The following is a 57,671-nucleotide window of genomic DNA, read 5'->3' as shown; positions in this document are numbered from 1 at the left end:
GGCGTCCAGTTCTCCGATCTCGTCGTGCCCGAAGACCGGGCCGGTCAGCTCGACGGCGTCCGGGTCGGCGCGGAAGGCGACCGGTGGCCTGGACGGCGCCCGCAGCACGCTGCTGCGGTAGTCCGGGCTCAGATAGGGAGGGTGGTGGGTCATGACCCTTCTGTTCCTTCCAGGACGAGCGCGAGTCCCTGTCCGACGCCGATGCAGAGCGTGGCCACGCCGTACCCGCCGGTCCTGGAGAGACGGTGGGCCAGGGTGCCCGCGAGCCTGGCTCCCGAGCAGCCGAGCGGGTGGCCGATCGCGATGGCGCCGCCCGCGGGGTTGACGAGTTCCGGGTCGAGGCCGGGCCATTCGGCCATGCAGGCCAGGACCTGGGCGGCGAAGGCCTCGTTGAGCTCCACGGTCGCCAGGTCGCCCAGGGAGAGTTTCGCCCTGTCCAGCGCCTTGGCGACCGCGTGCACCGGGCCGATGCCGAAGCTGACCGGGTCGACGCCCGCCGCGCCGGTCGAGACCACCCTGGCCAGGGGGCGCAGGCCGTGCTCGGCCAGCCCCTCGGCGTCGGTGACCAGCAGGGCCGCCGCCCCGTCGTTGAGCGGGGAGGAGTTGCCCGCGGTGATGGTGCCCTCCGCGGTGAAGGCGGGCCTGAGCCTGGCCAGCCCCTGCGGGGAGGTGTCGGGGCGGATGGACTCGTCGGCGGTCAGGTCGCTGCCCTCGACGAGCGCGGTCTCCGCCTCCAGCGCCCCCGTCCGCCACGCCCGGTCCGCCAGCCGGTGGCTGCGCGCGGCGTATTCGTCCTGGGCCTCACGGGTGACGCCGTAGCGGGCGGCGAGCGTCTCGGTGGCCTCGCCGAGGGAGACCGTCCAGCGGTCCGGCATCCTGGGGTTGACCAGCCGCCAGCCGAGCGTGGTCGAGTGGAGCTGTTCGTGGCCGCGCGGGTAGGCCCGTTCCGGTTTGGGCAGCACCCAGGGGGCGCGGCTCATGGACTCGACGCCGCCCGCCACGACGAGGGAGGCGTCGCCGACGGCGACCGCCCTGGCGGCCTGGATCACCGCCTCCAGGCCCGAGGCGCACAGCCGGTTGACCGTGGCGCCCGGCACCGTGACGGGCAGCCCGGCCAGCAGCGCCGCCATCCGGCCCACGTTGCGGTTGTCCTCGCCCGCCCCGTTGGCCGCGCCGAGGACGACGTCGTCGATCCTGGCGGGGTCAAGGCCCGGGGAACGGTCGAGCAGCGCCCTGACGACCCCGGCGGCCAGGTCGTCGGGACGGACCGAGGCGAGGGCCCCGCCGTACCGGCCGATCGGGGTGCGGACGGCGTCCGCGATGTAGACGTCCTTCACAGTGTTCGTGCTCCTGTCGTTTCCGGGAGGTCACGCTCGTACGGCAGGCCGACGTAGTTCTCCGCCAGCGTGGTCGCCGCGGCCTCGGAGGAGGTCACGTAGTCCAGGTGGGAGATCTGCAGCCGCCGCCCGTAGGCGTCGTCGGTGTCGAAGGTGTGCAGCAGCGTCGTCATCCACCAGGAGAAGTGCTGCGCCCGCCAGACCCGCCTCAGGCAGGTCTCCGAGTAGGCGTCGAGCAGGTCGTCCGAGCCGGTGGCGTACCGGTGCGCCAGCGCCTCGGTCAGCACCCGCACGTCGGCGACCGCGAGGTTGAGGCCCTTGGCGCCGGTCGGGGGGACGATGTGCGCGGCGTCGCCCGCCAGGAACAGGTTGCCGTGGCGCATGGGCTCGGCCACGAAGCTCCGCATGGGCGTCACGCCCTTCTCCAGGATCTCCCCGGTGGTCAGGGTGAAGCCGGGCACCGTCTCAAGACGGGCGCGCAGTTCGGCCCAGATCCGCTCGTCCGGCCAGTCCGCGATGTCCTCCCCCGCGGGGACCTGCAGGTAGAAGCGGCTGATCTCGGGGGTTCGCATGCTGTGCAGGGCGAAGCCGCGCTCGTTCCAGGCGTAGATCAGCTCCTCGGCGGACGGCACGGCCCTGGCCAGGACGCCGAGCCAGGCGAAGGGGTAGTCCCGTTCGTGGACGGTGAGCTCCCCTTCGGGGACACTCGCCCGGGACACGCCGTGGAAGCCGTCACAGCCCGCGATCACCTCGCAGTCGAGCCGCCCCCCGTCGAAGGTCAGGTAGGGGGCGTCGGTCCCGGCGTCGTGCACGGCCACGTCGCCGACCTCGAAGCGGATGTCGCCGCCCGCGGCGAGACGGGCGGCGATGAGGTCCTTGACGACCTCCTGCTGGCCGTACACGGTGATGGCGCGGCCGGGGACCAGCCGTTCGAAGGCCACCCGGTGGCCCGCGCCGCCGTAGCGCAGCTCGATGCCGTGGTGGACGAGGCCCTCCCTGACGAGGCGGTCACCGACCCCGGCGGCGACGAGGGTGTCGACCGTCCCCTGTTCGAGCACCCCGGCCCTGACCCGCCGTTCGACGTGGTCGCGGCTGCGGCGTTCCAGCACCACCGAGTCGATGCCGCGCAGGTGCAGCAGGTGGGACAGGAGCAGCCCGGCGGGCCCCGCTCCGATGATCCCGACCTGTGTCCGCTGGGGATGGGTCATGGGGAGAGCATCGTGGACCCGGCGCGGAAAACCGAGCCCCGCCTTCCACTGGACGGAAGACAGGGGGGAGGATTGTCCTTGGGGGCGCCTTCCGTCCGGGCGCCCCGGGACAGGGGGACGTGATGGCCGGCGGGTCGCGGGAGCCGGGACGTTCGGTGACGTCGAAGGTCCTGGCGATCCTGGGCGCCTTCGACACCGGCCATCCCCATCTCAGCCTCTCGGAGGTCTCCCGGCGCAGCGGGGTACCGCTGGCGACCGCGCACCGCCTCGTGGGCGAGCTGGTCGCCTGGCAGGCGCTGAGCCGTACGGCAGACGGCCGCCTGCGGATCGGGCTGCGGCTGTGGGAGCTCGGCCAGCTCGCGCCGGGCAGGCTGCAGGAGGTCGCCCATCCGTGGCTGCAGGAGCTCTACGCCGACACCGGTGAGAACGTGCACCTGGCCGTGCGGGACGGCCTTGAGGTGCTCTACGTCGACAAACTGCACGGCAGGCGGGCCGTGCGGCTGGTCTCCAGGACGGGAGGCCGGCTGCCGATGCATCCGACGGGGGTCGGCAAGGCCCTGCTGGCCCACGAGCCCGAGTGGTTCCAGGCCGCCTATCTGGGGCGTGAGCTCGAACGGCCGACTCCGCGCACGATCGTCGAGCCGGGGCGGCTGGCCCGGGAACTGGCCACGGTGCGCGCCCAGGGGTACGCGCTGACGTTCGAGGAGATGAGCCTGGGCTCCTGCTCCGCGGCGGCGCCGGTGCTCGTCGACGGCCACGCGGTCGCCGCCGTCGGGATCGTCCTGTCCTCCCGGCGGGCCAGAGGACTGCAACGCCTGGTCGAGCCGCTGCTCAGGGTGACCGCGGGGATCGCCCGCTCCTACTCCGGGATCCCCCCGCAGGACTGAACCCCGCGCGCGCCACGGCGAGACGGTCACCCCAGGACCACCCTGGTCCCGCCGGGGGTCCCGCCCGGGTACGGCCCGGCGGCCAGGCGCAGCAGCAGGAGCGCGATGTCGTCGCTGCGGTGGCTGGTCTGCTGGGCGTGTCTGATCAGGGTGCTCGCCACCTCCTCCAGGGGGCGTTCCCCGACGCGTTCGAGTTCGACGGCCAGGTCGGCGAGCGCCTCGTCGATGTCGACGCCGGGGGTCTCGACCAGGCCGTCGGTGTAGAGGGCCAGCGTCGAGCCGGGCTCCAGCGGGATCTCGGTGTGCGGGTAGTCAACGGAGTGGTCGATGCCCAGCAGCAGCCCGCCGGGGACCTCGACCACCTGTACCCGGCCGTCCGGCAGGCGCATCAGCGGCTGGGGGTGCCCGGCGCGGGCCAGGCAGGCCAGGTTCCTGCGCAGGTCGAGCCGCAGGTAGACGCAGCTGGCGAACAGGCCTGGGTCCAGGTCGACCAGGAGGTGGTTGGTGCGGGCCAGGACCTCGCCGGGGTCGGCGCCCGCGGTGGCGTAGGCGCGAACCGCCGTGCGCACCTGCCCCATGAGGGCCGCCGCGGTGACGTTGTGCCCCTGGACGTCGCCGACGACGGCGGCGACGGTGTCGTCGGCGAGGCCGATGACGTCGTAGAAGTCGCCTCCGATGTCCATGTCCTCGGTGCCGGGCAGGTAGCGGGCCGCGGCGCTCAGCCGGGGCAGCCGGGGAAGGGCGTGCGGGAGCAGGCTCTGCTGCAGGGCGTGGGCGAGTTCCAGCTTGGCGTCGTAGAGGCGGGCCCGTTCGAGGGCCTGGGCGATCAGGCCGCCGAGCGCGGTCAGCAGGGCGCGTTCCTCGACGGTGAAACGGTGGTTCCTGGCGAAGGCGAGCACGCAGGTGCCGACGGACCGTCCCGAGGCGATCAGCGGCAGGAACGCCCAGGAGGCCATGCCGTCGTCCACGGCGACCTCCGGGCCGTAGACCTCGTCCAGCTCCTCCTGGGAGCCGAAGAAGCTGGGCACCCCGGTGACCATGGTCCGCACGCTCGGGGTCGGCGAGGTCAGCGGGAGGCCGTCGTAGTGCTCCCTGAGGTGGGGCGGGTAGCCGCGGTCGCCGACGACGCTCATCCTGCCGTCCTCGGCGACCATCAGCGCCATCCCGTCACCGCCGAAGGCGGGCATGAGCCGGTTGGCGACCAGGTCGACCACGTCCTGCACGCTGGCGGCCTTGGTGAGCGTGCTGGCCAGATGGAGGATGTGGTAGAGGGCGCCGACCCTGGTCGGGAGGGTCAGGCCGGCCTCGGCGACGGGGCCCGGCGAGCCGGTCTCCAGGGGCTGGACGGGCATGTCCGCCGCCTCGACCATGGCCGGGGAGATGCGCATGGTCACCCCGTTGAGCGCCGGGTAGAGCTCGAAGGACAGCCAGCGGTCGGGCGGGCGCAGCGCGACGAACGAGGCGGCCTGCTGGCTGATCATGGCCGCGCGGTAGCGGTCCTCGTAGACGGGGTCGTTCAGCCAGGGCACCCGGGTCCACGGGTGGGAGCCGAGCAGCCGGGCCGGGAGCATGCCGAGCAGCGCGGCGGCCCGAGGGGTGACGAAGGTGACGCGGCCTCCCGCGTCGAGCCCGCAGATGCCCTCGGGAAGACGGTCGGCGACCGCCGCGATCACCTCGGCGGGCTGCATGCTGGGGGCGGGCAGCACGCGCGGTTCCAGGCCGGGGCGCAGCCTGCGGCCCTGCCTGTCGGCCTCCTCAAGCCCCCGCGCCATCTCCGCGGCGGCGCGCAGAAGGCGTTCGCGCTCGTCCTCGGACAGCTCGCACGAGTGCGTGCCCGCCCACAGGGCGAACATCCCCCCGTAGACGGTGCCATGGACGGCGCCGGAGACGGTCGCGGCGCCGAGCAGCGGCACCGCGGCGAGGGAGAACTCGTACGGCATGACCAGCGCCGCCCCCGGGTAGACGCGGGCCATCTCCTTCTCGTCGCCGACCCACACCAGCCGCCGGTGGCGGATCGCGTCGGTGACCGGCATGGGCATGGCCATGCTCATCCGCTCCCAGGGGCGGATGAAGTCGCGGGGCGCCCCCTTCATCACCGCGAGTTCCAGCACGTCGGCGTCCGGCGCCAGCAGGTAGACCGCGCCCAGGTGGGCTCCCACGCTCTCCAGGGCCTTGACCAGGTCGTCGGCGAGCGCGTCGAGGCCGCTCCGCGGGGAACGGCCTTCGAGGAAGGTGGGGTACTCGGGCACCATCAGCGCCTCATCTCCGGCGACCGGCCCGCGGACGGCCGCGCTCCCGGGCCGTGCCCGCCGTCACGTGCCGGTCCGCCCGCCCTTGGCGGACGGACGGGAGGGAAAGCCGCGCCATCCAATAACACGCCTTAATCCGCATATATGGACGATACTCCCCTTGACCAGGGGGTTTGGAGAGGCGCATTCCCAAGCTTGCCCCTGCCCGCTGATTTTGCGGCCCGCCGACGACGTCCTGACGCCGCGACGAACCTCCGGCGACACGCCATTCCAAAGAATGGAACGCGTTTACCGGATATGGCGCGGTTCACATGGTCCACATGGCCATACCTACAGATATGGTCAAAAAAGAATCATGGTACGAAAAATCATGAAGATCGCACTATCCATCGCCCCGCCGTACGGCGAGGCGTCCGACAGCGGTTCCGCCGCCGAACCCAGGGGGTGCCCTCCGTCCATGGACGAACCCGTCAACGACCACACCGGCCCCGACGACCTGCCGAGGCTGCCCTTCGACCGGCGGGACCCGCTCGACGTCCCGGCGGCGTACCGCGCGTTGCAGGCCGATGAGCCGGTGGCCCGGGTGCGCACCGCGACCGGCGACGTCGCCTGGCTGGTCTCCGGCTACGAGGAGGCCAGGCAGGCCTTCGCCGACCGGAGACTCGGCCGTTCCGCGCCCGACCCCGACCGGGCGGCCAGGATCTCCAACTCGGTGATCCTCGGCGGCCCGATCGGCGACATCGAGACCGAGAAGACCCAGCACGAGCGGATGCGCAGGCTGCTCACCCCCGCCTTCTCCGCCCGGAGGATGGCCGCCCTGGCCCCCCACGTCCAGGAGCTGGTGGACGGCCTGCTCGACCGGATGGCCGAGGGGCCGCGCCCGGCCGACCTGCGGCAGGTGCTCTCCCTGCCGCTGCCCGTACTCGTGATCTGCGAGCTGCTCGGCGTGCCGTACGGCGACCGCGAGCACTTCAGGGCACTGGCCGAGACGATGACGGACCTGACGGACCGGGAGCGCTCGGCCGCCGCCCTGACCGAGCTCGGCGAGTACACCAGGAAGATCATCGGCGCCAAGCGGGAGAACCCGGCCGGTGACGTGTTCTCCGACCTCGCGACCATGGACGCGCCCGACGAGGAGATCGCCACGCTCGCCGCCGGGCTGCTGTTCGCCGGACACGAGACGACCGTCAACCGGATCGACTACGGCGTACTGCTGCTGCTGGCCAACCCCGGGCAGCGGGACGCCCTGATCGCCGACCCCTCACTGGTGAACACGGCCGTCGAGGAGATCCTGCGGGTGGCCGCGCCGGGCAACCACGGCATGCCCCGCTACGCGCACGAGGACGTGACCGTCGGAGGGGTCACGATCAGGCGCGGCGAGGCGGTGGTCATCAGCACGACGGCGGCCAACCGTGACGCGCGGGTCTTCGCCGACCCCGACCGCTTCGACGTCTCCCGGGACACCGACGACCCGCACCTGGCCTTCGGCTACGCCGCCCGCTACTGCATCGGGGCGAGCCTGGCCAGGATCGAGCTGCGCGCGGTCTTCGGCACGCTGTTCCAGCGCTTCCCCACACTGGCGCTCGCCGTGCCCGCCGAGGAGCTCGTCACGCGGGAGAACTCGCTCACCGGCGGCTTCGAAGGCATCCCCGTCACCTGGTAGCGGTCACCGGGCAACGGCGGTTGACCCCGTCGAGCCGTTCGGTGAGGCCGCCGCGGTCGAGGTGTTCGAGCAGGGGCACCGCGACCCGGCGGCTGGTGTCCAGGGCCTGCCTGGCCTGGCTGACCGTGAAGGGCTGGGGCAGGCGGGCCAGCAGCCGCGCCGCCGCCGTGTCGGCGCCGGGCAGCAGCACGATCCCCTCGGCGATCCGCAGCAGCATCCCCGCCCGTACGGCCGCCGCCAGCTCCCTGGGGCCCAGCCCCAGCTCCGCCAGGCGGCCCGCCTCGGGCGCGAGGAACGGCCTGGCGGACAGTTCGGCGCGCAGCCGGGAGACCGCGCGGGCGACCGGCTCCGGCAGGCCCGGGGGCGGCCCGCTCACGATCCGCCCGCCCGTGACGGCCAGCGGCGGCCGTACCAGGGCGGCGTCCAGCCTCCGGTCGGGCAGGCCGAGCGCGTTCCTGGCCGCCTCGACCGGCATCCCCGGCTCAAGCGGACGCCCGGCCGCGTGCCGTGCCACCGTCTCCGCCAGCCGTTCGCCCAGCCACGACCAGTGGGCGGGGTCGGCGTACCAGTCGCCGCACACGGGCGCGCCCTCCGGGACGCACCCCATGGCCAGCAGGTCCGCCCCGCGCAGCAGCCGGTGTGTGCGCAGCAGCTCCCCCGCACCGGGCACCGTCCCCGCCCGCCCCGTGCCCGCCTGCCCTGCGCCCGCCAGTTCGGCCGCCCGCAGGCGCGCGGCGCCCCTGCGGCGCAGCGCGGGCGGGCGCACGTCGAGCACGCTCGCCCCGGCGAGCACCCGCACCTCGGCTCCATCCCCCCCGACGCCCTGCCCCGTGGCCCTGCCCGGGTCGCGCAACAGCAGCACGTCCCCCACGTGCAACGGCAGCGGCCCGGCCAGGCGCAGCCGTACGAGACCGTCGCCGAGCGGCCTGACCGCGCACACCACGGCCGCCGAGCCGATGTGCGCGGTCAGCCTGCCCGGCAGGACGCTCTCCTCGCCCGTGCCCCCCACCGGCGAGAGCCGTACGTCGGCCAGGTCGGTCATGGTCCACGCGCCGGGGGTGAACAGCGCCCGGCCCCGCTCCGGGGCGCCGCCGCGCAGGTTGACCGCGACCCTGGCCACACCGGTCACCGAGGTCACCGGCTCCTTCAGGCACTCCAGCGCCCGCACCCGGGCGAGGCCGCCGCCCAGCGCCAGCTCGTCCCCGACGGTCACCCGGCCCGCGGGCAGCGTCCCGGTCACGACCGTGCCGCTGCCGCGCACGCTGAAGACCCGGTCGATCCACAGCCGCACCGGCGCCTCGGGGTCGGGCGCGGGCAGCCGGGAGACCAGCCGGTCGAGTGCCTGCCTCAACGCGCCGAGCCCCTGCCCCGTGTGCCCGCTCACCGTCAGCGCCTCGACCCCGGTCAGGCCCGCCGCCGCGAGTCTGGCCCCGGCCTCATCCACCACCGGTGCGGCGTCGGCCAGGTCGGCGCGGGTCACCGCGAGCAGGCCGTGCCGTACGCCGAGGGCCTCAAGCGCGACGAGGTGCTCCTGCGACTGCGGCATCCAGCCCTCGTCGGCGGCGACCACGAACATCACCGCCGGAACCGGCCCGACCCCCGCCAGCATCGTGCCGAGGAAGCGCTCGTGCCCCGGGACGTCCACGAAGGCCAGGCGTTCCCCGGAGGGCAGCGTCGTCCAGGCGTATCCCAGCTCGATCGTCAGCCCCCTGCGCCGTTCCTCGGCCAGCCGGTCGGGCTCCATCCCGGTGAGGGCGCGCACCAGAGTGGACTTGCCGTGGTCCACGTGGCCCGCCGTGGCGACGACCTGCATCAGCCGACCGCCCCGAGGACCGCGTGGGCCACGTCGCCGTCCCGCTCCCCGGGGACGGCCCTGAGGTCGAGCAGCAGCCGCCCCGCCTCGATCCGCCCGACGACGGGCGGCTCACCGGTCCGCAACGGTACGGCCAGCCACTCGGGCAGGCTCACCGCGGCGCTCGGCAGCCTCACGCCGGGGGCGCCTCCCCCGCCGACGGTGGCCAGGCTCGGCACGGCGACGGCGTCGATCCCGGCCCCCGACAGCTTCTCGGCGAGCACCCGGGCACGGGCGCTCAGCGTGGCCGGGTCCGCGCGCAGCGCCCCGATCACCGGGGGCTCGGGACCGCGCAGCGTCGCCTCAAGGGCGGCGAGCGTCGTCTTGCCGACCCGCAACGCGCGGGCCAGCGGGTGCCGCCGGCAGCGTTCGACCAGGTCGGGGCGGCCGAGCAGCAGACCGGCCTGCGGCCCGCCGAGCAGCTTGTCGGCGCTCGCGGTGACCAGGCCCGCCCCGGCGGCGAGCGCGCTCGCCGCGTCCGGCTCCTGCGGCAGCAGCCGTTCCCCGGTGAGCAGCCCGGAGCCGATGTCGGCCACGACGGGCACCCCCAGGCGGGTCAGCTCCCCCACCCCGACGGAGCCGGTGAAGCCCTCGACGCGGAAGTTCGACGGGTGCACCTTGAGCACGAAGCCCGTCTCCCGCCCCACGGCCCGCTCGTAGTCGGCGTAGACGGTGCGGTTGGTCGTGCCCACCTCACGCAGCCTCGCACCGGTCGAGACGAGCAGGTCGGGGATGCGGAAGCCGTCCCCGATCTCCACCAGCTCACCCCTGCTGATCACGATCTCCCGGCCCGCCGCCAGCGCGGTCGCCGCCAGCACCAGGGCCGCGGCGTTGTTGTTGACCACGTGCGCGTCCCGCGCGCCGGGCACCGCGGCGACGAGCGCGTCCAGGGCGCCCCGTCCCCTGCGGGCCCTGACCCCGCTCGCCAGGTCGAACTCCACGTCGGTGTATCCGGCGGCGGCCGTCGCCGCCTCGGCCGCGGCCCGGGACAGCGGCGCCCTGCCGAGGTTGGTGTGAACGATCACGCCGGTCATGTTGAGCACGGGCCGCAGGCTCGCCGCGTACGGCGGAAGCCCCTCCACGGCCGCGTCCGCGACCCGCTCCGGCTCGATCCCGCCCTGCCGGGCCCGTGACTGCGCCCGGACGACCGCCTCCTTGACGACCGTCCTTCCCAGCCGGCCCTCGGCCGCGACGAGCCGGGGGTCGGCGAGCACGGCGTCGGTACGCGGCACACGCCGACGTTGGTCCATCTCCCGACCATAGGTCGCGAACATACCGAAGCCGAAGCCGACGGGCCGTTGAGTCCGCTTTGGGACGGTGAACGTTTCACCACGACATACAGGTTTCGCCTTCTACGAAACCATCAGAAAATGCCGTCCCTTTTGACGTTGTTCACTTTCCTGCGGGATATCGGCGGCGAACGGCCCGTTCCGATGGGGCGAATCCGGAGTCCTGCCGGGAACATCCTTCCCCGGCCCGCGGGCGTCCTCCGGGGCGGCCCCTCGTCAGGGCAGGACCAGCTCCCGCACCTTGACCGCGACCAGCGCGCCGGTGTAATCGACCCGGACCGGGATCCTGTCCTTCAGCAGTTTCCGCAGGTGGGCCGAGGAACACTTCCTGGTGCCGTAGGCGCTCCTGTCGGAGGTGTCGTACGGATAACCGGCCGAGGGCCTGCCGCACGTCCTGTTCACCTGGCGGAAGTCCAGCCTCCCGGTGTAACGGATCGTGAGAGGGGCTCCGGCCTTCCTGCCCAGTTCCCACGCGAGCAGGCCGCTCTCCCCCACCTGGCCGCGGACGGCCCTGCGCGGGGTGATCGAGAAGGCCGAGTTCCCCGACCGTACGGCCCAGCCGTACACGACCCTGTTCCCGGCGTGCCCGGCGTGCCCGGCGTTCCCCGCCTTCGGCGCGGCGGCCTGGGCCGCCCGGGTCGTGAGCTGGGCGGTGGCGGGCGGGACCACGGTGAACAGGACGGCGAGGCCGGTGGCCGCGCCGAGCAAGACCGATCTCATCTCTCTCCTCGTCATGATCCCGGCACCCGGCCGTCGAGCCGGACGCCGGAGGGCTGTCCTTGGGACCTACGGGTGCTCACGCGTGAAAGGCGCCGGGAGTCCCGGAGGCCGGTGAACCCACGCATCGTCTGACAGACCCCGCCCCGGAAAAGTTCTGAACACCGATGAATCGTGTCTTTTCGGGCGTCGTTTTCCCCTGACGACGACGGCCCGCATCCCGCGTGACGGGCCCGGCCGCCGTTCCGCCAAGCATGTCCGCGTGAGTACGCGACGATCGATCCAGCCTGCCGGAGACCCGCGGTACAGCCCGCGCCACCGTCCCGCCCCGCCGTACGTCGGGAAGGGCGTGAACCTTCCACGGCGCGGGAGCGACGAACCAGGTGACCGATCCCCGAGACGGAGGCCGCCGATGTCAGCACCTTCAGCCCCGGGAACACGCCTGAGACTCCTCGGCGTGCTCCTCCTCGGCGTCGCGGTGGGGGTGGCGCTGTCCCTCACGGCGAGCCTGCCCCGCTCCGAGGTGCTCCACCGTGACGCCCAACCGGCCACCGTGGCGTACGACGACGGCTCGGCGCACCTTCTGGCGCTGGTCCGCAGGAGCACCCTGCTGGGAGAGTCCCGTGAGATCTTCGTCGGCCGGGACCCCGGTCTCTCCTACGGCCACCGGGTGGGCCTCGGGGCGTTCGCCGCCTCGGTACGGACGACCGAGTGGACGGACGCCGGGGTGCGGGTGTTCTTCGACACCGGGCACGAGTTGTTCGTCCCCGCCCGCTCCTTCGTCGGCGGCCGGTGACCCCGGACGGCCACCGCCCGAGACCACAGGCGGCTCCGGGCGGTCAGCGGCCGAGGCGGGCGGTGACGAGGTCGGTGAAGCCGTTGGCGAGCAGGATGACGGCGATCGCGGTCAGCAGGATGCCCGCCACCCGGTCCAGGAGCATCGCCCCCTTGAGCGAGATGCGCCGCTGGACGTGCCCCGACAGGTAGAGCGTCAGCCCGGTGACCGCGGCGAAGCACAGTGCGGCGACCGACAGGGCGAGCTTGTCCCGCACGGTCGAGGCCTCCGCCGAGGCCGCGACGCCGAAGGCGAAGGTGGTGCCGCCCACGGTCAGCGGGAAGCTGAGCGGGGTGAAGAGGATCGACTTGGGGTCCGGCGGGGGCTCGGGCGAGGGCGCGATCTCCGGCCTCTCCTGTTCCTGGAGCCTTTCCAGCTCCTCGACGGCTCCGGCCTTCCCGCGCATCAGCGGGATGGCGGCGTACGCCAGGGCGATGCCTCCGGTGGCGGTCAGCGCGGCGGTGCTGATGCCCAGCAGCTTGAGCAGCGGCTCCCCGACCCACAGGGCCGCCAGGACGAACACGGCGACGTTGAGGGCCAGCCCGGCCGCCAGCCGGTTGACCTGGCCGCCGCCGTACGGCCGGACGATCGGCAGGTAGGACGCCAGGGCCGCGACCGGGCTGTAGAGGCCGAACAGCGCCAGGAACAACACCAGTGCCGGATGCGTCATCGCGGTCCTTCCCGAGAGGCTCTCGTGGTCAGACCGGGTCGCGCAGGATCGGGCAGGTCATGCAGTGCCCGCCTCCCCTGCCCTTGCCCAGCTCGAACCCCTCGATCTCGATCACCTCGACGCCGTGCTCACGCAGCTTGCGGTTGGTGAACTCGTTCTTGTGGTACCCGACCACGACCCCGGGCTCCAGGGCGACGAAGTTGCTGCCGCTGTCCCACTGCTCCCTGGCCCGCTGGTAGTCGTCGCCCCCGGTGGGGATGATGTCCAGTTTGCCGATCCCGAGGGCGTCCTCGAACGCGGCGGCCAGGCCCGGCTCGCGGTGGACCCGTACGGCGGTGCCCCGTCTGTCGGCGGGCCGCAGCGAGTGGACCTCGGCGTTCTCGACGACCGGCGGGTATCCGGTCGCCTTGTCGACGTCGAGCAGCGTGAAGACCGTGTCCAGGTGCATGTAGGAGCGGCTCGGCGGGATCTTGACCGCCAGCACCCGGGTCGCGGCCCCGGCGGTGAACAGCTCCTTCGCCAGGTGCTCGACCATGACGGGGCTGGTGCGTTCGCTGACGCCGACGGCGACGACGCCGTTGCCGATGGGCATCATGTCGCCGCCCTCCATGCAGGCGTGCCCGAAGTCCTCCTCGTCGAAGCGGCCGTCGTCGCCCATCGGGGGGTACCAGTAGGCGAAGCCGTCGTCGGCGAACATCGGGTGGAAGTGGTAGACGATGCTCTGGTTGATCGTCTCAAGCCGCCGGGCGTGGTAGTAGAGCGGGTTGAGTGAGACGCCGCCGTACAGCCAGGCCGAGGGGTCGCGCTGGTAGAGGGAGTTGGGCAGCGGCGGCAGGATGAACGCCCCCCGCTCGGCCATCGCGGCGACCAGGGAGCGCACGTCGAAGCCCTCACGCCCGGCCTGCACGGCGGCGGCGAACTCCTCCTTGGTCAGCCCGCCGATCAGGTGTTCGGCGAGTCTGACCCCGCTCCACGAGGCGAGTTCCGAGCGGACCTCGTCGACGAGGGACGGCCCGACGGTCAGGTGGGTGACCGTGCGCTCGACCGCGTGCCGTTTCGCCTCGGGGGCGGCTTCGAGCGCCTCGGCGAGCAGTTCCTGGTGGTAGAACACCTCGATGCCCCGCCCGCGCATCATCCCGACGAACGCGTCGTGTTCGATCTGGGCGCGGCCGACCCAGAGCACGTCGTCGTAGAGCAGCTCGTCCTTGTTGACCGGGGTCAGCCGTTTCAGGCTCAGGTCGGGCCGGTGCACGATCACCTGCCGCAGCGTGCCGACCTCGGAGTGGACCCCGTACCTCGTGCTCACCGTGTCCCCCTGTCGCTGCCGGTCGCCGTCGGCAACTGCCGGTCGCCGTCGAAGTGGCCGTTCGCGCCACGGCGAACTCACGGGGGACAAACCACAACATCTCCCATCGTTCCCCTGCTTGCCCCAGGGCAACCACGGGGGACCGGGTCAGTTCCCGGCGTCGAGGACGTAACCGGCCAGCTCACGCGCGGAGGCCGCGGAGCCCGTTCCCGGCCTGGTCGCCCCCGCCGCGAGAACACCGTCCACGAGCAGGAGAAGCTGGCCGGCGGCGTGCTCGGGCCGACGGTGTCCCAGCCTGACCAGTTCGTCCTCGAACAACCCGCGCACCCGTTCGCGGTAGTCGCGGGTCACGGCGTGGGCGGGATGACCGGGGTCGGCCAGCGCGAGGTCGGCGGCCAGGTAACGGCACCCCCGGAAGTCCGGCCTGCCGACGATCTCGGCGAGCCGGTCGAAGACGGCCAGCAGCCGGGCGCGGGGATCCTCCCCCGCCGCCCGCATCGTCCGCCGGTAGTCCTCCTCGTCCTCGGCGGTGGTGCGCCGCAGCACCTCGGCGATCAGCCCGTCCTTGCCGCCAAAGTGCTCATACAGCGAGCGGCGCGCCACGTTCGCGGCCTTCAGCAGGGCGTCGACGCCCACCCCGACCCCCTGGGTGTAGGTCAGCTCCCCGGCCGCCTCCAGGAGACGTTCGCGGGGGCCGGGTCCGGTTCGTGTCGTCATGGGGACAGCATTCCACCGGTTGACGAGTAGAACAACCGGTCGATATAAACCTGTAGACCGAACGTTCTATCTCAAGGAGTCACATTGTCAGCCCGGACCACGGCCGAGGTCGTCGACCGCTTCAACCAGGCGTTCGTCGAGCACGCCCCCGCGATCCTCGACGACCTGATCGCCGACGACTGTGTGATGGAGGCGATCCAACCGGCCCCCGACGGCGAACGCGTCGAGGGAGGCGAGGGGTGCCTGGCGTTCTGGCGGGCGCTCGCCGAGGACCGCGCCACGCAGTTCAGCCCCGAGGACGTCACGGTCGCGGGGGACCGCGCGACGATCCGCTGGCGTTACCGGTACGGCGACGGCCCCGCCGACTCGGTTCGCGGCGTCAACCTCATGCGGATCCGCGACGGGCGGATCGTCGAGGCCCTTGGCTACGGCAAGACCGGTGCCCCGGTGCCCCTGGCGACCGACGGCGAGGTCCCGGCGTGACGATCCGCAGCTACCACCTCGACAGCGGCGCCGGGCTCGCGAGCCTGAAGGTCAGGGAGCACCCGGACCCGGTCCCCGGACCCGGGCAGGTCGCGGTCGCCGTACGCGCGACGTCGCTGAGCTTCCGCGAGCTGATGATCCTGCGCGGTGACTACGTGCTGCCGGTGAAGCCGGACGTGATCCCGCTGTCCGACGGGGCGGGAGACGTCGTGGCGGTCGGCGCGGGGGTCGATCCCCGGCGGGTCGGCGAACGCGTCATGGCCACGTTGTTCCCCAGCTGGCAGGACGGCCCGTTCGGCCTGGAGCACCTGCCGCAGCGCGGCGGCTCCCTGGACGGCATGCTCACCGAGGTCGCCCTGGTCGAGGAGGAGTCCCTGGTACCGATCCCCCGTCACCTGTCCTACGAGGAGGCCGCGACGCTCCCCTGCGCCGCGGTCACCGCGTGGAACGCCCTGACCGGCATGGGCGGACCGCACCCCGGTCAGACGGTGGTGACGCAGGGCTCCGGCGGAATCTCGCTGTTCGCCCTGCGGTTCGCCAAGGCGCTCGGTGCCCGGGTGATCGCCACGACCAGCGGCCCGGAGAAGGCGGCCCGCCTGCTCGATCTCGGTGCGGACGAGGTCGTCGACTACCGGGCCGTCCCCGACTGGCCCGCCGGGGTCCGCGAGCTGACCGGCGGCCGGGGCGCCGAGCACGTCATCGACGTCACCGGTCAGCTGGAGCGGTCGCTCAGGGCGGCGGCCATGGCGGGGCAGGTGGCCTGTGTGGGCTTCGTCTCCGGCACCGCCGCCCCGGTCGACCCACGCCTGCTGTTCGCCTCCGGCGCCACCGTGCGTCCCGTCGCGGTCGGCAGCCGGGCCCAGTTCCTCGCCATGAACGAGGTCATCGAGGCCAACGGCCTCCGCCCGCTCATCGACAGCGTCTTCCCCTTCGGCAAGGCCCACGACGCCTACCGCCACTACGCCTCGGGCAGGGCCTTCGGCAAGGTCGTCATCACCGTCTGACCTCGGTCCGTCCGGGATGACGGGCTTCCTCCGTCTCGCCGACGTCGTCTCGGACACCGCCCGCCCCGCCACCGGTCGAAACGCCCGGCGGCCGGCACCGCGGAAATCGGCCGCACCGCGATCTCCTCACTCGATTGCGCTCCATGACAATGATTGTGCGCTTATCGACAATGAGCGCGGGCCTCACCTCTCGTAAGATGCCCGTGAATCGAGCTTCAGAAGGCGGTGGCGAGGCCGAAAAATTGATTACGTCCAATCCGGAACGGCGGCGCCCGGATATCGGTTCCCATGACTTCACGGAATCCCGCTCCAAAACCTCGGAATCGACCGGCCGAGGTCCGGTGAACACTGGACGGACCCCGGTACCCGCGCATCCGGGAAAGAGGAGGGAGGGAAACCCGGCGAGACACCCTGGCGACCGATGTGACCTGGGAGAACATCCCATTCCAGATATTTCCCGGCGGGCGAGGCCTCCGTCGCGTTTCGCCTTCCCGGTGGCGCCCCGAGCGGCCCCGCTGAAATTCGAGAGGATTCAACCCCTCGGCGGTCGCGGAGGCGGACGATGAGGCCGTACGGCGACGCCTTCTTCGGCCCGCGGGCCGGATCTCCAGCCGGTCGCCGGCGCCGTGAAACGGCACCGGTTCGGACTATCGGTGTTCTTGTTCCGTGATGTGCGTGCGACGGAACAGGCGAACACTCCGTGAAAACGTGGTTACGCAGATTTTGTGGAGGCCTGGGTGCGGTTTTTCCCCCGCGGAGCGGTCATCGCCATGGTCATGGCGCTGCCGGCCGGTGCATTCGTGACCTTCGGCGCCCCGGCGACCGGAAGCACCGCGGCGTCGGCCCTGAAGGCGCCGACAGCGCCTACGGAACAGGCGGCCTCGCAGCAGGCGCGGCACGACAAGGAGCGGGTCGAGGTCTCGGCCCTGCGCACGGAGAACCGCCAGGTGTTCGCCAACCCCGACGGATCGTTCACCTCGGAGACCGCGGCGCTGCCCGAACGGGTACGGCGGGGCGGCGGCTGGGCCGACGTCGACACGACTCTCGTCCTCGCCCAGGACGGGAGCGTGCGAACCGTGGCGACGCCGCTGGACCTGACCTTCTCCGGCGGCGGGACGGCCCCACTGGCCGTCATCGGCGAGGGCGGGCGCTCGGTGGCGATGACCTGGCCCGCGAGCCTGCCGAAACCGGTACTGGAAGGGGACACCGCGACCTACGCCGAGGTGATGCCCGGCGTGGACCTGAAGGTGACCGCGTCGGTGCTCGGCTTCTCCGAGGTGCTCGTGGTCAAGACCAGGCAGGCCGCCGCCAACCCCGCGCTGAACCGGCTGGCCTTCGGCACGCGCGCGACCGGGCTGACGGTGCGTAAGACCGAGACCGGTGGCCTGAGCGCCGTCACCGGGACGGGAGCCGAGGTGTTCCACGCCCCGGCCCCGCGCATGTGGGACTCCTCGGGAACCGAGACGGGGCTTCAGGCCGGGCCACGGCGTGCGAGCAGGCAGGCTCTCATGGGTGTCGAGGTGGCCGGGGACCGTGTCGCGATCACCCCGGACAGGGCCCTGCTGACCTCCCCCGACACGACCTATCCGGTCTACCTCGACCCGCAGTGGTCGGGCTCCAAGCTGGCCTGGACGTATGTCGACAAGGCCTATCCCTCCCAGAAGTACTGGAACTCCAGCCACATGCCGGAGGCCGGTAACTACGGCAGCGGGCTCAAACGGTCGTTCTTCCGGATGGACTCCGACAACGTCAACGGCAAGCACATCCTCAAGGCCACCTTCCGCATCACGCAGGTCAAGTCCTGGGGCTGCACCTCCAGCCCGCAGGCCGTACAGCTCTGGCGCACCGACGGCATCTCCACCTCGACGACCTGGAGCCGCCAGCCGGGCTGGAGCGACCACCTGGGCAGCGTCGCCTCCGACGCCGGTTACAGCTCCTCCTGCCCGGACAAGGGCATCGAGTTCGACGTGACCCGCGCGATCGTCATGGCCGCCAAGTCCGGCTGGGTGAACACGACGTTCGGGCTGAAGGACTCCAACGACACCAGCAGCGGCGTATGGGGGTGGAAGGGCTTCAGCGGCGCGCCGAAGCTCGTCATCGACTACAACACCCCGCCCGCGGCGCCCTCGGGCATCGGCACCTATCCGGCGACACCCTGCGTCGTCGGGGCCTCCCGGCCGTCGGTCAACGCCGGTGACGCGGCGAACCCGCTCCAGCTGAAGGCCAAGATCTACGACCCCGACAAGGCCGGCGACGGCGTGCGGGCCGAGTTCGTCATGCACCACTACAACACGGCCACCGGCCAGTGGGACGACATCACCTCGACCCTGCCCGGTGGAGGCAAGACCGCCTACAAGTACACCACCTCGGCGACCGACCACTCGGTGAAGCTGACCGGGCTCGTCACCGGGCAGAGTTACTCCTACAAGGTGAAGGCCTACGACGGCACCGACTCCAGCGCGTGGAGCAAGTGGTGTGAGTTCACGGTGGACACCGTCGACCCCGCCACCCTGCCCAAGGTGACCTCCCTCGACTACCCGGCCGACACCCCCGACGCCTGGCAGGGCAGCGTGGGCTGGGCGGGCGCCTTCACCCTGTCCCCCGGCGACGGCGAGACCGACGTGACGGCCTTCCGGTGGGCGCTCGACGACCCCGCCCTGGCCACGGCCGCCACCCAGGTGGCGATCCCCGCCGGGCAGACCTCGGTGAACGTACGGCTGGCTCCCCGGCACGACTGGCTGAACGCCCTGTACGTCTATCCCGTGGACCGGGCGGGCAACGTCGGCAAGACCCCGGCCGTCTACGGCTTCTACGTCAACGCCGGGTTCGGCCCCGAGGGGCACTGGCGGCTGGACGAGACCTCGGGGACCACGGCGGCCGACTCCGGGGTGACGACACACCCCCTGACGCTGACCGGGGGCGCCACCTGGACCGCGGCCCGGGTGGGCGGCGGAATCCGGCTGGACGGCAGCACCGGATACGGCAGCACGACCGGCCCCGTGGTGCACACCGACAGGAGCATGAGCGTGTCCGCCTGGGTGCTGCTGGCCGACAAGGGCAGGAACTCCACGGTGATCAGCCAGGTGGGCGACCTCGCCTCGGGCTTCCAGCTGTACTACTCCTCCGGTTACAAACGCTGGATCTTCAACAAGCACAGCGCCGACAGCGGGGCCGCGGCCATCGAACGGGCGGTCAGCGACGCCGAGCCGACAACGGGCATCTGGACGCACCTGGCCGGGGTGTACGACGCACCGCACCGCCAGCTGCGGCTGTACGTCAACGGCGTTCTCCAGTCCGCGCCCGCCTCCTTCCCCTACCCGCCCTGGGACGCGACCGGCCCGCTGCAGCTGGGACGCGTGCAGTGGAACGGCGCGCTCAGCGAGAACTTCGCCGGCGACATCGACGACGTGAAGATCTGGAAGCGGGAGTTGTCCGACGATCCGCGCACGGTCAACGACCCCGGCCTCGGCAACGAGATCGCCGCCATGGCCAAACAGCCGCCCATCCAGCGCGGCTGGTGGAAGTTCGAGGAGGGCACGGGCACCACCGCGGCCAACTCGACCGACAGCCGCTGGCCCGCGACGCTCGGCGGTGGCGCCACCTGGTCCGAGGACGGCTTCGACGGCGGCGGCGCGCTCAGCCTCAACGGCACCACCGCCTACGCGGCCACCCCGTCCGCGCCGCTCAGGACCGACCACAGCTACGCGGTGACGGCGTGGGTGCGCCTGGCGGGCGACGACACCTGCGTGCTTCCCGGCCGGGTGATGACCGTCCTGAGTCAGGACGGCGCCAGGAACAGCGGTTTCTACCTCGGCTACCGGGTCTTCACCGAGAGCGGCGTCAAGGTTCCCCGCTGGTCGTTCGCGACGATCAACGGCGACACCGACACCTCGGTTCTGACCTACGCCAGGTCGGCCGAGCCCGTCGACTGCTCGGCGTTCACCACCTGGACACATCTGGCCGGGGTGTACGACGAGCCCGCCGGGGAGATCCGGCTCTACGTCAACGGCCAGCTCGCCGACCAGCGCCCCGTCGCCGGCGGCTGGGCGGCGGGCGCCCTGCAGATCGGCCGGGCCAAGTACCGGGGCGCGCCCGTCGACTTCCTCGGCGGTGAGGTGGACGACGTCCGCGCCTACACCGGCACCCTGACCGACCGCCAGGTCATCGACATCGCGTCGAACCTCCCCATCGGCGACTAGCCGGCACCCCCTGGAGGAAAGCGTGTTCGGTTCAAGGCGAGGCCTGATTCCGGTCGCCGGAATCCTGGCGGTCGTACTGCAGGCCGCGTTGATCGGCCCGGCCCCGGCCCCGGCTCAGGCGAGCGGCGGCGACCCGGGGTGGCACAGGGCCCAGGAGCAGCACGCCGTACGGGGCCATGAGGTCAGGGCACGCGGGCCCGTGACGGACCCGGGGGCCCGCTACGACCTCAAGGAGCCGCCCGCGGTGTCCTGGCCCAGCCCTGGCACGGCGGTGGTCGAGCTCCCGGCCCCGGCGGACGGTACGGCCAAGGCCGCGCCCGCCCTGGCGCGAGCCGGACGGTCGCCGATCCGGCTGGGACCGGCCGTCCCCGTACCCGGCGGGGACGGCAGGGCCCTGGCCGGGGGCGGCCCGCCCACCGTCCGGGTACGGGTGCTGGACGCGCGCGCCGCGGACAGGTCGCGGATCGACGGGCTCGGCGTCCAGCTGACGCCCGGGACCGCGCCGTCCGCCCCGGTGCGGGTACCGGTCGAGGTGGACTACTCGGGCTTCCGGTACGCCTTCGGCGGCGACTGGGCCTCCCGGCTACGGCTGGTCCAGCTGCCTCCCTGCGCGGCCACCACCCCCGACCTGCCGTCGTGCCAGACCCGGAAACCGCTGCCCACCCGCAACGACGTCAGGACCGGCCGGCTGTCCGCCGACGTCGGCCTCGCCACCGGCGCCACCGTGACGCTGGCGGCCGAGGCGGCGCCCTCGGGGCCCGCGGGCACCTACGAGGCCACCTCGCTGTCGCCGTCGGCGACCTGGAGCGTCAGCAACCAGAGCGGCGCGTTCTCCTGGTCCTATCCGCTGCGCCTGCCACCGACCCCCGGCGGGCCGACGCCCAACATCGGGTTCGTCTACTCCTCGGGAGGCATCGACGGCCGGACGGTCGCCTCCAACAACCAGACCTCCTGGATCGGCGAGGGCTTCGACTACTGGCCCGGCTTCGTCGAGCGCAGGTACAAGCAGTGCGCCGACGACGACGTGAAGCCCAAACGCAACGACCAGTGCTGGGGCAACCACAACGCCACCCTCTCCCTGAACGGCCAGGCCACCGAACTGGTCCTGGACGACGCGACCGGCACCTGGCAGCCCAAGGAGGACGACGGCTCCAAGGTCGAGAGGCTCACCGGCGCGGACAACGGTGACGAGGGCGGCACCGGCGACGACGGCGAGTACTGGCGGGTCACCACCCCCGACGGCACGCAGTACTACTTCGGCCGTGATCACCTGCCCGGCTGGGCGAGCGGCAGGGCGGAGACCGAGTCGACATGGACGGTCCCGGTGTTCGGCGACGACGACGGGGAGCCGTGCCACAAGGCCTCCTTCTCCGACTCCTGGTGCCGGCAGGCGTGGCGGTGGAACCTCGACTACGTCGTGGATCCGCACGGCACGGTCAGCACCTTCTGGTACGGCCGGGAGACCAACCACTACCGCCGTGACGTCACCACCCTGACCAACGGCGTCCCGAACGGCACCCCGACCGTCTACGATCGGGGCGGCTACCTCAAGCGGATCGACTACGGGCAGCGCTCCGACGCGATCTTCACCTCCTCGGCCCCGGCCAGGGTCGTCTTCGACGTCGCGGAGCGGTGCGTCGCGACGTCGAGCTTCGACTGCGCGGAGAGCAAGCTCACCAAGGACAACGCCAAACACTGGCCGGACGTCCCCTACGACCAGAACTGCGACTCCGGCGACAAGTGCCTCGACCAGTACTCGCCGACCTTCTGGACACGTAAGCGGCTCGCCGCCGTCACCGCGCAGGTGCTGTCCGGCGGCTCGTACAGGGACGTCGACGGCTGGGCCCTCGACCAGGAGATGCGCGCCCCGGGCGACGGAACGGCCGCCGCGCTGTGGCTGGCCGGGATCCGGCACACCGGGAAGGTCGGCGGGACGGCGTCCCTGCCGCAGGTGAGGTTCGCGGGGGTGCAGCGACCCAACCGGGTCGACGCCCTGGAGGGCCGGCCTCCGCTCACCAAGTGGCGGATCTCCGCGATCGACAACGAGACCGGTGGCGCCCTGTCCATCACCTACTCGGACGAGGACTGCCGAGCGGGCGACACCCCCGAACCGGACTCCAACACCCGCCGCTGCTATCCGCAGTACTGGTCTCCCGAGGGCGCCACCTCACCCAAGCTCGACTGGTTCCACAAGTACGTGGTCACCCAGGTCCAGCAGATCGACCGCACCGGCGGCTCCCCGGACGTGCTGGAGACCTACGAGTACCTGGGCGGCGGCGCCTGGCACCATGATGACGACGACGGACTGACCAAGGAGAAGTACAAGACCTGGTCCCAGTGGCGCGGCTACGGCAAGGTGCGCGTGCTGCGCGGAGCCCCCGGTGAACAGCGTTCCAAGGCCGAGTTCACCTACTTCCGCGGGATGGACGGCGACGAACTGTCCGGTGGCGGCACCCGCCACGTCAAGGTCACCGACTCCGAGGGCACGGCCGTCACCGACGCCGAACCCCTGCAGGGCCAGGTCCGCGAGGAGATTCACCACGACGGCCCCTCCGGCGCCGCCATGACGGGCGCGATCAACGGCTACTGGGTCAGACAGACCGCCAAACGGGTCCGGTCCTGGGGAACCACCACGGCGAACATGGTGCGCGGCGACAGCGAACGTTCCCGTACCGCGCTGGCCTCCGGCGGGTGGCGGCGCACGACGACCGACACCGAGTACAACGCCGACGGCCTGCCCGTCCAGGTCGACGACCTCGGCGACGACGCCGCCGGTGACGACGACCAGTGCGTCCGCACGACCTACGCCCGCGACGCCGCCCGGTGGCTGGTCTCCTACGCCGTCAGGGTGGAGACGGTGACCAAGGCGTGCGCCGTCACCCCCGAGCGTCCCGGCGACGTGGTCTCCGACGTCCGCAAGTACTACGACGGCAAGGCCTTCGGCGAGGCGCCGTCCAGGGGTGACGTCACCAAGACCGAGAAGCTCGGCTCGTGGGACGGCGGCCCGCGGTACGCCACCGTGGGCTCGACCACCTACGACGTCTACGGCCGTCCGCTGGTGGTCACCGACGCCAACGGCACCACGACCAGGACGGCCTACACCCCGGCCACCGGGCCGGTCACGGCCAAGCAGGAGACCAACGCGCTCGGCCACGTCACCAGGACCGAGGTCGAACCCGCCTGGGGACTTCCCGTCGCGACCACCGACGCCAACGGCAGACGTGCCGAACTGGCCTACGATCCGCTGGGCAGGCTGACCGGGGTGTGGCTGCCCGGCCACGCCAGGGCGACGTACGCCTCGACGCCGAACATGAGGTTCGGCTACCAGATCCGCACCGACGGGCCGACCACCGTCTCGACCTCGACGCTGCGCGACGACGGAACCACCTACACCACCGGTTACGCGCTCTACGACGGCCTGTTACGCGCGCGGCAGACCCAGCAGCCCGCCCCCGGCGGCGGACGGCTGATCAACGACACGCTGTACGACACACGCGGCCTGGTCTACAAGACCAACGACGACTACTACACCGAGGGCGATCCCGGCGGCACGCTGTGGGTCCCGGCCAGCGACGACGACGTCCCCGGCCAGAACGTCACGGTCTACAACGGCATGGAGTGGCCGACCGCGCGGATCTTCCGCAAACGCGGCGCCGAGCAGTGGCGCACCACCACGACCTACGGCGGCGACCGGACCAGCGTCGACCCGCCGCCGGGCTCGACCCCGGTCACCACGATCGTCAACGCGCAGGGTGAGACGGTCGAGGTCCGGCAGTACAGGGGTGGCTCCCCGACCGGCGACTACGACGCCACGAAGTACACCTACACACGTGCCGGGCAGCCCGCCACCATCACCGACACGGCGGGCAACGCCTGGGGCTACCGTTACGACCTGCGGGGCAGGCTGGTCCAGGTCGACGACCCCGACAAGGGCACCGCGAAGCTCGCCTACGACGACAGGTCCGACTGGCTCAAGACGGTCACCGACGCGCGCGGCAGGAGCCTGTTCTTCACCTACGACGCGCTGGGCCGTAAGACCGCCGAGTACGAGGGGACGTCCGCGAGCGGCGTCAAGCTCGCCGAGTGGACGTTCGACAGACTCGCCGACGGCACCGAGGTGAAGGGCCAGCCGGTCTCCTCGACCCGCTATGTCAGCAACGCCGCCACCGGGGCGACGGACGCCTACACCAGCGCCGTGACCGGCTACGACACCGCCTACCGGGCCACCGGGGCCCAGACCGTCGTCCCCGCCGCCGAGGGCGGACTGGCCGGCACGTACAGGACCACGACCGACTACAACTCCGACGGCACCGTCCACCGCGTCGTACTGCCCGCGGCCGGAGGCCTGCTCGGCGAGACGATGCTGTTCGGCTACGACGACCTCGGCAACCCGACCACGATGCGGGGCCTGACCCCCTACGTCACCTCGACGACCTACTCCAAGCTCGGCCAGGTCCTCGACATGACGCTGAGCACGGGCCTGAAGCGGCTCAAGCGGACCAACTTCTACGAGGAGGGCACCAACCGGCTCGCCCGCTCCCTCTACGAGCGCGAGACAGCCCCGATCTCGGTCACGGACGCCAACTACACCTACGACCCGTCGGGCAACGTCACCAGGATCGCGGACACACCGTCCGGCCGGCAGGCCGACATCCAGTGCTTCCGGCAGGACCACCTGCGACGCCTGACCGAGGCGTGGACGCCGACCGGTGACTGCGCCGCCGGTCCCTCCCCGAGTGCCGTGGGCGGGCCGGCGCCGTACTGGCAGTCCTTCACCTACGACCCGGTGGGCAACCGGACCAAGGAGGTCGACCACCGGACGGCGGGCGACGTCACCAAGACCTACACCTACGCCGGGCCGGGCAGGCCCCAGCCGCACACGCTGACCTCCGTCGAGTACCGGGGCGGCACCCGTGACGGCCAGATCGACACCTACGCCTACGACAAGGCGGGCAACACCACCGAACGCGGCTCGGGCCGCCTGCTGGAGTGGGACGTCGAGGGCCACCTGGCCAGGTCGACCGACCCCTCCGGCGTCAGCACCTACGTCTACGACGCCAACGGCGAACGGCTCATCCGCCGTGACCCGACGTCGGCCACGCTGTACGTCGCCGGCATGGAGATCCGGCTCGACACCGCCACCGGAGCCAAGAGCGCCACCCGCTACTACACCTACGCGGGCAAGACCATCGCCACCCGTACCAGCAGGGGTGTGACCTGGCTCGGCGCGGACCACCACGACAGCGCCGACGTCTCGGTCGACGACACGGAGACCCAGGCGACGAGTCACCGCCGCTTCACCCCCTTCGGGCAGCAACGCGGCACCCCGCCGCCGTTCTGGCCGGGCCAGCGAGGCTACGTCGGCGGTGTCGTCGACGAGGCCACGGCCCTGACCCACCTCGGCGCCCGCGAGTACGACGCGGAGACGGGCCGGTTCATCTCGGTCGACCCGGTCTTCGACGTCTCGGACCCGCAGAGCTGGAACGGCTACGCCTACGCCGACAACAACCCGGTCACCGGCTCCGACCCCACGGGCCTGATGTACGACGGCGGCGCGCAGCCCTGCCCGTCCTGCCGTGTCACCCCCATCAAGAACCCGGGTGGCAGCGGTGGCGGCATCTACGTCTGGTACACCCCGCCGCCCCCGCCGAGCAACCCGCCGCACTGCGGCCGCTGGAGCTTCGGCTGCAAGACGAAGCACTTCTGGACCAAGCACAAGGCGACCATCGTCAACGTCACCGTCACGGTCGTCGTCACGGTCGGATGCGAGGTCGCCACAGGAGGCGCGGGCAGTATCGGCTGCGTCGCCGCGGGCGGCGCGGCAGGAGGTCTGGCGGGCCACCTCGTCTCGACGCCACGCGACGAGTGGAGCGTCGGCGGCGCGTTCAAGGCCGCGGCGGTCGGCGCCATCACGGAGGTCGCGGGGTACGGCCTGGGCAAGGGAGCCGGCCTGGTCCTCGGCAAGCTCGCCACCACCGCGGCGGGCAGGGTCGTCGCGGAGGCGGCGAGCAAGGCGTCGGGCAAGGTCAGGAACGCCCTCGGCCGGGGCGGTGGCGCGGCGGCCAGAAACGCCGACTCACCGGCCGGTGCGGCCCGTCCTCGTGGCGAGACGGGAAACCCCAAGGCGGAGCCCGGAGGCGGTTCGCCCTGCAACAGCTTCGTCGCGGGCACCCTGGTCAAACTGGCCGACGGCACCTCAAAGGCCATCGAGAAGATCAAGGCGGGCGACAAGGTCCTCGCCACCGACCCGAGAACGGGCAAGACGGAGGCCAAAACCGTCCTGGCCGCCTTCTCCGGCCTCTCCTACCTCGGCCTCGTCCAGATCACCGTGGACACCGACGGCGCCCGGGGAAACGCCACAGGAACCGTCACCGCCACCGAACACCACCTGTTCTGGGACGAGATCACCCACACCTGGGTCCGCGCCGACCGGCTGGCGAGGGGTGATCGCCTTCGGACGGCCACCGGCAGAACCGTAAACGTCCTCACCGCGACCTTTGGGCAAACCCATCCCACCGTCTACGACCTGACCGTGGCCGACGTCCACACGTACTATGTGGTGGCTGCGAGCGCGCCGATCCTGGTGCACAACACCAATCCTGGAGAATGCTTTCGCGGCGCAAGAGACGGAGAATCGCCATCATTCGCACCACGACCCAACGACTATAAGGTCAACCCCGAAACCGGACTCGTGCGCGAAACACACGGCGTTTCAGTGTTCGATAATTCTGTAAGCGTTTCATCGAAGGGGTTCATCCCGCACCAGATTGACGAATCAAGCTTCCCTGGAACACTTCGAGTGATTCAGCGAGGAAAAGACCCTCGACACTTCGAGATCGTTCCAGCACCGGGGGCAAACCTCACTCCCGAAATGTACGCAGCAGAGTTGGCGAAGATCAAAACCTTAGCAAAATAAAGGGGTGCATAGAATTGCATCATATACAGTTCCCCGACTATCTATCAGGGTACGAGACCGAAACGGAAGCGAAAGGATACCTGGTGGGCGTGAGGGTCGTCTCACCTGACGCCGCCTTTGAGCTGACCATCTACGACGCCGCTCGCCTGGGGCAAGAAATCGCCGAAGAACTGCAATCTGATGGGTTTTTCGCCGCGGCCAATCTCGTGGTCGTGCCTCGCGTGACCCGCACCAATATCATCCAAGCGGTGGAACGACTTTCTCGAATCGACTTCCAGGGACTCATACCCCAGGAAAAAACGCAGGCCGGTTCCACCCGATCATCTTCATGACACCGCCATGGAACAATGCGGCCAATGACCAGCCAGTACCACGAGAAGCCTCATCCGCTGACATTGACGATTCTCCAGTTGTTTGACGACAGCACAACCGAACGCCGTCACATCACGAGGCTCCTGGCAGGACATCGCCGTTCTGGCAGGGGCGAAGTGTTACAGAGCGATAATCTGTATCAGCCAAGAAAAACTACTCCCCGGGGGCGAGGCCGGAGGCGTCAACGGCCTGCTTCACAAACCGCATTTTCCAGCGCCAGCCCGAGTACCGAGTGTGCGCAGGCCACAGCCAAGAGGAACAGTCGCCCACAACAGCACTCGCCGATCACGCAGTGCCCCACAGGGGCATCAGACGCGGGCGTAGCTACGCCGGTAGAGGTTGTCTTCGCCGTTGGCGCGAGCCTTCTCCCCTGGGCAGCATCAAGCAGGTGACCTGAACCGGCCATTTCTCTACCGTAATCACGCGACTACCTTCCGTGGCGATAGGTTGCCGTCGCCCCCACGACACCGCATCCCGGCGGCTGGGGGCACGTCCGTTCAAAGGAGCTTCCTATGCGCCATCTGTCTGTTCTGTCGCTGGCCACCGCCCTCGTCGCACTGGCCGGTACGCCCGCTCTCATATCGCCCGCCCAGGCCGCCGTCCTTCCCGCCGTCACGAAGGCGCCCTTCAGTACCGCCCAGGCGGCCGGTGAGGGCCCCGGCTGTGGTGGCCACCAGGCCGACTGGCGTTCGGCCGCCCTCACCTCGGGCTTCTCCGGCTCGGCGCGGGCCACGTTCTGGAACGGCAACAGCGGCACCTCCGTCAAGCGCCGGGTCTCCGTCGTGCCCGGCGGCGTGGTTCCCCTGCTGCCCAAGGGGGGCCTGGCGGTCATCGGCGGCAACGTCGACGACATCTACGCCGGACAGCCGAAGGCCTTCGCCGGCACCGGCACCGCCTCCAAGCGCGGCTACACCTGGACCGTGGCCCCCAGCTCCGGCGACGCCCCCCGCCCCGGCGGGACCGCCACCCTGCTCAACCCCCGATGCGCCGCGGGCAGCACCACCGTCACCAGCGCCACCTACCACTACCAGTCCAGGACCGCCTCCGGCGCCTACATCCGCACCCTCGTCGGAACCCTGAGCCGCAAGGCGTCGTGACGAGGGACCGGCGCGACCACGGCGTGACCGGCGAAACCCCGCCCGCGTCGCCCCCGGCTCGGTAGACCCGGCCACGCCAGAACTCACGACCGGCGCCAAACCGGTCCACCGCCGGGAGATCGGCCCGTTGACCCTCCGATCTCCCGGCGAACGTCGGTTACGCGGTTCCCGTGGCCTCGCCCGCCTCGGAGGGGCGCGTCTGGTTGTAGAGGACGCCCAGCCGGTCGATGCGCCAGAGCTGGCCGTACACGATGAGGGCCAGGCCGAACACGGTCGGCCAGATCTCCAGGGCGATCAGCCCCCACACCAGCAGGGCGAGTCCGGCGAGGCCGCCGACGGTCCAGACCCGCTGGGCGACCGCGAACCCGGAGGGCGTGCGGGAGCGGTCCCGCATCCACAGGCGTTCGCCGTAGATGCCCATGGAGGACCAGGCGGTCGGCCTGGTGATCGGCGGGAAGGCGTGCGGGTTGGCCCACAGCCACAGGACGACCAGCGCCAGCGGCGCCAGCGACCACCAGCCGATCCAGGTACGGCTCCAGATCGCCGTGATCGCCAGCGGCATGGCGGCGAACCGGGTCCAGACGCTCCACGGATTGGCGTGACGCCTCCACGCCTCGTCGGTCATTCCGGCCATGTTCGCGTATTTGTCCAGAACGCTCATGTCAGCATTCCCCTTGCCAGAGTCCTGATGGTGGCTTCGAGCACCGCCTCGTAGGCGGGGCCGAACCGGTCGCGGTTGAGAACGATGAGACCGACGCCGCGGATCACTCCGACGAGCGTCTCCGGCGGAATGTCCGCGACCACGACACCCGAGCGCTGTCCCGCGGCCAGGTAGTCGAGCAGCGGCGTGACGACCTGTGGGGCGACGCGGGCGATCTGCTCGGGGCCGACACGCCGGGTCACCGTCTCCAGTTCGTCCGGCCGGGTGAGGAGCCGCCGGTAGAGGGGGTCTCCGGTGAGCACGCCGGTGATGGCGCGCATGACGGCGGCCAGGCCCTCCTCTCCCGGCGGGTCGTCGAGGGCCGCCGAGATGTGGGCGGCCACCGCCGGGGCGCGACGGAGCATGATCTCCAGGTACAGCGACTCCTTGGAGTCGAAGAAGGAGTAGAAGCTGCCCTTGGCGATGCCCGCCGGGGCGACGAGCTCCTCCAGCGAGGTCTTCCTCAGGCCTTGCGTGGTGAACAGCTCCTCACCGGCGTCGAGCAGCACGCGGGTGATACGTGCCTTCTCCTCGGTGGTGAACGCGATTGCCAAAGCTATGACTCCTTTGGTCATTTGGTCATAGCGTACGCGCAAAAGGTACGAGCGGCCAGACGGGGGCGGGACGGAGGAGCGGAGGCGGACGGGAATCGAACCCGCCAGGCCGAGGACCTCGGCCTCACCGGTTTTGAAGACCGGGGGGTCCACCAGGCACCCAGACGCCTCCAAGGGAGAACATACCCGCGGACGGGTAGGACCGCGGGGAGGCGAGGGGACATGAAGGGTCATGAAGGTTCACGATGTCCCCTCGCGACCGTCGGCGGCCGACCGGAGGAGACGTAGATGGCAGCGGGACCCGGCATCCTCCCGGAAACGGGAGCGGAGACATCGGACACGGGCAGGCCCCGGCTTACGGGGTACGCCCACGGAGGCGGCTGCGCCTGCAAGATCCCGCCAGGCGAGCTTGAGGCCGTGGTCGCCGGGCTGCTGTCCGGCGACCGGCCGGACGACCTGCTCATCGGGCTCGACGACGGCGACGACGCCGCCGTGGTCCGCGTCGAGAGCGGCCGGGCGGTCGTGGCGACCGCCGACTTCTTCACCCCCGTGGTCGACGACCCCTACGACTGGGGGCGGATCGCCGCGACCAACGCCCTGTCGGACGTCTACGCGGTCGGCGGAGACCCGCTGGTGGCCGTCAACCTGCTGTGCTGGCCCAGGGACGTGCTGCCGATGGACCTGGCCAAGGAGGTCCTGCGCGGCGGCCTGGACGTGGCACGGGCGGCGGGCTGCCACGTGGCGGGCGGCCACAGCGTGGACGACCCGGAGCCCAAGTACGGCATGGCCGTCACCGGCCTGGCCGACCCCGCGCGGCTGCTGCGCATCGACGCCGGACGGCCGGGCCTGCCGCTGTCGCTGACCAAGCCGCTCGGGGTGGGCGTGCTCAACAGCAGGCACAAGGCGACCGGTGAGGTCTTCCCGCAGGCCGTCGCGGCGATGACGACGCTCAACCGGGACGCCTCACGGGCGGCGCTCGCCGCGGGCGTCGAGTGCGCGACCGACGTGACCGGCTTCGGCCTGCTGGGGCACCTGTACAAGCTGGCCAGGGCGAGCGGTGTGACGGCCGTGATCGACGCGGCGGCGGTGCCGTACCTGGAGGGGGCGCGTCAGGCGGTGCGGGACGGTTACGTCAGCGGTGGCACCCGCCGCAACCTGGCGTGGGTGGAACCGCACCTGGACCCCGGAGGCCTGGACGAGGAGGACGTGCTGCTGCTGGCCGACGCCCAGACCTCCGGCGGCCTGCTCGTCGCCGGGGAGGTGCCGGGCGCGCCGGTCGTCGGTGAGCTGACGGTCTTCGACGGCACGGCCGTACGGCTGCGCTGAGCACGCGGACGGTTCCGGGTCTCCCGGCACCCGAAGGCGTGCAGGTCTCAGGGAATCAGAGGACCCGCCCGGCTTCGACCCCACGGATCCGAACGGGCTCAGGAACCGGCGGGGACCGAGGCCGCCTGGCCCGCCTCCAGGCGCAGGCGCTGGGGGACGACGGTGTACCTGGGGTCGGCGGCCGAGGCCCGGCCCGCCGCGAGCAGGCCGAAACGGGTGTACAGCGCGCCCGCGGTGAGGGCGGCGCCGGACAGCGCGGTCAGGACACGGCTGCGTCCCGCCACGACGGCCAGCAGCCCGCCGCCGACCGTCAGGGCGCGGGCCACGCGCATCCTGCGCCCCGCCTCCCCCGTCCGGTACGGCTCGCCGACCAGCCCGAGCCGCCGCTCCATCAGCGCGCCCGCGGCCGTCTCGACGGCGGCCCCGAGTGCGCCCATGACCCTGGCCGGGGCCGCGGCCGCCCTCGGGGTGGTCAGCATGCCCGCGGCTCCCGCGCTGGCCAGCGCGCTCCCGGCGAACAGGAACGGCAGTTCCTTACGCGCCTCGTGCCAGGCGGGTACGGCGGTGTCGGCGAGCAGGACGGCGGTGTAGGTCGCCATCAGCGGGCCGGTGATCACCGCGGCGGCGGCGGAGGCGTCGCCCGCGACGGGCAGTACGGCCGCGACGGCGGGGGCGCGCAGAAAGGCGGGGGTCCGCCGGGCGGGCAGCAGGGGGGCCAGCGCCGAGGCGGCGGCCAGCCCGGTCGCCCCGCTGTGCGCGGCCAGGATCCACGAGCCCATGCTCATCGGGGAGGTCGGCTTGAACACGCGCAGCATGTTGAGGAAGCGCTCCGGCCTGCCCAGCTCGGCGACCAGGAACCCGGCGCCCGCGGCGGCGCCGAGCGCGGCGGTCACCCTGGCGGTGAGGGCGAGCCTGGGGGTTCCCGCGAGCCCGGCGACGGCGGCCATCGTGGCGGCGGCGCCGGACAGGCCGCCGAGGTACAGGTAGACCGGCATGTGCGGTTCGTGCCAGACGGGGGCTTTGATGATGGGCTGCCCGTAGTAGGACCGGAACCCGGCCTCGGGCACCATCGGCTCCTCCCCGCGCCTCACCTGCCCCTCCCCCGCTCCAGGGGGCCCAACGCCAGGAGACTCCGGCCCGGGAGGCCCCGGCTCAGGAGCCCTCGGTCCGAGGGGCCCCGGCCCTGGAGGCCCCGGCCTGCGCGGGCGCCCAGGAAGGACAGGGCGACGACGCCGGTGAGGGAAAGCGCGGCGCCCGCCGCCCACCGCCACATCTGCGGCAGGTCCCTCGTCGTGACCACCGGGTCCGGTGGCAGGCCGTACACCTCGGGCTCGTCGAGCAGCAGGAAGAAGGCGCCGTCACCGCCGACACCGTCGTCGGGGCTGGCACCGTACAGGCGGGCCTCCGTCCTGCCCTGCTCGTGCAGGCTCCTCACGCGTTCCTCGGCCCTGGCCCGTAGCTCGTCGAGCGGCCCGAACTGGATGGAGTCGGTCGGGCAGGCCTTGGCGCAGGCGGGTTCCAGGCCGCCGAGCTGGCGGTCGTAGCACATCGTGCACTTGAAGGCCCTGCCGTCGGGTTCGCGCCGGGCGATCACACCGTACGGGCAGGCGGGCACGCAGTAGCCGCAGCCGTTGCACACGTCCGCCTGCACGACGACCGTCTCGAACTCGGTGCGGAACAGCGCCCCGGTCGGGCAGACGTCCAGGCAGGCGGCGTGCGTGCAGTGCTTGCACACGTCGGACGACATCAGCCAGCCCTCAAGGCCGTCGCCGTCACCGTCCTCAGAGGCCGGGCGAGGACGTTCGATGAACGCCACATGACGCCAGGTGTCGGCGCCCAGGCTGCCGGTGTTGTCGTAGGAGGTCGCCCTGAAGACGAACCCGTCGTCGGGCACGTCGTTCCACTCCTTGCAGGCCACCTCACAGGCCTTGCAGCCGATACAGATGCTCGTGTCGGTGAAGAAGCCGGTCCTATGTGGTGTCACGTCCGTCACGGGAAGTCCTCGAATGATGAGTATCCAAGTTTCTGCCCTGACCTGGGAGAACGCCGAGGCTCTCTGAGCGGCTTGCCCGGGTCGGAGCAGGACAAACCTCTCAACGAACGTCGTGACGGACTCGGACCCGGATCCTTGTCACGCCACCGTGCGCCGGCGACCGCTCCGGGGTGCCGGCGCACGGTGGCGTGTCCTCACCTCCGGACCGGCGACCGGTGAAGATCCTCGGGCCTCGGGGCGAGGGCCTCGGTCTCGCGCAGGCCGAAACGGGCGTGGAACCGGCGCAGCGGGCGGGGAGCCCACCAGTTGGCCGAGCCGAACAGGGTCATCACCGCCGGCACGAGCAGGCATCGGACCACGGTGGCGTCGATGAGCACCGCGACGAACAGGCCGATTCCCAGCTGCTCGATGTCGCTGAGCTCGGCGGTGCCGAAGCTGGCGAACACGATCAGCATCAGCAGCGCGGCGCAGGTGATGACGCGGCCGTTGACCTGCAGGCCGCGCCGTACGGCGGTGTCGTTGTCCAGGCCGTCGTCGACGTTCTCCTTGATCCGGCCCAGCAGGAACACCTCGTAGTCCGTGGAGAAGGCGAACGCGAAGACGAAGACCACGAGGAACACGTACGGGCTCAGTCCCGGCAGGGTCAGCGTGTTCAGCGGATCGGCCAGCACGCCGTGCTGGAACAGCAGGGTCATCACCCCGAAGGTGGCCGCCAGCGACAACAGGGTCATCACCAGCGCGCTCAGGGGGATCAGCAGCGATCCGGTCATCAGGAACAGCAGCAGGAGCACCGACCCGACCAGGATGAGGACGGCCTGCGGCAGGTCGTCGAGGGTCTCGCGGACCAGGTCGATCAGTACGGCGGCCTCACCCGCGACCCACGACTCGGCCCCCGGCGGCCGGTCCGCGCGGATCCGCCGTACCAGGTCCTGCGCCGCCTCGCTCTGCGAGTCCGCGCGCGTGTCCATGACCACGGAGGTCAGTCCCGGTCCCTCCGTCACGACCGGCCGGACGGCGGACACGGCGGGATCCCCGCGCCACTTGGCCGCCCACTCGGTGAGGGTCGCCTTGTCGGCGCGGGAGACCACCATGACCGACGGGTTCACGCTCTGCCTGTAGCGGTCGGCCAGCTCGTCGGCGACCCGCACCGCCTCCATGCTGCGGGGCAGACCGGCCAGGTTGGGCTGGGCCACCCTGACGGTGAGCAGGGGGGCGGCGGCGGCCAGCAGGACCGTCAGGGCACCCAGGATGACCAGGGCGGGCCTGCGCTGTGTGAAGTGGCCGAGCCTGGCGAAGGGTCCTCGCTCGGCGCCGTCAGCGGGCTTGGCCTTCGCCGGCTTGATCCGCCTGCCGAGGAGGCCGAGCAGCGCGCCCGTCAGCGTCAGCGCGGCCAGCAGCGCGATCAGGGTGGAGGTCAAGCCCGCGACGCTGAGGGTCTGGAGCCGGGGAACGTCGAAGACCAGCAGACCGCTCAGGGTGGCGACGACCGTCAGGCCGCTGAAGACGATGGTCCGGCCTGCCGTGGCCCAGGTCCGTCTGACCGCCTCGGCCGGCACGTGACCGTCGGCCAGTTCCTGCCGGTACCTGGCCACCAGCAGCAGGCCGTAGTCGATGGACAGGCCGAGGCCCATCAGCGTGACCACGCTGATGACGGTGGTGTCCATCGCGATGAAGGAGGTGAAGGCCAGCACACCGGCGAACGCCCCGAAGATGGTGACCACCGCGCCGAGCACGGGCAGCATCGCCGCGGCGACGCCGCCGAACACGAAGACCAGCACCACCAGCGTGAGCGGCAACGCCAGCATCTCGGCCCAGTTCAGATCGGCCTGGGAGGTCTCGTCGGTGCCCCTGTCGATCATGTCCTGGCCACCGATGCCGACCTTCGCCCCCGGCAGCTCCTTCGTCATGGCCCGCAGGCGTTCGGCCGCCTTGTCCATCAGGGGGTCGCCCCGCTGGTAGTCCATCTTCTCCAGGGTGACGGTGATGGCCATGCCACGGCCGTCGGGGGCGATGAGCGGCTTTCCCACCTCCCTGACACCGGCGAGGCCGCGGATGTCGTCGGAGGCCCGCCGAACGGCCTCCCCGGCCCGCGAGGTGCCGGGGTCGACGCCGTCCAGCAGTGCCACGAGCTGACCGCCCCGGTCCCGTCCGTCGGCCAGTGTCTGAAGCGCCACATCGGACTCGGTGCCCTGCGGTGCCCGGTTCGCCGCCAGGGAAGCGAACAGCGGCCCCACCGAGCCGAAACCCACACCCACGACGAGCAGCCAGAGGACCAGCGTCCACCAGCGGAACCGGAAACAGAAACTTCCTAGCCGAGCAATCATGTGACCAGGCTCGCAACAGACGAGTGCCCGGTCACGGAAGGCAGTGCCCGACTTTTGGTGGCATTAGGTACAGGGAACTCCGACCCAGTTCGGCCAGAGGGACACACCCGTGACCCGGGTGAGCGCGGCGCGCCGCTCACGCGGGGGTTCCTCCATCGCGGCGCGCTCCAGGGCGAACGCGCGGACCAGGTCGTGGAAGTGGTACTGGGCCGACATCTCCCCGGAGGTCGGGACGCTGTCGAGCAGCCTGGCGTCGACCAGCTGTTCGACCAGGCTCCGTGCCTCGGCCACCTTCGCGTCGAGGACGACCGCGGCCGTCCACAGCGCGAAGTGCGACACGTCGGGCAGCGCCAGGAGGTGGAAGGCGCGTCTGACCGGAGAGGAGAGGCCCTGGTAACTCTGGAGCAGGCTGGCCCTGACGTTCGTGTCGGCTATCCGCAGCTCGTCCAGGCGGCGATGCTGGACGTCGAGCAGCCTGGCCAGCTGGGCCAGCTTCCAGTGGGGTTTGGTCGCCAGCCGGGCGCCGGCGATCCTGATGCTCAGCGGCAGGTAACCGCACAGCTCGACGATCCGGCCGGCCTTCTCCAGCTCGGACCTCATGCGGTCCGCGCCGACGATGCGGCCGAGCATGGTCATCGCCTCGCAGGGGTCCAGCACGGCCAGGTCGAGCAGCGGCACACCCTCAAGGGCCGCCAGCCGCGCCCGTCCCGTCACCAGGACCCCGCACCCACGGCCGGTGGGCAGCAGCGGACGGACCTGTTCCTCACTGAAGGCGTTGTCCAGCACCACGAGCACCCGCTGGCGGATCAGCCTGCTGCGGTAGAGCTTCACCCGTTCGTCGAGGTTCGGCGGGATCGCGGCGCCGTCCACGCCGAGGGACTGGAGCATGCCGCCGAGCGCGTCGAACGGAGTGACCGCGGGCGAGGAGAGTCCGCGCAGGTCGACGTAGAGCTGGCCGTCCGGATAGCTGTCCTGGCACAGGTGCGCGACGTGTACGGCGAGCGCGGTCTTGCCGACCCCGGCCATCCCGCTGATGACGCATCCGGTGATCGACGAGTTCGACCCGCACCGCTGCAGGATCGTGGACAGGTAGGTGATCTCGTGGGAACGGCCCGTGAAGTCCGCGACGTCCGGCGGCAGCTGGGCGGGACGCACCGCGGTGACGACGGCCGGGCGTGCGGAGGCCTCGTCTGCGGCGGGCGGCGGGTTGAGGGCGGGGTCGGCGGCCAGCACCCGCATGAACAGTTCCTGCAGGTCGTTGCTGGGGTCGATGGACAGGTCGTCGGCGAGCAGCCGCCGGAGCTCCTGGTAGGAGGTCATCGCCTCGGCCTGTCGGCCGCTCCGGTACAGGGCGAGCATGAGCTGGCCGCGCAGGCGCTCCCGCCACGGGTTGAGCGCGACGAGACCGGTCAGCTCGGAGCTCAGCTCGGCGTGCCTGCCGGCGGCCAGATCGGCGTCGATCCGGTCCTCCAGTGTGGCGAGCCTGGCCTCTTCGAGCTGTGGGCGTTCCGCGTTGGTCAGAAGGTCGGTCGCGCCGGCCAGCGCGGGGCCCCGCCAGAGGGCGAGTGCCCGGGTCAGGGCGGTGGCCGCCTCGTGCGGCGCGCCGACGTCGAGAAGCCTTCTGCCTTCTTTGGCCAGTCGCTCGAACTCCATCAGGTCGACCCTGACGGGGTCGGCCTCAAGAATGTATCCAGGCCGCTGGCGCATAATCTGAATGCCAAGCTTCTGACGGAGCCTTGACACATAGATCTGAATCTGCGCCTCCGAGGTCGCGGGTGGATGCTCTCCCCACAGCATCGCCGCGATTCGCGAGTCTGAGACTATTCGCGACCTTGCCAGTAAAAGCGTGGCCAGGAGCGTCCGCATCTTCGACGCGCTGAGCTTGACGGGACCCGATTCATCGCATACCTCTATCGGTCCGAGCAGATGAAACCGCAGATTTTGAGCAGGACTGATCAACGCCATTCTGTGCCCCCACAGTCGAAGCGTTTACCCCGTTTGTGTGCCATGCCTCCATATCTCGACCCACTTTGGGTAGTTTGCCATGAATTACAAGCCCATGTCGCGCAAGTCAGTAATAGTTATTGTTCAGTAAGAAACCTCGCACGGCAGATCGACCTTGATCGTCGTTCCCGCCCCTGCCGGGCTGTCGATGGCGAACGCCCCGTCCGCGGACGCGACCCGCTGGCCGAGCCCACGAAGCCCACTGCCGGTGCCCACGACGGCACCCCCGCGCCCGTTGTCGGCGATGCGCACGTGTAGCCAGTCACCGTGCTTGTTGACGGCCACCTCGACCCTGTCGGCTCCCGAATGCTTGGACACGTTCGTCAGGGCCTCCGACACCACGAAGTACGCGATCGACTCGATGGGCGGCGGTAACCGGCCGGGCAGGTCGACGGTGAGCTCGACCGGGATGGGTGAGCGGCCGACCACACCGGACAGCGCCGCGTTGAGGCCGAGGTCGTCCAACACCGCCGGATGCAGGCCGCGGATGAGGTCACGCAGTTCGGCCAGCGCCTGCGTGGCCTCCTCCCGCGCCTCGTTGATCGCGCGCAGCGCCGGTTCGGGAAGGTCGGTCAGTGTCTGCCCGGCGATGGCCAGCTTCACGGCCATCGCGGTCAGCCTCTGCTGGGTGCCGTCGTGCAGGTCCCGCTCGATCCTGCGGCGTTCGGCCTCTATCGCCGCCAGCAGCCCCGCCCTGCTCTCCACCAGTTCCTTCTCCCGCGCGCTGCCCAGCAGCGCCATCGCGGCGCTCACGTCGATGGCGACGGCCGCGCGGGCGACCCAGGGCGCGGCGAAGAGCGCGGCCGCCCCTCCCGCCGTCAGCCCGAGCAGGGTGAGCGGTTCGCCGAGGTGCCAGCCGAACCCGCTCTCGGCGAACCAGGCCCACAGCGGCGCCGTGGTGAAGGTCAGCGCGGCCGCCGCGGTCACGGCCGTCGCGGCGAAACCGACACCGCCGATCAGCGGGGCGATCAGGTGGTAGCAGAGCTGCCGCCAGGTCGACTCCCTGCGCGCCTCGCTCATCACCCGGCCGAACCAGCCTCCGGCGACGGGCCGCCGCGTGAACGGGATGTCCACCCCGAGCAGCGCGGTGAACCGGGAACGCTGGATCGTGCTGCAGGCGCGGACGCATGCCAGCAGCGCGACCTGCGCCACAACCGCCAGCACCGCCAGCACGATGGACAGCGACAGGCTCATGGTGAGCACGCAGAGCACACCGAGGACGAAGAAGCCGAGTAGCCCGACGGGCAGCCCCGCCGCCAGGTGCAGTACCGCCATCCAGGTCCTGGCCGTCAGAGGTGCCCGCAGAACCGCGCGTGACAGGCGCGCGAGACCGTGGCGCTCGAAGGTGGCGTTCTCGCCACGGTCCTGCTCAGGGGACATCGGAGGCGTTCCTGACGGTGACGTCGGCATAGGCGGTACTCGCCTCGATCGTGGTCGGCGCACCGGGATCCTGGCGGACCCCGATGTTCCTGTGTCCCTCGACGGCCGTGGCACGCACGTTGTAGGCGCGCCCCCTGGGCAGCCCGATCGTGACGTCGCCGTAGGACATCCGCGCCACGACGTGACGGGGAACCCCGGTGAAGCCCAGTCGCAGATCGCCGGATCCGCCGGTCACGGTGACGTCGGCGGCCCCGAGACCGGTGCCCTCCACGTTGCCCGAGTCCGTGTCGACCCGGATCGTGCCGCTCAGGTTCTCCAGCCTCACCTCCCCCGACGACGTGGTCACCGCCAGGGAGAGGTCTGCGGGCACCCAGATGTGGTAGGCCGTCGAGCACCCGGGCAGGTGCGGCGTGGACGGGCAGTCCAGGCTCAGCCGCAGCGTGTCGCCCTGCCACACCTCGTCGGCGACGGGCTTGCCGGAGGACCACGCCAGCCACCGCTCGACCTCCACGGTGCCGGAGTAGGACGCGTGCAGGACGACCTGCGTGTCGGCCACGTCGATCTGCAGCCGGGCCGGCCGGCGATACTCCTGCCGTTGCGTCTCCGACTGCCTGCCGAGCCAGGACAGCAGGGTCACCACGCACGCCAGGACGGTGAAGGCGAACACGGTCCCGCCGACGGCCAGCCAGAGCGGGCGCGATCCCCGTCGTTCACGAGTCACGTGCACGGACTCCTCCTGCCCGCGACCGTCGAAGGACGCGAGCGTCGAACGCCTTGTGTGCCGGACAGTGCCTGGATGCCGGATGCGGGTCTCAGCGTACTGCGACCGGTACAGGAGCGACAGATCACTTTCCCCGTGCGGGAGAGACAACTTGCGGATCATGATCTGATGGAGGAGGCCGTGGCGCGTTAGAGTGGGTCGGCTCGTGTACTGCTGGCGCAGCGTGATGTGGGGAGAAACCGTGCGCGTGGCAATCGCCGAGGACTCCGTACTGCTGCGGGAGGGCATCACCCGGATACTCGAGGCCGGCGGGATCGAGGTCGTCGCGGCGGTCGGTGACGCGCACCAGCTGATGGAGGCGGTCGAACGGTCGTCACCCGACCTGGCGATCATCGATGTGCGGATGCCGCCCACCCACACCACCGAGGGACTGCGGGCCGCGCTCACCCTTCGCAGGGAGCGGCCCGGGCTCGCGCTGCTGGTGCTGTCCCAGGTCGTGGAGGAACGCTACGCCACCGACCTGCTGTCCGGGGACATGGCGGGCATCGGTTACCTGCTCAAGGACCGGATCGTCGACATCAACGGGTTCGTGCAGGCCGTACGGCAGGTGGCGGAGGGCGGAGCGGTCCTCGACCCCGAGGTGGTCTCCCAGGTGCTCGCGCGCCGCCGCAACCGCGACCCGCTGAAGACACTGACGCCACGCGAGCTGGAGGTGCTCGGGCAGATGGCGCAGGGCAGGTCCAACTCCGGGATCGCCGCCGCGCTCACGGTCAGCGAGAGCGCGATAGCGAAGCACGTCAACAACGTCTTCACCAAGCTCGGGCTGGCCCCGGCCGACACCGACCACCGGCGGGTGATCGCCGTTGTGCGCTTCCTGCAGGCGACGGAGGCACCCGGCGGAACCCCGTAACGGTCCCCGCCGGGACGCCCGGCAGCCGAATGACGGCAGAGGACGAAGTCCCTGGTGACAGCCGCCGCACAAGCACCGGGCCCGGCCGGGAGGTGGTCGACCGGGCCCTTGGACCCATGGGAGAAGTGCAGCCAGCTACCGGCAGGAGAGTGGTACAGGCCGCAGAGACAGCACGTGGAGGGATCGAGATGATGGACAACATGACGAGGGCGCCGAGTACCGACGAAGTAGCGGACGCGCGGGGTTGGTGCCCCGTGTTGCTCCGTGCGAAGCCAGCCGGTGGCTGCGGCCACAGCTGCCCGCGGAGGGGGCAGCTCACGTCGGCGTCAGCCGCCGTGCCGGGAAAGCGGATGTCCGGAGAGGTCGAACGTCAGTGACCGCTCGTGCCGGCGTACCAGTTCGGTGAACAGCACCCGCCCGGCGTCCGCGGGCGGCGGCGAGTGCGGCAGGCCGAGCCGGTCGGCCAGCCGGCCGAGCGCCACGACCAGCCAGGCCGTGGTGACCGGATCACGTCGGGCGGCCCACACTCCGACGCACGCGGCGGCGGCGAGCACCAGGCTGTAACGTTCGGCCAGCGCGAAGGTGCCCGCCGACGCCGACACCGTACGCTCCCCCGGCGGCAGGTCGACGCAGCTCGCGCGCAGCGCGGTGAGCTCGGCGAGGAAGAGCGCCCGCAGCTCCGCCAGTTCCGGCGCGTCGGCCAGGACCAGCGCGGCGCTGAGGGAGTCCGTGCCCCTGGCGTCGACGACGAGCCGGCCGAAGTCGAGCTCGGGCAGTTCGTCGTCGAGCTCGAACAGCTCCGGTGGGGCGGGCTCGGCCCGCAGCCAGCTCCGCCGGGCGAGCCGCGGCAGCTGCGGAATGATCGTGGACAGGCAGGCCGCCTCGCTGGCGTGCGCGAGGGAGGTCACCGAAAGGTCACGCTGGTACTTCTGGAACAGCCCGTAGGGACCCTCCCGGAGGTAGGAGCGCGCTCCCAGCAGAACCGACAGGTCGTAGGCCGCCGCCTCGATCAGGGTGGACACCACGTACTTGCTCGCCGCGGCGGCCACGCTGGTCTGCTCCGGCAGCAGGTGCAGGGCCCGGCCGACGACGGCGCTGAAGGCGTCGCAGACCAGCAGGTCGGCGAAGGCGCCGGTCAGGCCGTCCCGCACCTGGGGGATGTCGGCCACCGGCCGTCCGTAGAGCACCCGTTCACCGGCGAAGCCGGTCACCAGGCGCAGTTGCGTGTCGAGGACGCCGACGACGATCGCGGGCAGTGCCGTACGTGTCACCTGGAAGGCGCGCAGCGAGGTCTCCAGGCCCGCGCCGAGCCTGCCCAGCAGGCTCGGCGCGGGAACCGGGCAGTCCGTGAACTCCACGCCGGCGAGCAGGCTCGCCCTGAGTCCCGAAATGGGAAAGCGCGGCAGGACACGAACGGTCTCGGGCGGCAGGGTGGCCATGTCCAGCAGCAGCGTGGAGTGACTGCGGCTGCCGGGCTGGTCGTCGGTGCGGGCGAACAGGGTGACCGCGCGTGCGCGCCCGATATTGTTGATCAGCTGTTTCGCGCCGTTGACCAGGAACCCGTCCGGCCGGGGCTCGGCCCGCAGCGCGACCCTGGTGAAGTCCGCGCCGTGGGCGAGCTCGGTGAACGCCGCCGCCGCGCGTTCCCCGCGCAGCAGCAGATCGGCCAGCCAGCGCCGCTGCCCGTCGTCGCCGTCCGTCCAGACGGGAACGGCGGCGATGAAACTGGTGATGCCGTAGCCGAGCCCCAGCGTCGGGTCACGCCTGAAGATCGCCCGCATCGGCTGGACCAGCCCGTTCACCTGGACCAGCCGGCCGCCCAGCGACCTCGGCACGAACTCCGCGGCGAGCCGGACGTCGTCCAGCGCGGCCTCACCGGGGGCGAGCAGTTCCCCCCGCTCGTCGGCGTCGAGCACCGCGGCGAAACCGAGCGGATTGGCCTCGTCCCACGGATCGCCGAGGACGGCGTCCAGCGTCTGCGCGGTCATCGGCCGCCGTCCTCCACGCGGCACCACTCCAGTACGGCCATGGCGCTGTGCAGCTTGTTCTCCGCCTGGTCGAAGGCGATGCTGTGCTTGCCGTCGATCACCTCGGGGGTGACCTCCTCGCCCCGGTGCGCGGGCAGGTCGTGCATGAACACGGCCTGCGGGCTGTCCTCCCACAGGGCGGTGGTGACCTGGAACGGCGCGAAGATCTCCCGCCAGTTCGCGTCCGGCTTGGTGGTGCCCGTGGTCTGCCAGCGCGTGGTGTAGACGACGTTCACCCCCTTGGGCAGGTCGTCCATGTCGTGCCGTTCGGTGACCACCTCGGGATCGACGCGGGCGAGGATGTCGTCGGCCAGGCCGTAGCCCGGCGGGGTGCGCAGTTCTAGCCGGGCCGAGGGGTACCTGCTCAGCGCCAGTGCAAGTGCGGAGGCGGTGTTGTTGCCCTCGCCGACGTACAGGATGCGCAGCCCCTCGACGTCGCCGAAGCGCCACAGGAGCGTGGTGATGTCGGTCAGGGCCTGGGTCGGATGTTCGGTGGCGCTCATCGCGTTGATCACCGCCATGCGGTCCTCCTCGGCGAACGTCCGCATCTCGGCGGGATCGCCCGCGGTGCGCATGACGAAGACGTCCAGCATCCTGCCCAGCACCCGCGCGGTGTCCTCGATCGACTCGCCCGTGTTGGTCTGCAGGTCGCCCGGGCCGAGGGGGATGACCTGCCCGCCGAGCCGCAGCGTGCCGGCGGTGAACGCGGTCCTGGTCCGCGTCGAGGTCTTGCCGAAGTAGATCCCGGCGATCCTTCCGGCCAGCGGCCGGTCCGCTCCGGCGCCCCTCTCGCGGAACTCGACGCCCCGGGCCACGATCTTCCTGATGTCGCCGTCGGACAGATCGTCGACCGAGATCAGGTGCCGCACTGTCATCGTGTCTCCATCTCGAAGTTCGCTGAACCGGACATCTCCGCGAGCACCCTGGCCTCCACCAGCCCGGCGAGCCGCACCAGGCCGGGGTTTTCGAAGACCTCCCGCGCGCCGAGTTCGACGTCGAACTCCTCCTGGACCCGGGCGATCATCCGCAGTACCAGGATGGAGTTGCCGCCGAGGGCGAAGAAGTCGTCACCCACGCCGACCTTGTCGATCTCCAGAAGGTCCTGCCACACCTTGGCGATCCACGTCTCGACCGCCGTACGCGGGGCGACGAACTCGGCGGCGCCCATCTCGTCGCGACCCGGCGCGGGCAGCGCCGCGCGGTCGAGCTTGCCGTTGGCCGTCAGCGGGATCCGGTCCAGCGGCACGATCGCGCTCGGCACCATGTAGTCGGGCAGGCGGCGGGCCAGCGCGGCCTTCAGCTCGCCCGGATCGATCTCCTCGCCCTCCGGTTCGACGTAGCCGACCAGCGTGTTCTCGCCCAGCACCACCACGGCGTCGCGGACGCCCGGCTGGTCGAGGAGCGCGGCCTGGATCTCGCCGAGTTCGACCCGGTAGCCGCGGATCTTCACCTGTTCGTCGGCCCGGCCGAGGAACTCCAGGCCGCCGTCGCGGTTGCGCCTGGCCAGGTCGCCGCTGCGGTACAGGCGTGATCCCGGAGGGCCGAACGGGTCGGGAACGAACCTGGCGGCGGTCAGCGCGGGCCGGTCGAGATACCCGCGGGCCACGCCGGGTCCTCCGACGTACATCTCCCCGGGTACGCCGTCGGGGGCCACGCCGCCGTACTCGTCGAGCAGGTGGACGCGCAGGTCGTCCAGGGGCAGGCCGATCGGGCTTCCGGTGTCGGCCGTGCCGATCGGCCGGTGGGTGGTGTGGACGCTGGTCTCGGTGATGCCGTACATGTTGACCAGACGTGGGCGGTCGACGCCGAGCCTGCGGATCCACGGCCCCAGCTCGCCGACCTCCAGCTTCTCACCGCCGAAGACGACCGAGCGCAGGGCGAGCCGGTCGACGCGCGGGTCCTCCGCCGCCGCGAACGCCACGAGCCGCCGGAACGCCGACGGGGTCTGGCTGAGGACCGTGACCCCCCGTTCGGTGAGGAGGGTGAGGAAGCGGTCCGGATCGCGGACGGTCTCGCGGGGCACGACCTCCAGACGGCCGCCGTGCAGCAGCGCGCCCCACATCTCCCAGACCGAGAAGTCGAAGGCGTAGGAGTGGAAGAGAGTCCACACGTCGTCCGCGCCGAAGTCCTGGTAGCGTCCCGCGGCGGTGAACAGGCGAAGCACGTTGGCGTGCGTCACCACCACGCCCTTGGGCCTGCCGGTCGAGCCGGAGGTGTAGATCACGTAGATCACGTTGTCCGGGCGTACGACGACGCCGAGGTCGGCCGGGGATCCGTCCGGGTCGATCTCGTCGAGCAGCACGAGGTCGCCGGTCACCTTCGCCGCCAGGTCCGACGTGGTCACCACCGTCTCGGCTCCCGCGTCGGCCACGATGAAGGCGATCCTGTCCGCCGGCTGCCCCGGGTCGAGCGGCAGGTATCCGGCCCCGGTCTTCAGCACCGCGAGCAGGGTGGGCAGCAGGTCGGGGCCTCGTTCGAGGCACACGCCGACCAGCTTCTCCGGCCCCGCGCCGCACCCGGCCAGGTGGCGGGCCAGCCGGTTGGCGCGGGCGTTGAGCTCGGCGTAGGTCAGCGAGGTGTCCTCGAACACCACCGCGGTGGCCTCGGGCGTCCGCCCGGCCATCTCCTCGAACACCTCGTGGACGCACCGGGTGACGGGGAGCGACTCGGCGGTGGGGACCGGACGCCGTCGTTCCTCCTCCTCGCGCAGGTCGACGGCCGACAGCCGGACGCCCGGTTCGGCCGTGACACTCGACAGCAGGCGCAGGAAGCGCTCGGCCATCCGTTCCGCGGTGTGCCTGTCGAACAGGGCGGTGGCGTACTCGATCGAAGCGAGCACCGAGCCGTCGGGACGGTGCTGGGCGAGGAGGCTGAGGTCGGTCTTGGCGATCAGCCACGCCTCGCCGAGCGGGGCGGCGTCGTCCGGGTGCAGCTCGGTGTCGGTGTGGCCGACCTCGTGCAGGTCGAAGGCGGCCTGGTAGATGGGGGTGCGGGAGAGGTGGCGCTCCGGCTGCAGTTCCTCGACCAGGCGGTCGAAGGGCACCACCTGGTGCGCGAATCCGGCCCGGCTGACCTCGCCGACGCGCCGCAACGCCTCCTCGAAGGAGGGGTTGCCCGTCAGGTCCATCCGCAGCGCCAGGGTGTTGAGGAAGAACCCGACCACGTCTCCGAACTCGGGGCGTTCCCGCCCGCTGACGGGCAGGCCGACGGCGAAGTCGCGCTGCCCGCTGTACCTGGACAGCAGCGCGGCCCAGGCCGTGAGCAGGGCGACCGACAGGGTCGTGCCGTGCCGCCGGCCCAGTTCGGTCAGGTCCCCGGCCAGTTCCGCCGGAACCTCGAACACGACCATCGCGCCGCGGTGGTCGCGGTGCGGCGGGCGCGGGTGGTCGGTCGGCAGATCGAGCGCGGGGACGCCGGCCAGGTGGCCGCGCCAGTGGTCCAGGTGCCCGGCGAGCACGTCATCGGTCAGCGTACGGCGCTGCCAGGCCGCGTAGTCGGCGTACCGCAGCCCCGTCGCGGGGAGTTCGCGTCCGGCGCACAGCGCGCGGAGTTCTGCGTCGAGCAGCACCGAGGACCAGCCGTCGCAGGCGATGTGGTGAACAGTGATCATGAGCACCTGTTCGCCGTCCGTCCTGGCCAGCATCGCCCGCCAGACCGGTCCGGTCTCCAGGTCGAAGCCGCGCGCGAGTTGCTCGCCGAACAGGGTGCCGAGATCGCCGTCGGCGATCCTGAGCTCGACGTCGACGTGCTCGTCGACGACCTGACGCGGTTCGCCGTCGTGCGCGACGTAGCGGGTGCGCAGCACCTCGTGCCGTCGGCCGAGTTCCTCCAGGGCCCTCGCGACGGTGGCGGCCTCCACCTCGGCGGGCAGCCGGATGAACAGCGGGGCGATCCATTCCGGGCTGCCCGGCTGGATGCGGTCGAGCAGCCACAGGCGCCGCTGCCCGAAGGAGACCTCCATGGTCGGCGTCCGCTCGGCGGGACGGACCGGTTCGACGCCGGCGCGTTCGTCGAGCAGCTTGGCCTGCCCGGCCACGGTGGACGTCTCGTACAGCTCCGGCAGCGGGATGTCCAGGAGGTTGGCGAGCCTGGTGAGCAGCAGCGACGACCCGCCGAGCTGGAAGAAGTCGTCGTCCACGCCGACCCCGCCGTCCATGTCGAGCAGTTCCGCCCACACGTCCGCGACCCTCCGCTCGGCCGCGGTGCGCGGCGGCCGGAGTTCCTTCCGCTCCTCGGCGGCCGGCACCGTCAGGGCCGCGCGGTTCACCTTGCCGCTGGGCAGCGTCGGCAGTTCGTCGAGCATGACGAACCTGGTCGGGACGTGGGTGTCGGGCAGGCTCTCGCGGGCGAAGAGGCGCAGCCGTGCCGGGCTGATCTCCTCCTCGGTCGTGACATGGGCGACCAGGGCGTTGTCGGTGGCGGTCACCACGGCCGCGCTGACCGCCGGATGCCGTTCCAGTACGGCCTCGATCTCGGCCGGTTCGATCCTGACGCCGTTGACCTTGATCTGGTCGTCGAGCCGTCCCAGGTAGTGCAGGGTGCCGCTCTGGTCCCAGCGGACCAGGTCTCCGGTGCGGTAGAGCCGCCCGCCGGCCGGGCCATACGGGTCGGGCACGAACCGCTCGGCGGTGAGCCCGGGCCGGCCGAGGTATCCCCGGGCGACGCCGGGGCCGCCGACGTGCAGTTCGCCGGGCATTCCGATCGGGACCAGGCCTCCTGATGGGTCGAGCACCACCACCCGCATGGCGGTGATCGGCCGCCCGATCGGGATCTGGCCCGTCGTCTGCTCCGGGTCGACGGGCTGCGCCGTCACGTCGATCGCGCACTCCGTCGGCCCGTAGGTGTTCCACACCTCGACCCCGGGCAGCCGGACCCGGCGGCACAGCTCCGCGTGCAGGGGCTCGCCGGCGGAGAACAGCAGCCGCAGCGCGCCGAGATCCGTCCAGCCGGGCTCGCGGACCAGCCGTCTGAGCAGCGAGGGGACGACCTGGAGCACGGTGACCCGGTGGCTTCGGGCCAGCCGGACGATCGCCTCGGGGTCGCCTTCCGCGCCCGGCGGCGCGACGACGACGGTGCCGCCGGAGACCAGCGGGCCCACCATCTCCCAGCCCGCCGCGTCGAACGTCACCGACGTCTTGTGCAGCAGCCGGTCGCCGGGGCCGAGCCGGTGGGTCTCGACCGTCCACAGCACCCGGTTGGCGATGCCCTCGTGGGTGACCACGACGCCCTTGGGCCGTCCTGTCGAACCCGAGGTGTAGATCACATACGCGGCGTCCGTCCCGGACACCGCCGCCGGCTCCGCCTCCGGGGGCTCCGCCTCCGCGTCGAACAGGCCGGGGGTCAGCACGATCGACGGCGCCGCGTCCCGGTGGATCCATTCTCGCCGCTCACGCGGGTGGCCGGGGTCGATCGGCAGGTAGGCCGCCCCGCTGCGCCACGTCGCCAGCACCGCCACGATGAAGTCGGCGCCGCGGGGCAGGGCGATCCCGACGATGTGGCCGCGGCCGATCCCCCTGTCCTGGAGCCGGTGGGACAGACGGACGGCCAGGCGGGTCAGCTGCGCGTAGGTGAACGCGGTGTCTCCGTCGACGACCGCGACCGCGTCCGGGGTGGCCGCGGCCTGCCGCCACACCAGATCGCCGAGGAACCGCACCGCCGCGCTCACCTCAGGCTCAGCGGGCGCATGTCGGTCCAGACCTCTTCGATGCGCGCCAGGCATTCCTCCCTGGTGCCCTCGGTCCCCTCGGCGCGCCATCCGGCGGGCAGGTCCCGGTCGGCCCACCAGATCGAATACTGTTCCTCGTCGTTGAGCACCACGAGGTATCGGTCGTTCATGTCGTCTCTCTCCCGTCCCAGTCCTATCTCGAATTCCGGAATCACTACAGGCCCGTTTTCTCCGGCCTCGGCAGGAAGTCCTTGACGGTCACGCCGTACCCGCGCCTGCGGGCCTCCGCCGCGACGAAGCGGGCGACCGCGATGTCGAGGGCGCCGAGCCCGAACGGCGAGAAGATCACCGGAGACCGCTCGTCCTCCGGGACCCTCGCGGTGGCGCGCAGCAGGCCGCCGAGGGTGGCGTGCACGAAGGAGCGTCCGCCGACGCTCAGCTCGGCCAGGTGCAGCGAGGTGCGCTCACGGACCGCGTGGTCGACGTCGTCGACCACGTTGCGCGCCGACAGGATCGTCTCGGGGACGATGTCGCGCAGCGATATGTGCAGGACCACCGCGCCCGGCCGGATGCCCGCCAGGGTCAGGTGCGGTTCGATCGCGGTGGTCGCGATGGACAGCAGGTCGGCGGCCGCCACCGCCTCGCCGACGTGTGCGGCGAGCGTCACCTCGGCGTCCGGCAGCAGCGATCCGACCCGCTCGCCGAACTCCTTCGCGCGCTGTGGGGAGGCGTCGAAGAGCGTCACCTCGGAGATGTCCGGGAAGACGGCGGCGAGGAAGCGCAGCGTCTCGAAGTTGATCACGCCGCAGCCGATCAGGGACACGCCGTCGAGCCGTGGGGGGGCGAGCAGCTCCGCCGCCGCCGCGGCGGAGGCCGCCGTGCGCGTCGCGGAGATCGCCGTGGCCTCGACGAACGCCTCGGGCCTGCCGGTCTCCATCGAGTTCAGGATGATCGTCGCGTTCGCGCGCGGGAGCCCCGCCTCCAGGTTGGCGGGGAAGGACGACACCCATTTGATGCCCGCCACGTGATCTTCGCCGTTTTCGCCGCCGACGTAGGCCGGCAGGCCGATGATGCGGTTGGTCCTGTCACCGGGAAAGCGCAGGAAGGTCGAGTGCGGCACCACCGTGGCGCCCTCGTCGTGTCTGCGGTAGGTGTCCCGCACGATCTCCAGCAGTGCGGTCTCGGCGCCCCGCAGGATGTCGCACACCTCGTCGTGTCGGATGATCAGCACGTTCACACCCCGTCCTTCCACAGATGGGAGACCTCTCCGAAGGTGCTGCGCACCCAGGCGTCGGAGTAGATGGTGTTCAGGTAGCGGTCGCCCCCGTCGGGGAACACCAGCACGCAGGTGGAGCCCGGCGGGATCTCCGCCTGGAGCGCGTGCAGCGCCGCGACCGTGGCGCCCGACGAGCCGCCGGCGAGGATCGCCTCGCGGCTCGACAACTTGCGGCATCCGACCACGCAGTCCAGGTCGGACACGTGGACGACCCGGTCGGCGGCGTCCTCGCGGTAGAGGCCGGGCCGGACGGCCGCGCCGTGCCCCGGCAGCAGCCGCGGGCCACGCCGCTGACCGTCGAAGATCATGCTGCCGACGGCGTCCACCGCGGTGATGGTGATCGGCAGGCCGTGGCCTCCGACGTAGTCGGCGCAGCCGATCAGGGTGCCGCACGAGCTGACGGAGCAGAACAGGTGGTCGACCTCGCCGTCGAGGGCCTCCACGATCTCCCGCATCGTCTCGTAGTGCGCGTATGAGTTGAGCGGGTTGCCGTACTGGTCCGGGTTGAAGGCGTGCGGGATGCTCTCCACCAGTTCGCGCACCCGCTGGATCCTGCGCGGCAGGTACTCGCCGGTTTCCGGGTCGGGCGCGTCGACCACCTCGACCTTGGCCTGGAAGGCTTTCAGTATCGCGATGTTCTGCTCAGTGGTCTTGGCGTCGACGACGCAGATGAACCGTAATCCGAAGTAGCGGCAGAGCTGCGCCATCCCGACGGCGAGATTGCCGGAACTGGACTCAACCACCGTCGACCTGCCGGGCTCCAGCTCGCCCGAGCGAATCGCGGCCGACAACATGCTCAGCGCACTGCGGTCCTTGATGCTGCCGCCGGGGTTGAAACGCTCCAGCTTGGCGAACACCCGGGAGGGGAATTCGGGAAACAGGCGGTCGAGTTGAACGAGCGGCGTTTGTCCAATAGTCGCAAGAATGCCATTCGAGGTGGATATCGGCACAGCGCTTGCTCCATCCAGGTAATTTTACCGGCCCCGCCACATGAGAGCCGGACACAACCGTCCGGGAGGCCGCTATACGCCTTCTATATCCCGTGGGAAAACACGGGGGCGCCGTACTCGAAACGGGAAGGAGCTCAGTCGAGCGCGGCGGCGTCCTCGGCGCTCAGCCGGCCGCCCTCCCTGGTGCGGGCGCCCGCCCGCACCGACGGGCTGAGCAGGGCCACCAGAGCCAGGCTCCCCATCAGGACGGTCATGACGAGCACGGTACGGCCGACACCGGCCGCGTCGAGGACGAACCCTCCGGCGAACGCGCCGAGGAAGCTCGCGCCCGCGCCGAGCAGCATGGCGACGCTGATGGCCCGGCTCAGGATGTGGTCCTGCGCCAGGCCGACCAGATACACGCCCCCGGCGACGTTGAAGACACCGCCGATGTATCCGCAGAACGCGAACACGACGCCCAGCAGGACCGGATCACTGAAGAACGCCAGGGACGGCACGCACAGGGTCCACACCAGCAGACCCGCCACGATCAGTGCGGGCAGGCTCAGCCTGCGCCGCCACCAGATGCTGGTCATCGCGCCGAGCAGGCCGCCGACACCGCTGATGGCGACCACGACGCCGATGCTGGACGGCGATCCGCCGGAGCCTCGGACGATCACCATGAGGGAGAGGCTCATGCCCTCGAAGACCAGGTTGCTGACCGAGACCAGGAGCATCACGTTGCGCAGGAAGGACTGCCGCCACAGCCACGTGACGCCCTCGGCCACGTCGGCGGCCAGCCTGCCGGAGGGCTGTTCCGCCCGGTCGGTCTGGAACTTCCTCCGGATGGCCAGCAGCATCAGCAGTGAGGCCAGGTGCGCGACCGCGGTGAACAGGAACGGCACCCAGCGCACCAGGCTCAGCAGGAACCCGCCGAGCGGCTGGCCAAGCATGATCATGGCTCGGTGACGGGCCTCGTTCTGGCTCAGCGCGCCCGGAACCTGGTCCTCACGGACCAGGTTCTTGACGGCCGAGCGTTCCGCCAGGTCGTAGAAGATCGCCAGGCTGCCCTGGACGAAGGCCGCCACCATCAGATGCGGCAGCCAGATCCGGTCGAGGAAGACCGCCAGCATCACGCTTGAGGCCGCCAGCAGGCACCCGACGTCCGAGATGATCATCAGGCGCCTGCGATCGTACCGGTCGGCGACGGCCCCGGCGGGCAGCTGAACGAGCAGGTAGGGCAGGAGCGCGGCGCCCGAGACCAACCCCGCGGCGGAGGTCGTGCCGCCTCCCCACAGGACGAGCATCGGATAGGCCAGGATGGTGATCTGCGCGCCGAGGGTCGTGAACGCCGCGCCGCCCCACAGCAGGGTGAAGTCCCTGTTCCTGAACAGCGGGCGCTTGTCCCTGGCCTCGCCGGCCTCGATCGCCGCTTCGCCTGTGTTCACGTCGAGCCCTTCCGGTGTCATCGGTAACCCGCCTCTGTACGGCCCTGGCCCTGGCCGTACCGCATGCCTTCCTGCTCGCCTATGGCCGCCGCCACGTGCTTGTGCAGTTCCTTGCCGGATTCGGAGTTGGTCAGGACGACGAACCCCGTGGCCCGGTTGATCCGGCTGAGCATCATGGACCGGTATCCGGCGGACTCTCCGACGTGACCGAACTCGATGTCACCGCCGGTGTCGTCGACCGAGGTGCCCAGCCCGTACAGGGCCTCCCGGTGGGCGACGGTGAGCAGCTCCGCCGCCAGGGCGCGCGGCAGGACGGCGCCGGAGTGCCCCAGATGGGCACGCCGTACCGCGATGGCGACCTTGGCAAGGTCCGGCGCGGTCGACCAGAGGCTGCCCGCGGCCAGCGCGGGCCGGTTCAGCCAGCCGTCGGGCACCGTCCTGCCGTGTTCGTCGTGGCCGTGGGCGACGGGCAGGCCCGAGGTCTCCGGGAAGGTCAGGTCGTAGCTGGTGGCCCTCATGTCCAGGGGTTCGAAGACCAGCTCGCGCATCAGTTCCTGGTACGGCTCGCCCGCCACGTCGCTCATCAGCTGTTCGAGCACCCAGTAGTGGCCGTTGCTCTTGCGGAAGTGCTCACCAGGCGTCAGCTCCATCGCGACGGCGGGCAGCAGGTCGAGCAGGGTCGGCATGGGTTCGCCGCGCCGGAAGTCGTCCTCGTCGGTCCGGGTGAGCCCGGCCTGGTGGCTCAGCAGCCACCTGGCGGTCACCGTCCCGGGGATCGTCTTCGGCAGTTTCCAGGAGACCAGGTGGTCGTTGACGTCGGCGTCGAGGTCGAGCAGCCCGGCCTCGACCAGTCGCAGCACGCCGATGGCCGTCAGGTGCTTGCCGATCGACCCCACCTGGAACAGGGTGTCCGGCGTGACCTTCCGGCTCTGTCCGGCGGCGAGGACGCCGTGGGCGTGGACCTCGACGGACTGGCCCCGGATCACCGCGACCGCGACCCCCGGCACGTTGTGCCGTCTCATCGCGGGCAGCGGGGAGGGGATCGCGACCGGCCGCGCGGGTTCGAGCAGCGCCGTCAGCCGGGCCAGGCAGTCGTCGGCGACCCGGCGGACCGTCTCCTCGTCGTGCAGGGCGGCGGAGTACGTCCAGTGCATGTACAGCCGGTCCCGGTGCACTCCGGCGTTGACCTCCAGCAGGTGGCTGCGGGGCCTGCCGGATCCCTCGACGCTGCCGAGTCCTTCCGGCGAGAGCGCGAACCTGGTCCGGCCCCGGGTGCCCACCGAGCCCTGGCCCGTGTAGTTGAACAGCACGGCGGGCCGCTGCTGCGCGGCCAGGGCCTCGACCAGGTCCTCGTCCGGCGACAGCCACCTGGACACGCCGTGGCCGATGCCCCGGCCGGGGACGGCCCTGAACTGGTCGCGTACCGACCTGAGCACCGCCTGGGGTTTACGGCCCGGCGGCAACCAGGCCGCGAACGGATACACGCTGGTGAACCAGCCGACGGTGCGGGACAGGTCCACGCCGTCGAACAGTTCCTCCTGCCGGCCGTGACCCTCCAGCTCGACCAGGAACCCGTCGCCGCCGGTCCAGCCGGTCAGCGCCAGACCGAGGGCGGCGAGCACGGTCTCCTCCGCCGTCGCGGTGTCACCGGCCCGGTGCAGCAGGGTCGAGGTCAGGTTCTCCGGCAGGCCGACCAAGAGCGTCCGGGCGTCGGCGGTGCGGTTGGGGCCGGCCCTGTCCACCGGGATGTCCGGTAGCGGCGCGCGGCTCAGCCAGTGGTGCGTCTGGGCCGCGAGCTCGGTCGATCCGGCGTACTCGGCCAGCTCTCGTGCCCACTGCCGGACGGAGGTGGTCTTGGCCGGCAGCTCCACCGGCCGGCCCGCCTCAAGCTGGCTGTAGACGGTGTTCAGATCCTCCAGCAGGATCGCCCAGGACACGATGTCCACGGCCAGGTGGTGGATGCTCAGCAGCAGCTGGGAGCCCGACCGAGACAGCGCCGCACTCAGCACCCTGCCGGCGGCGAGGTCGTGATCCGCGGGCTCGGACCCGGGCTCGGTCAGGTCGTCGACGACCCTGAGCAGTCCTGCCGGTGCCTCCTCGGCCAGGTGTCCGCGGCCGTCCTCGACGCGCAGGCGCAGCACGTCGTGGTGCCGCGTCAGCTCACGCAGGGCACGTCCGAGCAGGTCGGGATCGGCGGCCGGTTCCACGGTCAGCAGTGCCCGCTGGGCGAAGGGCTCCTCGTGCCCCTCCTCGGCGAGGAACCAGTGCTGGATCGGGGTGAGCGTGAGCTCGCCCGTCACCGGACCCTGTTCCGCGCCGGTCGCGCCGCGCGCGCCGCCCGGGGCGGCGTCGATGGCCGCGGCCAGGTCGGCGACGGTCTCGTGCTGGTACATCATCAGCAGGGAGATGGGGAGCCCGGCCTGCTTGACCTCGCGGATCGCCTGGATCATGAGGATCGAGTGGCCGCCGAGCCCGAAGAAGGTGTCACGCGCCCCGACCTCCGGGACGTCGAGCACCCGTGCCCAGATCTCCGCCAGCGTGCGCTCAGTCGGGGTACTCGGCGCGACGTGGTCGCCGCCGGTGGCCAGGGCTGCGCGGTCCGGGACGGGCAGGGCGCGGTGGTCGAGCTTGCCGTTGTGGTTCAGCGGGATCTCGGCCATCCGGACGTAGGCGTAGGGCACCATGTGGTCGGGCAGGGATCGGGACAGCGCCGCCCTGAGCCGCGCGGGATCGACCTCGTCCCCGACGACGTATCCGACGAGGCGCCTGTCGCCGGGGGTGTCCTCGCGGACCACCACGACGGCGTGCCGTACGCCCGGCTGTTCCTGCAGCAGCGCGGCGATCTCGCCCGGCTCGATCCGGTGTCCGCGGATCTTGACCTGGTCGTCCACTCTGCCGAGGAACTCCATGGTGCCGTCGGGCCTGCGCAGCCCCAGGTCACCGGTGCGGTATCGGCGCGATCCCGGGGGCCCCTGCGGATCGGGCACGTACCGCTCCGCCGTCAGGCCCGGACGGCCCAGGTAGCCGAGGGACACCCCCGCGCCACCGATGTGGATCTCGCCGGGCACGCCCGCGGGCACCTGGTGGCCTTCGCGGTCGAGCAGCTGGATCCGCACGCCGGGCATGGGGACGCCGATCGGGCTGCCGCCACCGGCCAGGGTGCCGGCGGTGATGCGCTGGAAGGTGGAGTTGGACGTCGCCTCGGTGTTGCCGTAGACGTTGACCAGCATCGGGCGTTCGACGCCGAACCGGTCGATCCAGGCGGCCACATCCCCCGCCTCCAGTTTCTCTCCGCCGATCAGGACGACGCGCAGGGCGAGCCGGTCCGTTCTGGGATCGCCGTCCTGGGCCAGCCGTACCAGGCCCCGCAGGGACGACGGGGTCTGGTCGATGACCGTGACGCGGTGGCGGACCAGGAGGTCGAGGAAGTCCTCGGGAGAACGGGTGACCTCCTGCGGGACGACGACGAGCCTTCCGCCGTTGAGCAGCGCGCCGAACATCTCGCCGACCGCCACGTCGTTGGCGAACGAGGCGAACAGCGTGAAGACGTCGTCGTCGTCGATCGACAGGTACGTCCTGGTCTCGTCGAGCAGCCACATCGCGTTGGCGTGACTGACGCAGACCCCCTTGGGGCGGCCGGTCGAGCCCGAGGTGTAGATCACGTACATGATGTCGCCGGCGGTGGACGACGGAGGCGGGGGCGTGCCGGGCAGGGCCCCGATCTCGGCGCTCCGCTCGTCGATCGACACGATCCGGCCGGAGAACACCTCGCGGATCATCGGTGCCAGGTCGGCGGTGGTGACCACGACGGAGACGTCGCTGTCGGACAGCATCCGCCCAAGCCGCTCGGCGGGGACGGCCGGGTCGAGCGGCACGTAGCCCGCACCCGACTTCAGCACGCCCAGCAGGGCGGGCGTCAGTTCGGCGCCGCGGTCGAGGCACAGGCCCACCAGCGGCCCGGTCTCCAGAGCGCGCAGGTGGTGCGCGAGCCGGTTGGCCCGGGTGTCGAGCTCCCGGTAGGTCAGCCGTTCCTGTCCGCTGACGACGGCGACGGCGTCCGGGCAGGTGCGCACGCGCGCCTCGAACGCCTCGTGCACGGTGGGATAGGGGCCCATCTCGGCGACCGTGTCCGGTTCGCCCTCGCCGGGCGGCAGGTGGACGGCCCTGGCGTCCCCGAGGGGGTCGGCCGCCATGGCCTCCAGCACGGCCCGGTACATCGCGGCCAGGCGTCCGGCGTCGGCGCGGCTGAGCACGGTGGTGTCGGCGGTGATGCCCAGGTTGCCGGCGATCACGCCAACCGCGAGGGGGAACTCGGTGCCGCCGCCGGCCAACGCGCCGCCCACCTCCACCAGTTCGGTGTCGACCTGCTCGAAGTCGAGGAAGGTGAAGATCGTGTCGATCAGCCGCCCGCCGTCTCCGGCCTCCCGCTGGATCGCGGGCATCGGGAACCGGCGGTGCCGCCATATGGCCGTCTCGGTGGTGAACACCTCGTACACCAGGTCACGCCAGGTGCGGGCGCCCCTGGTGTGGGGGAACGGGAGCGTGTTGAGGAACAGGCCGTAGAGCCGGTCGGCGCCGTCGACCTCGGGCCGCGCCTGCAGGACGAGACCGCTGTGGAAGGACTCCTGGTCGGTGATCTGGCTCAGCACCTTCAGGTGCGCGGCAAGCAGCACGCTCTTCAGCGAGGTTCCCGACGTCCTGGCCAGGGCGCGCAGACCGTCGTCGAGATCCGCGATGGAGATCGTGAGTTCGTAGGTCTCGGCCGGTCCCGGGTCGCCCCAGGTCCCTGGGAGCGCCAGTTTGGGGTGGTCGGTGACGACGCCGCGCCAGAAGGCCCTGTCGTCCTCGGACTCAAGCGACCGCTGTTCGGCGGCCACGAAGTCGGCGTAGCGCAGGGCGGGCAGCGGAGCCGGGTCGGGCACGGCGCCGTCCCTGATCGCCTGGTAGTACTCCAGCAGCTCCATCAGCATGGAGTAGTGGCTCCAGCCCTCCAGGATCGCGTGGTTCTCACTGACGGACAGCCACCAGGCGTCGTCCTGCGCCACATGTACGGTGACCCGCATGAGGGGCGCGGTGTCCAGTGGGAGCCGTGCCCGCTGCTCGGCCTCGGTGTGCCGGCGGACGAGCTCGGCCACGGCCTCCGGCGTCAGCTCGCGGCAGTCGCGTACGTCGAGGGGGACCTCGGCGTCGGTGTGCACGAACTGCAGGGGGACGGAGTAGCCGTCCAGGTCGAAGGAGGTGCGCAGCACCTCGTGCCGACGGGTCACCAGCCGGGCGGCGGCACGGAAGGCCTCCCGGTCGAAGGGCCGCTCGTCCCGGACGCGGAAGGAGGTGACGTTCTGGTAGAGGTGCTGGTCCTGGTTGGCGAGCATCTCCAGGAGGATGCCGAGCTGGGCCTGGGCCAGGGGGTAGGCGTCCACGACGTCGGCGGCCAGACGTTGTCTGTCGTGGGCGGAGACGAGGGCGAAGGGTTCGATCGGGGGGACCTCCTCGACCGCCCGGTCCCGGCCGGCGAGTCTCTCACTCAGCCGAGCCACGGTGGCGTGTTCGAAGACGTCGCGTGCCTCGACGTCGAAGCCGTTCTTGCGGAGGGCGCCCACCAAAGCGACCGCC

At 71.3% G+C, this 57,671-nt stretch carries 37 protein-coding genes, 1 tRNA gene and 1 pseudogene (1 of these 39 running past the window's edge); 11 read left to right on the top strand and 28 right to left on the bottom strand.

Features of this window, described 5'->3' with window-relative positions; translation table 11 throughout:
- The 3 genes in view from pcaH to ACFOYY_RS08190 are tightly spaced (each overlapping or abutting the next) and all read right to left on the bottom strand, a layout consistent with a single transcriptional unit that may run on beyond the window.
- A protein-coding gene (pcaH, locus tag ACFOYY_RS08200) for a protocatechuate 3,4-dioxygenase subunit beta (RefSeq protein ID WP_352012672.1) crosses the window boundary here: on the bottom strand, positions 1-153 show its 5' portion. 519 nt of this gene lie to the left of the window's left edge; the window shows 153 of its 672 coding nt (coding positions 1-153); the start codon lies at positions 151-153; the stop codon falls past the left edge of the window.
- A complete protein-coding gene (locus tag ACFOYY_RS08195) occupies positions 150-1,337 on the bottom strand; it encodes a thiolase family protein (protein ID WP_386189040.1) in 1,188 nt (395 codons plus the stop codon). Before ACFOYY_RS08195 ends, pcaH begins: the two co-directional genes overlap by 4 nt.
- The gene (locus ACFOYY_RS08190) at positions 1,334-2,545 is read right to left on the bottom strand and encodes a 4-hydroxybenzoate 3-monooxygenase (RefSeq protein ID WP_386189038.1); all 1,212 of its coding nucleotides are present in this window, start codon (positions 2,543-2,545) and stop codon (positions 1,334-1,336) included. The genes ACFOYY_RS08195 and ACFOYY_RS08190 overlap by 4 nt, the downstream gene beginning before the upstream one ends.
- Before the next feature lie 155 nt (positions 2,546-2,700).
- Here ACFOYY_RS08190 and ACFOYY_RS08185 point away from each other — a divergent pair, with 155 nt between their 5' ends.
- Positions 2,701-3,432: an IclR family transcriptional regulator gene (locus ACFOYY_RS08185; protein WP_352012675.1), complete on the top strand. Its 732-nt coding sequence runs from the start codon at positions 2,701-2,703 to the stop codon at positions 3,430-3,432.
- A gap of 26 nt (positions 3,433-3,458) precedes the next feature.
- On the opposite strand, the gene ACFOYY_RS08180 is transcribed toward ACFOYY_RS08185, so the two are convergent.
- Positions 3,459-5,684, bottom strand: coding sequence for a SpoIIE family protein phosphatase (locus ACFOYY_RS08180; protein WP_386189036.1), 2,226 nt, complete (start codon positions 5,682-5,684; stop codon positions 3,459-3,461).
- Positions 5,685-6,051: 367 nt separating this feature from the next.
- On the opposite strand from ACFOYY_RS08180, the gene ACFOYY_RS08175 reads away from it, so the two are divergent.
- The gene (locus ACFOYY_RS08175; RefSeq protein WP_386189034.1) at positions 6,052-7,344 is read left to right on the top strand and encodes a cytochrome P450; all 1,293 of its coding nucleotides are present in this window, start codon (positions 6,052-6,054) and stop codon (positions 7,342-7,344) included.
- Here the strand turns inward: ACFOYY_RS08175 and ACFOYY_RS08170 are convergent.
- The 3 genes from ACFOYY_RS08170 to ACFOYY_RS08160 form a co-directional block, all read right to left on the bottom strand.
- A complete protein-coding gene (locus ACFOYY_RS08170; RefSeq protein WP_386189032.1) occupies positions 7,334-9,157 on the bottom strand; it encodes a SelB domain-containing protein in 1,824 nt (607 codons plus the stop codon). The genes ACFOYY_RS08175 and ACFOYY_RS08170 overlap by 11 nt on opposite strands.
- Complete coding sequence (gene selA, locus ACFOYY_RS08165) at positions 9,157-10,446, bottom strand: L-seryl-tRNA(Sec) selenium transferase (protein WP_386189030.1); 1,290 nt, start codon at positions 10,444-10,446, stop codon at positions 9,157-9,159. Before selA ends, ACFOYY_RS08170 begins: the two co-directional genes overlap by 1 nt.
- Positions 10,447-10,701: 255 nt before the next feature.
- Complete coding sequence (locus ACFOYY_RS08160; protein WP_386189028.1) at positions 10,702-11,205, bottom strand: hypothetical protein; 504 nt, start codon at positions 11,203-11,205, stop codon at positions 10,702-10,704.
- A 409-nt stretch (positions 11,206-11,614) separates the two neighbouring features.
- On the opposite strand from ACFOYY_RS08160, the gene ACFOYY_RS08155 reads away from it, so the two are divergent.
- Entirely contained in the window at positions 11,615-11,998 is a 384-nt protein-coding gene (locus tag ACFOYY_RS08155) for a hypothetical protein (protein ID WP_386189026.1), read from the top strand.
- Between the two features lie 43 nt (positions 11,999-12,041).
- Here ACFOYY_RS08155 and ACFOYY_RS08150 read toward each other — a convergent pair whose 3' ends face one another.
- The 3 genes from ACFOYY_RS08150 to ACFOYY_RS08140 all read right to left on the bottom strand — a co-directional run bounded on the left by ACFOYY_RS08150 (position 12,042) and on the right by ACFOYY_RS08140 (position 14,730).
- Positions 12,042-12,707, bottom strand: a complete 666-nt coding sequence (locus ACFOYY_RS08150) for a MarC family protein (RefSeq protein WP_352012682.1) — start codon at positions 12,705-12,707, stop codon at positions 12,042-12,044.
- Between the two features lie 28 nt (positions 12,708-12,735).
- Entirely contained in the window at positions 12,736-14,013 is a 1,278-nt protein-coding gene (locus ACFOYY_RS08145; RefSeq protein WP_386189024.1) for an arginine deiminase, read from the bottom strand.
- Positions 14,014-14,160: 147 nt separating this feature from the next.
- Positions 14,161-14,730, bottom strand: coding sequence for a TetR/AcrR family transcriptional regulator (locus tag ACFOYY_RS08140; RefSeq protein WP_386189022.1), 570 nt, complete (start codon positions 14,728-14,730; stop codon positions 14,161-14,163).
- Positions 14,731-14,814: 84 nt separating this feature from the next.
- On the opposite strand from ACFOYY_RS08140, the gene ACFOYY_RS08135 reads away from it, so the two are divergent.
- The 6 genes from ACFOYY_RS08135 (at position 14,815) to ACFOYY_RS08110 (ending at position 28,801) form a co-directional block, all read left to right on the top strand.
- Positions 14,815-15,213, top strand: coding sequence for a nuclear transport factor 2 family protein (locus ACFOYY_RS08135; RefSeq protein ID WP_386189020.1), 399 nt, complete (start codon positions 14,815-14,817; stop codon positions 15,211-15,213).
- Positions 15,210-16,217, top strand: a complete 1,008-nt coding sequence (locus ACFOYY_RS08130; protein WP_386189018.1) for a zinc-dependent alcohol dehydrogenase family protein — start codon at positions 15,210-15,212, stop codon at positions 16,215-16,217. Before ACFOYY_RS08135 ends, ACFOYY_RS08130 begins: the two co-directional genes overlap by 4 nt.
- A gap of 737 nt (positions 16,218-16,954) precedes the next feature.
- A complete protein-coding gene (locus tag ACFOYY_RS08125) occupies positions 16,955-20,416 on the top strand; it encodes a LamG-like jellyroll fold domain-containing protein (protein ID WP_386189016.1) in 3,462 nt (1,153 codons plus the stop codon).
- A 22-nt stretch (positions 20,417-20,438) separates the two neighbouring features.
- On the top strand, positions 20,439-27,332 hold the full coding sequence (locus ACFOYY_RS08120; RefSeq protein ID WP_386189014.1) for a polymorphic toxin-type HINT domain-containing protein: 6,894 nt from the start codon (positions 20,439-20,441) through the stop codon (positions 27,330-27,332).
- Between the two features lie 83 nt (positions 27,333-27,415).
- Positions 27,416-27,664: a hypothetical protein gene (locus ACFOYY_RS08115; RefSeq protein WP_386189012.1), complete on the top strand. Its 249-nt coding sequence runs from the start codon at positions 27,416-27,418 to the stop codon at positions 27,662-27,664.
- Positions 27,665-28,216: 552 nt separating this feature from the next.
- Positions 28,217-28,801: a hypothetical protein gene (locus ACFOYY_RS08110; protein WP_352012690.1), complete on the top strand. Its 585-nt coding sequence runs from the start codon at positions 28,217-28,219 to the stop codon at positions 28,799-28,801.
- A gap of 157 nt (positions 28,802-28,958) precedes the next feature.
- On the opposite strand, the gene ACFOYY_RS08105 is transcribed toward ACFOYY_RS08110, so the two are convergent.
- The 3 genes from ACFOYY_RS08105 to ACFOYY_RS08095 form a co-directional block, all read right to left on the bottom strand.
- A complete protein-coding gene (locus tag ACFOYY_RS08105) occupies positions 28,959-29,462 on the bottom strand; it encodes a DUF6653 family protein (RefSeq protein ID WP_386189009.1) in 504 nt (167 codons plus the stop codon).
- Positions 29,459-30,055, bottom strand: coding sequence for a TetR/AcrR family transcriptional regulator (locus tag ACFOYY_RS08100; RefSeq protein ID WP_386189007.1), 597 nt, complete (start codon positions 30,053-30,055; stop codon positions 29,459-29,461). Before ACFOYY_RS08100 ends, ACFOYY_RS08105 begins: the two co-directional genes overlap by 4 nt.
- Before the next feature lie 79 nt (positions 30,056-30,134).
- A tRNA-Sec gene (locus tag ACFOYY_RS08095) sits at positions 30,135-30,227 on the bottom strand.
- 116 nt (positions 30,228-30,343) lie between these two features.
- Here ACFOYY_RS08095 and selD point away from each other — a divergent pair.
- Positions 30,344-31,381, top strand: coding sequence for a selenide, water dikinase SelD (gene selD, locus ACFOYY_RS08090; RefSeq protein WP_386189005.1), 1,038 nt, complete (start codon positions 30,344-30,346; stop codon positions 31,379-31,381).
- Between the two features lie 98 nt (positions 31,382-31,479).
- Here selD and nrfD read toward each other — a convergent pair whose 3' ends face one another.
- The 7 genes and pseudogenes from nrfD to ACFOYY_RS08055 form a co-directional block, all read right to left on the bottom strand.
- A complete protein-coding gene (gene nrfD, locus ACFOYY_RS08085; RefSeq protein WP_386189003.1) occupies positions 31,480-32,472 on the bottom strand; it encodes an NrfD/PsrC family molybdoenzyme membrane anchor subunit in 993 nt (330 codons plus the stop codon).
- Positions 32,469-33,374 (bottom strand): 4Fe-4S dicluster domain-containing protein, encoded by a 906-nt coding sequence (locus ACFOYY_RS08080; protein WP_386189001.1) that lies wholly within the window; start codon positions 33,372-33,374, stop codon positions 32,469-32,471. Before ACFOYY_RS08080 ends, nrfD begins: the two co-directional genes overlap by 4 nt.
- Positions 33,375-33,568: 194 nt before the next feature.
- Entirely contained in the window at positions 33,569-35,698 is a 2,130-nt protein-coding gene (locus ACFOYY_RS08075) for an MMPL family transporter (RefSeq protein WP_386188999.1), read from the bottom strand.
- A 63-nt stretch (positions 35,699-35,761) separates the two neighbouring features.
- Positions 35,762-37,405 (bottom strand): BTAD domain-containing putative transcriptional regulator, encoded by a 1,644-nt coding sequence (locus ACFOYY_RS08070; protein WP_386189447.1) that lies wholly within the window; start codon positions 37,403-37,405, stop codon positions 35,762-35,764.
- Positions 37,406-37,423: 18 nt separating this feature from the next.
- A pseudogene (locus ACFOYY_RS08065) lies at positions 37,424-37,564 on the bottom strand (winged helix-turn-helix domain-containing protein); the annotation flags it as partial.
- 222 nt (positions 37,565-37,786) lie between these two features.
- On the bottom strand, positions 37,787-39,082 hold the full coding sequence (locus ACFOYY_RS08060; RefSeq protein WP_386188997.1) for a sensor histidine kinase: 1,296 nt from the start codon (positions 39,080-39,082) through the stop codon (positions 37,787-37,789).
- A complete protein-coding gene (locus tag ACFOYY_RS08055; protein ID WP_362772028.1) occupies positions 39,072-39,803 on the bottom strand; it encodes a DUF4097 family beta strand repeat-containing protein in 732 nt (243 codons plus the stop codon). The genes ACFOYY_RS08060 and ACFOYY_RS08055 overlap by 11 nt, the downstream gene beginning before the upstream one ends.
- 241 nt (positions 39,804-40,044) lie before the next feature.
- Between ACFOYY_RS08055 and ACFOYY_RS08050 the strand changes: the two genes are divergently transcribed.
- Positions 40,045-40,713 carry a response regulator transcription factor gene (locus ACFOYY_RS08050; RefSeq protein ID WP_386188995.1) on the top strand — a complete coding sequence of 223 codons (669 nt, stop codon included), beginning with the start codon at positions 40,045-40,047 and terminating at the stop codon, positions 40,711-40,713.
- Positions 40,714-41,039: 326 nt separating this feature from the next.
- Here ACFOYY_RS08050 and ACFOYY_RS08045 read toward each other — a convergent pair whose 3' ends face one another.
- The 8 genes from ACFOYY_RS08045 to ACFOYY_RS08010 form a co-directional block, all read right to left on the bottom strand.
- The gene (locus tag ACFOYY_RS08045; protein ID WP_386188993.1) at positions 41,040-42,701 is read right to left on the bottom strand and encodes an acyl-CoA dehydrogenase; all 1,662 of its coding nucleotides are present in this window, start codon (positions 42,699-42,701) and stop codon (positions 41,040-41,042) included.
- A complete protein-coding gene (locus tag ACFOYY_RS08040) occupies positions 42,698-43,615 on the bottom strand; it encodes an ornithine carbamoyltransferase (RefSeq protein ID WP_386188991.1) in 918 nt (305 codons plus the stop codon). Before ACFOYY_RS08040 ends, ACFOYY_RS08045 begins: the two co-directional genes overlap by 4 nt.
- Positions 43,612-48,405 carry an amino acid adenylation domain-containing protein gene (locus ACFOYY_RS08035; RefSeq protein ID WP_386188989.1) on the bottom strand — a complete coding sequence of 1,598 codons (4,794 nt, stop codon included), beginning with the start codon at positions 48,403-48,405 and terminating at the stop codon, positions 43,612-43,614. The genes ACFOYY_RS08040 and ACFOYY_RS08035 overlap by 4 nt, the downstream gene beginning before the upstream one ends.
- The gene (locus tag ACFOYY_RS08030; RefSeq protein ID WP_352012703.1) at positions 48,402-48,575 is read right to left on the bottom strand and encodes an MbtH family protein; all 174 of its coding nucleotides are present in this window, start codon (positions 48,573-48,575) and stop codon (positions 48,402-48,404) included. The genes ACFOYY_RS08035 and ACFOYY_RS08030 overlap by 4 nt, the downstream gene beginning before the upstream one ends.
- 44 nt (positions 48,576-48,619) lie before the next feature.
- Positions 48,620-49,636, bottom strand: coding sequence for a 2,3-diaminopropionate biosynthesis protein SbnB (gene sbnB / locus ACFOYY_RS08025; RefSeq protein WP_362917090.1), 1,017 nt, complete (start codon positions 49,634-49,636; stop codon positions 48,620-48,622).
- Between the two features lie 2 nt (positions 49,637-49,638).
- Entirely contained in the window at positions 49,639-50,631 is a 993-nt protein-coding gene (gene sbnA / locus ACFOYY_RS08020; RefSeq protein WP_352012705.1) for a 2,3-diaminopropionate biosynthesis protein SbnA, read from the bottom strand.
- A 134-nt stretch (positions 50,632-50,765) separates the two neighbouring features.
- Entirely contained in the window at positions 50,766-52,058 is a 1,293-nt protein-coding gene (locus ACFOYY_RS08015; protein WP_386188986.1) for an MFS transporter, read from the bottom strand.
- Positions 52,059-52,075: 17 nt separating this feature from the next.
- Positions 52,076-57,658, bottom strand: coding sequence for an amino acid adenylation domain-containing protein (locus tag ACFOYY_RS08010; protein WP_386188984.1), 5,583 nt, complete (start codon positions 57,656-57,658; stop codon positions 52,076-52,078).
- Between the last annotated feature and the right edge of the window lie 13 nt (positions 57,659-57,671).

It is taken from the genome of Streptosporangium jomthongense (genome assembly GCF_042650425.1).
Taxonomy (GTDB): domain Bacteria; phylum Actinomycetota; class Actinomycetes; order Streptosporangiales; family Streptosporangiaceae; genus Streptosporangium.
This window is presented reverse-complemented; position numbering and strand designations above follow the sequence as displayed.

Bases quoted from the DNA above. Each gene is read 5' to 3' on its own strand.
- ACFOYY_RS08190 (WP_386189038.1), bottom strand. From the start codon at position 2,545: ATGACCCATCCCCAGCGGACACAGGTCGGGATCATCGGAGCGGGGCCC.
- ACFOYY_RS08180 (WP_386189036.1), bottom strand. From the start codon at position 5,684: ATGGTGCCCGAGTACCCCACCTTCCTCGAAGGCCGTTCCCCGCGGAGC.
- ACFOYY_RS08175 (WP_386189034.1), top strand. From the start codon at position 6,052: ATGAAGATCGCACTATCCATCGCCCCGCCGTACGGCGAGGCGTCCGAC.
- ACFOYY_RS08170 (WP_386189032.1), bottom strand. From the start codon at position 9,157: ATGCAGGTCGTCGCCACGGCGGGCCACGTGGACCACGGCAAGTCCACT.
- selA (WP_386189030.1), bottom strand. From the start codon at position 10,446: ATGGACCAACGTCGGCGTGTGCCGCGTACCGACGCCGTGCTCGCCGAC.
- ACFOYY_RS08160 (WP_386189028.1), bottom strand. From the start codon at position 11,205: ATGAGATCGGTCTTGCTCGGCGCGGCCACCGGCCTCGCCGTCCTGTTC.
- ACFOYY_RS08155 (WP_386189026.1), top strand. From the start codon at position 11,615: ATGTCAGCACCTTCAGCCCCGGGAACACGCCTGAGACTCCTCGGCGTG.
- ACFOYY_RS08150 (WP_352012682.1), bottom strand. From the start codon at position 12,707: ATGACGCATCCGGCACTGGTGTTGTTCCTGGCGCTGTTCGGCCTCTAC.
- ACFOYY_RS08140 (WP_386189022.1), bottom strand. From the start codon at position 14,730: ATGACGACACGAACCGGACCCGGCCCCCGCGAACGTCTCCTGGAGGCG.
- ACFOYY_RS08110 (WP_352012690.1), top strand. From the start codon at position 28,217: ATGCGCCATCTGTCTGTTCTGTCGCTGGCCACCGCCCTCGTCGCACTG.
- ACFOYY_RS08105 (WP_386189009.1), bottom strand. From the start codon at position 29,462: ATGAGCGTTCTGGACAAATACGCGAACATGGCCGGAATGACCGACGAG.
- selD (WP_386189005.1), top strand. From the start codon at position 30,344: ATGGCAGCGGGACCCGGCATCCTCCCGGAAACGGGAGCGGAGACATCG.
- ACFOYY_RS08075 (WP_386188999.1), bottom strand. From the start codon at position 35,698: ATGATTGCTCGGCTAGGAAGTTTCTGTTTCCGGTTCCGCTGGTGGACG.
- ACFOYY_RS08070 (WP_386189447.1), bottom strand. From the start codon at position 37,405: ATGCGCCAGCGGCCTGGATACATTCTTGAGGCCGACCCCGTCAGGGTC.
- ACFOYY_RS08060 (WP_386188997.1), bottom strand. From the start codon at position 39,082: ATGTCCCCTGAGCAGGACCGTGGCGAGAACGCCACCTTCGAGCGCCAC.
- ACFOYY_RS08045 (WP_386188993.1), bottom strand. From the start codon at position 42,701: ATGACCGCGCAGACGCTGGACGCCGTCCTCGGCGATCCGTGGGACGAG.
- ACFOYY_RS08040 (WP_386188991.1), bottom strand. From the start codon at position 43,615: ATGACAGTGCGGCACCTGATCTCGGTCGACGATCTGTCCGACGGCGAC.
- ACFOYY_RS08030 (WP_352012703.1), bottom strand. From the start codon at position 48,575: ATGAACGACCGATACCTCGTGGTGCTCAACGACGAGGAACAGTATTCG.